The sequence below is a fragment of the Mesorhizobium newzealandense genome (assembly GCF_042682145.1).
In the GTDB taxonomy this organism is placed as follows: Bacteria; Pseudomonadota; Alphaproteobacteria; order Rhizobiales; family Rhizobiaceae; genus Mesorhizobium; species Mesorhizobium newzealandense.
The window spans coordinates 402,758-460,048 of record NZ_JBHUGZ010000012.1; the positions used below are offsets into that span (position 1 = coordinate 402,758).

Annotated in this window: 46 protein-coding genes and 11 pseudogenes (1 of these 57 running past the window's edge); 17 read left to right on the top strand and 40 right to left on the bottom strand. The window is 59.8% G+C overall.

Annotated features, from left to right (window positions below; all coding sequences use genetic code 11):
• The 7 genes from ACFSOZ_RS18450 to ACFSOZ_RS18480 form a co-directional block, all read right to left on the bottom strand.
• A protein-coding gene (locus ACFSOZ_RS18450) for a M20/M25/M40 family metallo-hydrolase (protein ID WP_379100324.1) crosses the window boundary here: on the bottom strand, positions 1-439 show its beginning. It extends 971 nt beyond the left edge of the window; 439 of the gene's 1,410 nt are visible here — the first part of the coding sequence; the start codon lies at positions 437-439; its stop codon lies beyond the left edge, outside the window.
• A gap of 218 nt (positions 440-657) precedes the next feature.
• A complete protein-coding gene (locus tag ACFSOZ_RS18455) occupies positions 658-2,085 on the bottom strand; it encodes a CapA family protein (protein ID WP_379100325.1) in 1,428 nt (475 codons plus the stop codon).
• A 119-nt stretch (positions 2,086-2,204) separates the two neighbouring features.
• On the bottom strand, positions 2,205-3,236 hold the full coding sequence (locus ACFSOZ_RS18460) for an ABC transporter ATP-binding protein (RefSeq protein WP_379100326.1): 1,032 nt from the start codon (positions 3,234-3,236) through the stop codon (positions 2,205-2,207).
• Positions 3,233-4,240 carry an ABC transporter ATP-binding protein gene (locus ACFSOZ_RS18465; protein WP_379100327.1) on the bottom strand — a complete coding sequence of 336 codons (1,008 nt, stop codon included), beginning with the start codon at positions 4,238-4,240 and terminating at the stop codon, positions 3,233-3,235. The genes ACFSOZ_RS18460 and ACFSOZ_RS18465 overlap by 4 nt, the downstream gene beginning before the upstream one ends.
• Before the next feature lies 1 nt (position 4,241).
• A complete protein-coding gene (locus ACFSOZ_RS18470; protein WP_379100328.1) occupies positions 4,242-5,123 on the bottom strand; it encodes an ABC transporter permease in 882 nt (293 codons plus the stop codon).
• 2 nt (positions 5,124-5,125) lie between these two features.
• Complete coding sequence (locus ACFSOZ_RS18475) at positions 5,126-6,067, bottom strand: ABC transporter permease (protein WP_379100329.1); 942 nt, start codon at positions 6,065-6,067, stop codon at positions 5,126-5,128.
• Between the two features lie 3 nt (positions 6,068-6,070).
• Positions 6,071-7,669 (bottom strand): ABC transporter substrate-binding protein, encoded by a 1,599-nt coding sequence (locus tag ACFSOZ_RS18480; RefSeq protein ID WP_379100495.1) that lies wholly within the window; start codon positions 7,667-7,669, stop codon positions 6,071-6,073.
• Positions 7,670-8,637: 968 nt separating this feature from the next.
• Here ACFSOZ_RS18480 and ACFSOZ_RS18485 point away from each other — a divergent pair.
• A pseudogene (locus ACFSOZ_RS18485) lies at positions 8,638-8,859 on the top strand (transposase); the annotation flags it as partial.
• A 152-nt stretch (positions 8,860-9,011) separates the two neighbouring features.
• On the opposite strand, the gene ACFSOZ_RS18490 reads toward ACFSOZ_RS18485, so the two are convergent.
• Positions 9,012-10,091 (bottom strand): IS5 family transposase, encoded by a 1,080-nt coding sequence (locus ACFSOZ_RS18490; protein WP_379100331.1) that lies wholly within the window; start codon positions 10,089-10,091, stop codon positions 9,012-9,014.
• Between the two features lie 76 nt (positions 10,092-10,167).
• On the opposite strand from ACFSOZ_RS18490, the pseudogene ACFSOZ_RS18495 reads away from it, so the two are divergent.
• A pseudogene (locus ACFSOZ_RS18495) lies at positions 10,168-10,717 on the top strand (IS3 family transposase); the annotation flags it as partial.
• A 72-nt stretch (positions 10,718-10,789) separates the two neighbouring features.
• Here ACFSOZ_RS18495 and ACFSOZ_RS18500 read toward each other — a convergent pair.
• From ACFSOZ_RS18500 to ACFSOZ_RS18515, 4 genes and pseudogenes are all read right to left on the bottom strand, one after another.
• Positions 10,790-11,012, bottom strand: a pseudogene (locus ACFSOZ_RS18500) (IS5/IS1182 family transposase); the annotation flags it as partial.
• A gap of 258 nt (positions 11,013-11,270) precedes the next feature.
• Positions 11,271-13,481 carry a N,N-dimethylformamidase beta subunit family domain-containing protein gene (locus ACFSOZ_RS18505; RefSeq protein WP_379100333.1) on the bottom strand — a complete coding sequence of 737 codons (2,211 nt, stop codon included), beginning with the start codon at positions 13,479-13,481 and terminating at the stop codon, positions 11,271-11,273.
• Between the two features lie 75 nt (positions 13,482-13,556).
• Positions 13,557-15,119, bottom strand: coding sequence for a serine hydrolase domain-containing protein (locus tag ACFSOZ_RS18510; protein ID WP_379100335.1), 1,563 nt, complete (start codon positions 15,117-15,119; stop codon positions 13,557-13,559).
• Between the two features lie 315 nt (positions 15,120-15,434).
• On the bottom strand, positions 15,435-17,033 hold the full coding sequence (locus tag ACFSOZ_RS18515; protein WP_379100497.1) for an ABC transporter substrate-binding protein: 1,599 nt from the start codon (positions 17,031-17,033) through the stop codon (positions 15,435-15,437).
• A gap of 305 nt (positions 17,034-17,338) precedes the next feature.
• Between ACFSOZ_RS18515 and ACFSOZ_RS18520 the strand changes: the two are divergent.
• From ACFSOZ_RS18520 to ACFSOZ_RS18530, 3 genes and pseudogenes are all read left to right on the top strand, one after another.
• Positions 17,339-18,697, top strand: a pseudogene (locus tag ACFSOZ_RS18520) (IS701 family transposase).
• 318 nt (positions 18,698-19,015) lie between these two features.
• A complete protein-coding gene (locus ACFSOZ_RS18525) occupies positions 19,016-19,846 on the top strand; it encodes a site-specific integrase (protein ID WP_379100337.1) in 831 nt (276 codons plus the stop codon).
• Positions 19,847-19,856: 10 nt separating this feature from the next.
• A pseudogene (locus ACFSOZ_RS18530) lies at positions 19,857-20,052 on the top strand (transposase zinc-binding domain-containing protein); the annotation flags it as partial.
• Between the two features lie 28 nt (positions 20,053-20,080).
• On the opposite strand, the pseudogene ACFSOZ_RS18535 reads toward ACFSOZ_RS18530, so the two are convergent.
• Positions 20,081-20,242: pseudogene (locus tag ACFSOZ_RS18535) on the bottom strand (phage integrase N-terminal SAM-like domain-containing protein); the annotation flags it as partial.
• A 595-nt stretch (positions 20,243-20,837) separates the two neighbouring features.
• Between ACFSOZ_RS18535 and ACFSOZ_RS18540 the strand changes: the two are divergent.
• The 4 genes and pseudogenes from ACFSOZ_RS18540 to ACFSOZ_RS38775 all read left to right on the top strand — a co-directional run.
• Positions 20,838-21,569: a LuxR family transcriptional regulator gene (locus ACFSOZ_RS18540; protein WP_379100340.1), complete on the top strand. Its 732-nt coding sequence runs from the start codon at positions 20,838-20,840 to the stop codon at positions 21,567-21,569.
• A gap of 138 nt (positions 21,570-21,707) precedes the next feature.
• Positions 21,708-22,145: an IS66-like element accessory protein TnpA gene (tnpA, locus tag ACFSOZ_RS18545; RefSeq protein ID WP_379100342.1), complete on the top strand. Its 438-nt coding sequence runs from the start codon at positions 21,708-21,710 to the stop codon at positions 22,143-22,145.
• The gene (tnpB, locus tag ACFSOZ_RS18550; protein ID WP_379100344.1) at positions 22,142-22,492 is read left to right on the top strand and encodes an IS66 family insertion sequence element accessory protein TnpB; all 351 of its coding nucleotides are present in this window, start codon (positions 22,142-22,144) and stop codon (positions 22,490-22,492) included. The genes tnpA and tnpB overlap by 4 nt, the downstream gene beginning before the upstream one ends.
• A gap of 72 nt (positions 22,493-22,564) precedes the next feature.
• Positions 22,565-22,906: pseudogene (locus ACFSOZ_RS38775) on the top strand (transposase domain-containing protein); the annotation flags it as partial.
• Between the two features lie 81 nt (positions 22,907-22,987).
• Here the strand turns inward: ACFSOZ_RS38775 and ACFSOZ_RS38780 are convergent.
• Positions 22,988-23,587, bottom strand: a pseudogene (locus ACFSOZ_RS38780) (hypothetical protein); the annotation flags it as partial.
• A 265-nt stretch (positions 23,588-23,852) separates the two neighbouring features.
• Here ACFSOZ_RS38780 and tnpC point away from each other — a divergent pair.
• On the top strand, positions 23,853-25,136 hold the full coding sequence (gene tnpC / locus ACFSOZ_RS18560) for an IS66 family transposase (RefSeq protein ID WP_379100348.1): 1,284 nt from the start codon (positions 23,853-23,855) through the stop codon (positions 25,134-25,136).
• Positions 25,137-25,144: 8 nt separating this feature from the next.
• On the top strand, positions 25,145-25,576 hold the full coding sequence (locus ACFSOZ_RS18565; RefSeq protein WP_095090355.1) for an IS1096 element passenger TnpR family protein: 432 nt from the start codon (positions 25,145-25,147) through the stop codon (positions 25,574-25,576).
• 235 nt (positions 25,577-25,811) lie between these two features.
• On the opposite strand, the gene ACFSOZ_RS18570 is transcribed toward ACFSOZ_RS18565, so the two are convergent.
• Positions 25,812-26,117, bottom strand: a complete 306-nt coding sequence (locus ACFSOZ_RS18570) for a LexA family protein (RefSeq protein WP_245330990.1) — start codon at positions 26,115-26,117, stop codon at positions 25,812-25,814.
• Positions 26,118-26,162: 45 nt separating this feature from the next.
• Here ACFSOZ_RS18570 and ACFSOZ_RS18575 point away from each other — a divergent pair, with 45 nt between their 5' ends.
• The 5 genes and pseudogenes from ACFSOZ_RS18575 to ACFSOZ_RS18595 all read left to right on the top strand — a co-directional run.
• Positions 26,163-26,306: a hypothetical protein gene (locus ACFSOZ_RS18575; RefSeq protein ID WP_379100349.1), complete on the top strand. Its 144-nt coding sequence runs from the start codon at positions 26,163-26,165 to the stop codon at positions 26,304-26,306.
• 802 nt (positions 26,307-27,108) lie between these two features.
• Positions 27,109-28,608: an IS21 family transposase gene (istA, locus tag ACFSOZ_RS18580; RefSeq protein ID WP_379100351.1), complete on the top strand. Its 1,500-nt coding sequence runs from the start codon at positions 27,109-27,111 to the stop codon at positions 28,606-28,608.
• Positions 28,601-29,374 (top strand): IS21-like element helper ATPase IstB, encoded by a 774-nt coding sequence (istB, locus tag ACFSOZ_RS18585; protein ID WP_095090368.1) that lies wholly within the window; start codon positions 28,601-28,603, stop codon positions 29,372-29,374. The genes istA and istB overlap by 8 nt, the downstream gene beginning before the upstream one ends.
• Positions 29,371-29,619, top strand: coding sequence for a hypothetical protein (locus ACFSOZ_RS18590; RefSeq protein WP_379100353.1), 249 nt, complete (start codon positions 29,371-29,373; stop codon positions 29,617-29,619). Before istB ends, ACFSOZ_RS18590 begins: the two co-directional genes overlap by 4 nt.
• Positions 29,620-29,704: 85 nt before the next feature.
• Positions 29,705-30,675: pseudogene (locus tag ACFSOZ_RS18595) on the top strand (IS110 family RNA-guided transposase); the annotation flags it as partial.
• A gap of 454 nt (positions 30,676-31,129) precedes the next feature.
• Here ACFSOZ_RS18595 and ACFSOZ_RS18600 read toward each other — a convergent pair.
• Positions 31,130-31,972: a 2OG-Fe(II)-dependent halogenase WelO5 family protein gene (locus ACFSOZ_RS18600; RefSeq protein ID WP_379100355.1), complete on the bottom strand. Its 843-nt coding sequence runs from the start codon at positions 31,970-31,972 to the stop codon at positions 31,130-31,132.
• On the bottom strand, positions 31,962-33,221 hold the full coding sequence (gene ectB / locus ACFSOZ_RS18605) for a diaminobutyrate--2-oxoglutarate transaminase (RefSeq protein WP_379100357.1): 1,260 nt from the start codon (positions 33,219-33,221) through the stop codon (positions 31,962-31,964). Before ectB ends, ACFSOZ_RS18600 begins: the two co-directional genes overlap by 11 nt.
• Positions 33,222-33,472: 251 nt before the next feature.
• On the opposite strand from ectB, the gene ACFSOZ_RS18610 reads away from it, so the two are divergent.
• Positions 33,473-33,937 carry a 7-cyano-7-deazaguanine synthase gene (locus ACFSOZ_RS18610; RefSeq protein ID WP_379100359.1) on the top strand — a complete coding sequence of 155 codons (465 nt, stop codon included), beginning with the start codon at positions 33,473-33,475 and terminating at the stop codon, positions 33,935-33,937.
• A gap of 356 nt (positions 33,938-34,293) precedes the next feature.
• On the opposite strand, the gene ACFSOZ_RS18615 is transcribed toward ACFSOZ_RS18610, so the two are convergent.
• From ACFSOZ_RS18615 to queC, 23 genes and pseudogenes are all read right to left on the bottom strand, one after another.
• A complete protein-coding gene (locus ACFSOZ_RS18615) occupies positions 34,294-34,515 on the bottom strand; it encodes an exopolysaccharide production repressor protein (protein ID WP_379100499.1) in 222 nt (73 codons plus the stop codon).
• 12 nt (positions 34,516-34,527) lie between these two features.
• A pseudogene (fdxB, locus tag ACFSOZ_RS18620) lies at positions 34,528-34,833 on the bottom strand (ferredoxin III, nif-specific); the annotation flags it as partial.
• Complete coding sequence (locus ACFSOZ_RS18625) at positions 34,830-35,033, bottom strand: CCE_0567 family metalloprotein (protein WP_379100361.1); 204 nt, start codon at positions 35,031-35,033, stop codon at positions 34,830-34,832. The pseudogene fdxB and the gene ACFSOZ_RS18625, both read right to left, overlap by 4 nt.
• Positions 35,034-35,308: 275 nt before the next feature.
• Entirely contained in the window at positions 35,309-35,812 is a 504-nt protein-coding gene (locus tag ACFSOZ_RS18630) for a phasin family protein (protein ID WP_379100363.1), read from the bottom strand.
• A gap of 645 nt (positions 35,813-36,457) precedes the next feature.
• The gene (locus tag ACFSOZ_RS18635) at positions 36,458-37,345 is read right to left on the bottom strand and encodes a universal stress protein (protein WP_379100365.1); all 888 of its coding nucleotides are present in this window, start codon (positions 37,343-37,345) and stop codon (positions 36,458-36,460) included.
• A gap of 102 nt (positions 37,346-37,447) precedes the next feature.
• Positions 37,448-38,233 (bottom strand): response regulator transcription factor, encoded by a 786-nt coding sequence (locus ACFSOZ_RS18640; RefSeq protein WP_379100366.1) that lies wholly within the window; start codon positions 38,231-38,233, stop codon positions 37,448-37,450.
• A 27-nt stretch (positions 38,234-38,260) separates the two neighbouring features.
• The gene (locus ACFSOZ_RS18645; RefSeq protein ID WP_379018090.1) at positions 38,261-38,740 is read right to left on the bottom strand and encodes a NifX-associated nitrogen fixation protein; all 480 of its coding nucleotides are present in this window, start codon (positions 38,738-38,740) and stop codon (positions 38,261-38,263) included.
• A 16-nt stretch (positions 38,741-38,756) separates the two neighbouring features.
• Positions 38,757-39,254: a nitrogen fixation protein NifX gene (nifX, locus tag ACFSOZ_RS18650; protein WP_379100368.1), complete on the bottom strand. Its 498-nt coding sequence runs from the start codon at positions 39,252-39,254 to the stop codon at positions 38,757-38,759.
• On the bottom strand, positions 39,220-40,602 hold the full coding sequence (gene nifN, locus ACFSOZ_RS18655) for a nitrogenase iron-molybdenum cofactor biosynthesis protein NifN (protein WP_379100370.1): 1,383 nt from the start codon (positions 40,600-40,602) through the stop codon (positions 39,220-39,222). Before nifN ends, nifX begins: the two co-directional genes overlap by 35 nt.
• 9 nt (positions 40,603-40,611) lie before the next feature.
• Positions 40,612-42,102, bottom strand: a complete 1,491-nt coding sequence (nifE, locus tag ACFSOZ_RS18660) for a nitrogenase iron-molybdenum cofactor biosynthesis protein NifE (RefSeq protein WP_379100372.1) — start codon at positions 42,100-42,102, stop codon at positions 40,612-40,614.
• A 63-nt stretch (positions 42,103-42,165) separates the two neighbouring features.
• On the bottom strand, positions 42,166-43,707 hold the full coding sequence (nifK, locus tag ACFSOZ_RS18665; protein ID WP_378976536.1) for a nitrogenase molybdenum-iron protein subunit beta: 1,542 nt from the start codon (positions 43,705-43,707) through the stop codon (positions 42,166-42,168).
• A gap of 132 nt (positions 43,708-43,839) precedes the next feature.
• Positions 43,840-45,342 (bottom strand): nitrogenase molybdenum-iron protein alpha chain, encoded by a 1,503-nt coding sequence (nifD, locus tag ACFSOZ_RS18670; RefSeq protein ID WP_379100374.1) that lies wholly within the window; start codon positions 45,340-45,342, stop codon positions 43,840-43,842.
• Positions 45,343-45,443: 101 nt separating this feature from the next.
• A complete protein-coding gene (gene nifH, locus ACFSOZ_RS18675) occupies positions 45,444-46,337 on the bottom strand; it encodes a nitrogenase iron protein (protein WP_095090555.1) in 894 nt (297 codons plus the stop codon).
• A 1,111-nt stretch (positions 46,338-47,448) separates the two neighbouring features.
• Positions 47,449-48,630, bottom strand: a complete 1,182-nt coding sequence (gene ubiM / locus ACFSOZ_RS18680) for a 5-demethoxyubiquinol-8 5-hydroxylase UbiM (protein ID WP_378987484.1) — start codon at positions 48,628-48,630, stop codon at positions 47,449-47,451.
• A 106-nt stretch (positions 48,631-48,736) separates the two neighbouring features.
• Positions 48,737-49,447, bottom strand: coding sequence for a DsbA family protein (locus ACFSOZ_RS18685; RefSeq protein WP_378976532.1), 711 nt, complete (start codon positions 49,445-49,447; stop codon positions 48,737-48,739).
• Between the two features lie 268 nt (positions 49,448-49,715).
• A pseudogene (locus tag ACFSOZ_RS18690) lies at positions 49,716-49,951 on the bottom strand (cation:dicarboxylate symporter family transporter); the annotation flags it as partial.
• Positions 49,952-50,749: 798 nt separating this feature from the next.
• Positions 50,750-51,883 carry a M24 family metallopeptidase gene (locus tag ACFSOZ_RS18695; protein WP_379018098.1) on the bottom strand — a complete coding sequence of 378 codons (1,134 nt, stop codon included), beginning with the start codon at positions 51,881-51,883 and terminating at the stop codon, positions 50,750-50,752.
• 27 nt (positions 51,884-51,910) lie between these two features.
• Positions 51,911-52,456, bottom strand: a complete 546-nt coding sequence (locus ACFSOZ_RS18700; protein ID WP_379100375.1) for a hypothetical protein — start codon at positions 52,454-52,456, stop codon at positions 51,911-51,913.
• 51 nt (positions 52,457-52,507) lie between these two features.
• Entirely contained in the window at positions 52,508-54,001 is a 1,494-nt protein-coding gene (locus ACFSOZ_RS18705) for an efflux transporter outer membrane subunit (protein WP_379100377.1), read from the bottom strand.
• 511 nt (positions 54,002-54,512) lie between these two features.
• Positions 54,513-54,635, bottom strand: coding sequence for a hypothetical protein (locus ACFSOZ_RS18710; protein WP_280952838.1), 123 nt, complete (start codon positions 54,633-54,635; stop codon positions 54,513-54,515).
• A 480-nt stretch (positions 54,636-55,115) separates the two neighbouring features.
• Positions 55,116-55,853, bottom strand: a complete 738-nt coding sequence (gene queE, locus ACFSOZ_RS18715; RefSeq protein WP_379100379.1) for a 7-carboxy-7-deazaguanine synthase QueE — start codon at positions 55,851-55,853, stop codon at positions 55,116-55,118.
• Positions 55,841-56,197, bottom strand: a complete 357-nt coding sequence (queD, locus tag ACFSOZ_RS18720) for a 6-carboxytetrahydropterin synthase QueD (RefSeq protein ID WP_379100381.1) — start codon at positions 56,195-56,197, stop codon at positions 55,841-55,843. The genes queE and queD overlap by 13 nt, the downstream gene beginning before the upstream one ends.
• Positions 56,197-56,895, bottom strand: a complete 699-nt coding sequence (gene queC / locus ACFSOZ_RS18725) for a 7-cyano-7-deazaguanine synthase QueC (protein WP_095090499.1) — start codon at positions 56,893-56,895, stop codon at positions 56,197-56,199. The genes queD and queC overlap by 1 nt, the downstream gene beginning before the upstream one ends.
• Between the last annotated feature and the right edge of the window lie 396 nt (positions 56,896-57,291).

Sequence of the window (57,291 nt, forward strand, 5' to 3'; positions counted from 1 at the left end):
CGTTGCAGGGCAGCGCGCCATGCACCTTGAGGTGGGACTCAATTGCCAGGATCTGCGCGAAATGCTGGCCCTTATTGTCGCCGGCGCCGCGTGCGTACAGGCGTCCATCACGAATAGTCGGTTCGAAGGGCGGCGAGAGCCATCTGTCAATCGGGTCAGCCGGCTGAACGTCGTAATGGCCGTAGAGCAGAACGGTCGCCTTGCCCGGCGCCTTCTCCCAGCGCGCGACCACCATTGGGTGCCCTTCAGTCGGCACCAGGCTGGTCTCGAGCCCGATGTCTGTCAGCATCTCGATCAGCAGCGCGCCGACTTCGGCGATACCGACATTCTCGGCACTGATGCTTGGATGCCGCACGTAATCGATCAGACGGTCGAGGAACGGGGAGCGGTTCGCCTCGATATGCTCGAAAACGGCGTTCAACGGATCAGAAGAGGTCATAGCCTTGCCTGTAAGAGAGAGGAGAAGACGATGTACGGGCTGTTCGCAGCTGGCAGGCCGCTCTTGCAAGCATGCTAACGATCATTCAGATGACATGCGCTCATTCGCCCAGTTCAACTTCCTGCAGTGGTGGCCGCTCGGTCTGCTACGAGCAAGGCGCGCGGCTCTCGGCCACGCTTCGCGCCTTCTTCACGCCGCGAATCACGCATCCGAGCCCGTCATTGCGGTGAGCTGGGCCGCAGTCTGATGACTCCAACGTCGTTCTCGATGGCGATCTCCGTCCCAAATGGACTCGAGAGATTCTGCAGGCGCTCCAGAATGGATTTCGCTTGCGACGGAGGGGCGAGCCGCGGGACCCCCCGGTTGGCGAACCTCTTCAAGTATCCGAGTTCAATGGGATATAGACGCAATTCAGCAAGCTGGTTCTGCTCAAAGTGGCTGACGGTGATTACGCTCTCGTAGAAGACCGGGTCGTCAAATCCTTTTGCCTCTTCCGCGACGGTGACCTCGGCATCCGTATCGATCCGTGGGTCCTTTCCGTAAGCGGCGAACATGTCAGCCCCTACAGGCGTCCGGTGGTCATCATAGAAGAAGTTGGCCAGGCTATAAAAGATGGGCCGGCCCCTATAGATCTCGATGCCGCGCAACTTGTGCGGTCCGTGTCCGACGTATGCGTCCGCTCCCGCATCAATCATTCGATGCGCAAACGATTGTTCGTAATCGGGCGTTTCCTCGCTCCAATTCCCGGGCTGGTGACAGTGATTCGTGACGATGCAGAAGTCGGAGAACTGCTTGCCGCGACGGACGTTCCGAAGGATGTCGGCGACGTCGCGCGGGTCGGCTTCGTAGCTGTAACCAGCCTTGCCGCCTGCTATGAACGTCATTCCAGCGACCACGACCCGGGTTGGATCCTTTGGATCCTCGGGCCTCTCCGCCGTGGCCCCAGAGACTGCGGGCGGAGCCGATCGACCGTCCGGGCGGGAGTCGGGCAGCGCATCGCGTATCTGCCTCAAGCTCTCAAGCTTCTCGGGCGGGACCACGATGCTTTTCGCCAAACGCAGGGCGTTAAGTCCGGGTCTGCCGGGGGCCTCACCAGCGGGATCGCCCGCTCGAGACATCGGCGTGAACGATGTAGCAAGCGATACCAACGCCACGCGACCGCGCGCCGTTTCCAAGAAGCGAGCCGCGCCGGCTTGTGCGAGATTTTCGCCCACCCCTGCATGGATGATCCCGCTCTGATCGAGCACTTGGCTCGTCTGGCGCATGCCTTCAAGCCCCCAGTCAAGCGTATGGTTGTTTGCGCGACTCATTAGATTGAATCCCATCGCCTTCAAATCAGTTCCGACCTCAGGAAGGCTGACGTGAAACGCACCGCCATACTCAGCCTCCGGACTCCCGTCGAACGATCGGATATCGAAAATGTTCATTTCCATGTTGCCAAACGTAACATCGGCGCCTTGGAGGACCTTGACGATGTCTCCGAAGCCGGGATGCTGACCCTTGGTTAGCGGCCGCGACACGATGAGGTCACCAACCGCTACCATTGTGAAGCCATCCGCGACGTTTGTTGCAATCGACCCCACCGTGTCATAGCCGCTACCCTGCTGGGCCGAATGAGAGCTGTTGTCGTGTGAAGGCTTTTCCATAGGTTTCTCCATAGGCTGATCTTTGATTTCAAATCTTCGACTCGCCGTGCCCACGCGATTTTCGGCGTTCTGTATCAGCGGTACGAAGGAGACATTCGATCGGGTGAATGCGTCTGTGGCTATACCACGCCACTGAGTGAAAAATTGGCCGCCCCGACCGGCGATACAGGAATATTTGCGCCCGGAGCGCGCACGTGGCAAGCCACAACGCGCCCGTCTGGCATCGGCGCCAAAGGCGGCACTTCGATGCGGCAACGCTCCACCGCGAGCGGGCAGCGCGGATGAAACGCGCATCCGCTCGGTGGATTGATTGGGCTTGGCACCTCGCCCTGAACGGGCGCCTCTAGCCGAACTCGCGTCGGATCCGGCACAGGCGCGGCAGCAATCAGCGCCTCGGTGTAAGGATGGACCGGCTTGGCGAAGAGCGCCTCGCAGGGAGCAAGCTCCACGATCCGCCCTAAATACATGACCGCAACGCGATGGCCGATATGCTCCACGACGCCAAGATCATGCGAGATGAAGACGAAGGCGATACCCATCTGCTGCTGGAGGTCCAGAAGTAGATTCAAGATTTGGGCCTGCACAGAGACGTCAAGGGCTGAAACCGCTTCGTCGGCGATGATGAGCGATGGTTGGAGGGCCAGCGCCCGTGCTATGCCGAGCCGCTGCCGCTGGCCGCCCGACAACTCGGACGGAAGCCTGTGCATCATCTCCGGCGACATCCCGACCTTTCGTAGCAGGTCCGCGGCGAGCGCCTCGCGCTGCTTGCGACTGAGCCGCTCGAAATTCTCGACGGGTTCGGTGATGATCTGTCCGGCCGTGAGGCGCGGATTAAGCGACGAGTAAGGATCCTGAAAAACCATCTGCATGCGACGCCGCCAGTCCCGCAGCGCGTGTTTCTTGAGACCCGCGATATCGGTCCCGTCGATCAGCACACGCCCACCCGTCGGCTCCACGAGCCGCATCAGGAGCCGCGCCACGGTGGACTTGCCGCAGCCGGATTCACCGACGATGCAAAGCGTCTCGCCCGCCTCAACAGTGAAGGATACATCCTCCACTGCCCGGATCACCGGTATGCCTTTCTTGAACAATCCCGAGCCAAGCGGGTAGTGCTTGGTTAGATTCGCGACTTTCAGCAGAGGACTGTTCATGCGCCCATCACCTCTTCGGCACGCCAGCAAGCTGCGGTGTGGCTCGACCCGACATCACGCAGGACGGGTGTCTTCTCGCGGCAAATGTCGATTGCGAACGGACAGCGAGGCGCAAAGCTGCACCCGACAATAGGCTCCCGCCGGCTTGGCACAATGCCAGGGATTTCCGGAAGGCGTCGCTGACGGCCGCGCCGCCGATCCGGCACCGACCGCATGAGGCCCTGGGTGTACGGATGCGCAGGGCGCGCAAACAGCTCAGTTACGCTCGCTTGCTCCACGATCCGGCCGGCATACATGACAATTACGCGCTGGCATGTCTCGGCGACAACGCCAAGATCGTGCGTGATGAACATCACGGCCGTTCCCGTGCGCTCTTTCAGATCGACAATAAGCCGCAGGATCTGCGCCTGGATGGTGACGTCGAGGGCCGTCGTCGGCTCGTCGGCAATCAACAGTTCCGGTGAGCAGGCAAGAGCCATGGCGATCATGGCGCGCTGGCGCATACCGCCGGACATTTCGTGGGGATAGTTGTTGACGCGCCGTTCCGGGTCCGCGATGCGGACGAGCCGCAGCATCTCTTCTGCTTTCTTCATGGCCGCGGAGCGGGACGCTTTGGTGTGGATCTGCACCGCCTCGGCGATCTGACGGCCGACCGTGTAGACCGGGTTCAGGCTCGTCATCGGCTCTTGGAAGATCATGGCGATTCGGTCGCCGCGGATCTTTCGCATTTCCCGATCGGACAGATCAAGGAGGTCGCGTCCTTGAAAGCGGATTTCACCGCCGACAGTCTTCGCGCTCAGCTTCGGCAGCAGGCGAAGAATGGAGAGGGCAGTGACGCTCTTCCCGCATCCAGATTCGCCGACGACCCCGACCGTCTCGCCTTTTTTCACCTGGAAGCTGATGCCGTCCAAGGCGCGGGTGACGCTTTCTTCGCCGTAAAAGTGCGTCTCAAGATCTCGAACCTCGAGAAGCACGTCATCGCCTGCCAATTCTCGCGTTAGCATGTCAGCGCCTCCGCTTGGCGCGGGGGTCGAACAGGTCGCGAAGGCCATCGCCGAGCAGGTTGACGGCCAGCACCGTGACGGCAAGACAGATGCCGGGGGCGAAGATCGTCATTGGAGCGATGGCGAGATACAGGCGTGAACTTGCGATCATGTTGCCCCAGCTCGGAATTTCGGGCGGCACGCCCACTCCCAGGAAGCTCAGTGCGGCTTCTGTCAGAATCGCATCCGCGCAGACTATTGCGCTCTGCACCATAAGCGCCGGAATGGTGCTCGGGATGACATGCCGCCAGAGCACTTTCGGCAGGCGAGCACCGCCGCAGAGCGCAGCCTCCACATAGGGGCGCTCCCGAACACTCAAAACCGCCGAACGAACCAACCGTGTGACGCTTGGTATCTGGGTAATAGTAATGGCGACGATGAGGATACCGATCCCTGGCCCTGTCAGAGAAATGAGGGCGATAGCCAGCAGAAATGTTGGGATAGACATTAATCCGTCCATGACCCGCATCACGATATTGTCGAAGCTGCGGATATAGCCAGCAATGGTTCCAATCAGAAGCCCGCCCAGAGCCGCACCGGCAGCAGACGTCAATCCCACCAGGAGTGAGATTTGAGCGCCGAATACCGTCCGTGCAAATACGTCCCGGCCCAGATTGTCGCTTCCGAACCACATCTCGCCGGAAGGCGGCTGCAGGCGCTTGAACGGATCCATGTTTAATGGATCCCCGACATAAAGCGAGGCAGCGAGTGCCAGGATGATTAAAAGGGTTAACATGCCGCCGCCTACAAGGACGAGCGGATGCCGCCTTGCCAGACGGGGAAGGTCAGATATTCGCGGACGTCCCCGAGGGACGTATTCAATTGGTGCGGAAAGGACCGTCATAATCAGTACCGAATGCGGGGGTCGACGAGAGTATAAGAAAGGTCGACCGCCAGATTGATTAGCACGTACAGGCCCGAAACGAGGATTAGCACGCCTTGGATAACGGGATAATCGCGGTTGTGAATTGCATCGACCACCAAACGACCGGCACCAGGTATGTTGAACACCGTTTCCGTGATGACGACGCCACCGATTAGACCTGCGAAACTTAAGCCGATCACCGTTAGGATTGGGATACCTGCATTCTTCAGGGCGTGGTGGAAAAGCATAGCATAGGACGAAGCGCCCTTGGCTGCGGCCGTGCGCATGTAGTCTTCCGACAAGATTTCGAGCATGCTCGCCCGCGTGATCCGGGCGATAAAAGCGATATAACCAAGACTTAAAGTCACGGTAGGCAGGATCACGTGCACAAGCCATGGCCCGAAGCCGTGGTCGATCGGCTGGTATCCTTGAACCGGTAGCCAATGTGTTGTGGTAGCGAACAAGTATATGAGAAAGAAGCCCACGACAAATACCGGGACTGAAAAACCAAGCGTCGCAAATGCCGTCAGGATACGATCAACAAGACCACCAGTTCGCCACGCGGCGAGGACGCCGAAGGAGACCCCGACCGTCACCGAAAGGATCATCGTCAGGGTCGACAGGGAAATCGTCGGTTCCAGCCGCTGAGAGATCAACTGAAGAACGGGTTGCCCTGTGAAAATTGAAGTCCCGAAATCGCCCCTGAGTATGTTAAACGCCCAGTGGACGAACTGAACTGGCAGCGGATCGTTGAGTCCTAGCTGTTCGCGGATGCCGGCGATCATCGCTGGTGTCCCCTTATTGCCGGCGATGATGGCCGCCGGATCACCAGGCGCCAACCTGAGAAGCAGGAAGACGAAGATCCCCACCATCGCCATGACGGCGACGGTCGAAACGATCCTCCGCAGGATGTAAATGGCCATTGCTCAGGCCTTCTGCATGTTCCACATCGCGTTAAGCTGTGGCATCTCTATCAGCCCGGTGAGCGTCTTGCGACGGGCGATTGGCGAGACAGCTTCACCCAGCAGAACGGTGCCGACAAAATTCCAGTATTCTTGTTGCATCTTGCGAGCCAGTGCTTTGCGCTCCTCAAGCGTTTCGCCGTTCGCCCATCTGGCGCGAAGGGCCTCATATTCATCGCTCTTCGGCCAGCCCAACCAACCCTCTTCGCCATTCGCTAGCTGAGTGGGATTGAACATATTGTTGCGATCAAAACCTGACTCGGACGTCATGAATATGCTCCAGCCGCCGTCCTCACCGGGGCCCTTGTTCCTTAACCGAGCGGAAAATGCGGGCCCGTCGAGCGGCGCAAGCTCGGCGTTGACCGCGATCTTGCGCAGCGCCGCCGCCAGTAACTGCATGGCGTTGCTGTTTAACGAATCGTCCGTCGATGAGAGAATCACGACCTTCTCGCCGGCGTATCCCGCCTCCTTGAAGAGCTGTTTGGCCTTTTCCGGGTCGCCACCCTTCTTGAACCACCCGGTATTTTCATCGTTGGAGTAGAGCGTTCCACTCCCGAACGCCGAAGTGATGGTGTTGAAGTATTTTGGGTTCCCGATCATAGCACGCATGAACGCCTCCTGGTCGATGAGGTGAAGCATCGCTTGGCGCGCCTTGACGTTGTCGAACGGCTTCTGCAGACAGTTCATGCGCATGAAATATACATCTCCGGTCTTGTTCAGAACCTGGAGTGCAAGGTTGGGATCACTCTCTATAGCGGGGTAAAGATCGGCCAGTGGGCTTGAGAGCAAATCGACCTCGCCCGACTGCAAGGCTGCTAAAGCTGTCTGCTGATCGGTTATATTATCCCAGATGACGCGATCGACGTTCACGACCTTCCCGCCGGCATATCCATCTGAGGGCTCCTGGCGCGGTACGTATTGTTCATTGCGATCGTAGGTGAAGCTCGCGCCTGGCCTCGCCAGAGGCTCGTTGAACTTGAACGGCCCTGATCCGATATTTGCGGTGACCTGTTCGGTCGCAGGGCGATCTGCGTCCTTCTCGCGCATGATGAACAGGCATGGCGTCGTAAGGTCCGCCAAGATATCAATCAAAACTCCCAACGGCTCCTTGAGCGAGATCGTGAGTGTTTTGTTGTCCTTCTTCGAGATATCATTTGCGCGCGCCATGATCAGCTGTCCGCCAGGATGCACCTGGCCCCAGCGACGGATCGAAGCGACGCAATCTGCCGCAGTGACGGGGGTTCCATCGTGCCAGCTCAAGCCGTCCCGGAGCTCGAACGTGTAAGTCTTCTTGTCATCAGAAACACCCCATTTCCCCACCATTTGCGGCTGCGGCATCAATTTGGAATCAAGCGCAAACAGCGTATCGTAAATCCCAAGGCCATGACTGCCGGTTGCATAAGCTGTCGAAAAGATCGGATCGAAAACGGCGGGCATTTGCATAACCATCCGGACGGTCCGGGCGGCGGTCGCCGCTGTTTGTGCTCGCAGGACTGAAGGGATCGACATGGCCGTTCCGGCGGCCAGGCCTAGCTTAACGAGGTCGCGTCGAGAGATTGTCATGTCCCATTTCCCCTGTGCTTGTTTTAGTGGCGCGGTTATGCGCTTTTCGCTTTGCTTCATCGAATTTCAATCCACTGCGAGCTTACGTCAAATTCAGTCTGTGTATCGCGGTCATCTGGTTTTAAGATGGGGTCGGTCGAGTAGCTAAGCCATTCGGCTTTCGCCCTAACAGATCCGGGCGGGCGGATTTCCCGCACCCGGCTCTTCCCCAGAGTAACCCGCGTCCTGCGCCCAAGTGCGAGTGATGCGAGGATTGGGCAAGGGGAAGCGTGCCGCCAAGATCTCGAACTCCGGCCAGCCCATGCGCCGACTCTTCTGGCTGCGCTGTCTAAGACAGCGCAGCCGACGCACTTCCCGGTAAAGCCCGTTGAGCGCAGAGTAGTTGTGCCCCTGCCGTAGTAGCCGTAGTGTCCACGCAAAACGGCGGCGAACAACACGTGGTGCGTGGCCAGTGGCGCGTGCATGAACCGCGAAGCCTCCTTGCGCAACGCCGCCAGCTTACACGTCAGGCGTTACCCTTCAGTTTTGTGCTTCACGATGAACTGCCGTCCCGGGTCCGTCAACAATAGTGGATGAAGGCCAGAAAGGCGAAGGTCTCGGGCCGCCGCTCGCCACGCCGCTGCCGGAGAGGGTCGCGATCGTTCGCAGAGATCACGGAGGTATCCGCCGGCCGCTCTTCGTTCGCCGCCACCGTTGTCCCATCGACCCCGGCACTCGCCTGTTGCTTCGGTCGCCGAAACGCCGGGTACAGGGCTTCTTCGTCGACATGATGCAGCAGAGAGGTGAACCGGGTTTGAGCGGGCAGCAAGGCAACCCGGCTCTGCGTCCGAACCTTGGCCTCCTCGTGTAGGCTTCCCTCGGGCTGGCCCCTTCCCTCCTCGCGTCTCGTTTCCTTCGACAGCTTCTGACCTGAGACCCTGAAGCTCCTCCAGTTTTGGTAGAGTCCGTCTGATCGAGGAGACGGACGAATGAAGCGTTCACGGTACACGGAACAACAGGTCATAACGATTTTGAAGAAGCAGGAGGCGGGGAAGAGGACCGCTGATGTCTGCCGCAGGCACCGGATCTCGGAAGCAACGGTCTACAAATACAAGGCCAAGTTTGGCGGCATGGACGTTTCCGATGCGCGCAAGCTGAAGCCTCTGGAGGAAGAGAATGCCAAGCTGAAGAAGCTGCTGACCGAGCAGATGGGCACCTCGAACTACGGCATTTCCGAGACCTGTGGGGCGGCAAAGCGGTTCGGCCCGGGCTGATGGCGGGAAGTGGCTTCGGTTTTGGTCGTTGAGGTTGATGCTGGGTGCCGAGTTTGGCGTCGCGGCGGCGTTTTCCGCCGCTTTTGGCGTCATGCAGGCGCAGTTCGCCCCTGGTGCCAGACGTAGCGCATCAGATTGTAGGCGAGGTTCGTCATGCCGATCTTGGTCCTGGCGCGGGCGATGCCGATCGTGCGGATGAAGAGTTTCATCTGCGCCTTCTGACGGGCGAAGACGTGCTCGACGAAGGCTCGGGTCTTTGAGCGCCGGCCGTTGGCCCGCGACGTCGCTTCGCTCATAGGCCGGCCCTTCGGCTTCTTGTGGTGGATTTCGGAGACATATCCGTTCCGGTCGAGCCACTCCTCGTTCTTCTTCGAGCGATAGGCGGTGTCGGCCCAGACCGTAGACCCGGTGTTGGCGCGGTTGAGCACGTTGCGAAGCTGCGCGCCGTCATAGGCGGATGCGCTCGTGACGTTCCAGCCGCGGATGAAGCCGTGCCGGCGGTCGATGGCGGCATGGTTCTTGTAGCCGAAAGCGGGAATGGCGATGTCGCGCTGCTGCGCCTTTCCCTCCTCGGCGACCTTGGCCTTGGAGAACTTCACCGTCCAGCGGGCATCGCGATCCTTCTGGCGCAGCTTGGCCGGCTTCTCCTTCCATGCGTCCGGCACCTTGCCCGCCTTGATGTCGGCCTTCTCGGCGTCGGTGTTGCGCTGCTTCGGCGCCGCCACGATGGTGGCGTCGACGATCTGCCCGCCCATCGCCAGATAGCCGGCCTTGGCGAGGTGCTTGTCGAAGCGGGCAAACAGGTTCTCCACCGCGCAGGCCTGCGTCAGATGCTCGCGAAACAGCCAAATCGTCTTGGCGTCTGGCACTCTGTCGCCGAGCCCCAGTCCGAGGAAGCGCATGAAGGACAGCCGGTCCTGGATCTGGAACTCGGCCTGGTCGTCGGACAGCCCGTAGAGCGCCTGCAGCACCATGATCTTGAACATCATCACCGGGTCGTAGGCAGGACGACCGCCCTTGGCGCCGTCCGAGCGCTTCAGCACCTTGGCCAAAGGCTTGCGGAAAACCTCCCACGGCACAACGGCGTTCAACTTCTCCAGGGGATCGCCGGCTTCGCTTAGCCGAGCATAGCGCTCATCGATATCCCAGAACCCGGCCTGTCCCCGCATCCAATCCCTCCTTCCAAATCGCAACGGCAGTGAATCACAAACCGGTCAAAATGGGGAGGTTTTTCGAGACCTCCAGATGCTGGACAACGCCATCCTGAAGGATGTCGCCGGGAAAAATGGTGACGCCCGATGCCAAGCGATGCGCTGTGGCCCACGCCTGCGATCAGCATGGGGTGAGCCAGCGTCGGGCGTGCAAGACTCTTTTCGTCGATCGCTCAAGCGTTCGCTACAAAAGCATCCGGCCGGATGATGCGGTCTTTCGAACCGTGATGAAGACGGTGGCGGCGGAGCGGCGGCGCTTCGGCTACCGGCGCATCCACATCATGCTTGAACGGCAAGGGATGGTAGTGAACCAAAAGAAGCCGCGGCGGCTTTACCGGGCTGCAGGTTCGCGTGGCGGCCGCAAGCAGGCCTTGGGAACGAGAAGGCCGGTGATCGCGCCGGACCGGATGAACGAGCGCTGGTCGCTCGACATTGTCAGCGATGCCTTCACGGACGGCTGGCGGTTCCGGGTTCTGGCTATCGTAGACGACTTCACGCGGGAATGCCTGGCGCTGGTCGCGGACACGTCGCTGTCAGGTGCCCGCGTGGCCCGGGAACTGGACGCAATCGGCATTAGCAACGGAATCACTTTGGTGGTAGCGCCCATACTCCTACCTAACAAAGGACCAAAGTTCTTATTGAGCCACCCCTCAATGCGCCAGGATCTTGGCCGTCATGCCGCCCTTGGAGCGACCAATGGCCTGGCTCTGAGGCCCCTTTTTGCACCCTGGCCGTGGCGATGGACTTTGACGATGGTCGCGTCGACCATGGCGTATTCCATGTCCGGTTCGTCCGAGCATGCCTTAATGAAAACATCGGCTTGACCCAACCGCGGTATCGCGTGAAGACGCTGTTCCACTTGCCGAAGAAGGCCTCCGGAAAACCCGGCGCGGTTCAATGCGCCATCACCCCTTGTCACCATTGCAGATCGAAACGCAGTTGAGGCAGCCGGTAAGTCCCACAGCGAACCTGCACGCAGGCGACCCGAGAGATCTAGACGCGACCAGTCGAACGGATCTGTTTTCCCATTGCTGCGATCGACGAACCATCAACCACATTTCAAGATTGTCCTGCTTGCGTTGAAAATTCCTCACGGTGCGTCTACCCGACGTCTGGCTGAAGCCCTACGCCTCCACATCAGCCGGACGCTGCGCTGAACCGGCGCACAACATTCTCGAGAACGCGCGAAACCGGTCCTTCGAAGCCGTTCCGCCACAGGCTGCCGCAGAAAGTGATTGATCCGACGGAATAGACCGCTCCGCCGTTGGGCTTATCGAAATAGATCATCTCAGCCCGCAACTGCAGCTCATTGGGCAAAACCTTCTGTGGCGGATCTCCCTCAATTGTGCCCCGACGCACAATGTGCTCTTCTGGAACCAGCACGAAAGAAGCAGGCTCATCTTCCGATCGGGCGAGGACAATGGCATTTTCCGGCGTCCCTAGCTCAGGATCCGTGCAATCGAGCTCGTAGCCTGCGGCACCACCGCCCGAGAGGCCGTAATCGCCGAAAACGTCTTCCTCCACCCCTTCGAAGATCCAGGCATGGACCGGATCGCGCGATGCCGGCAGACGGCGAAAATGCGTGCCCTCGAATGCACCCTGCCCCACGAAGCCGATTCCGACAAGCATCTGCGGCGGGCGGCGGTTGCGCCTCCACAGGCCGCCTAACTGGCCGTCGAGCGCATGAAAATATTCGCCCGGCTCCGCGGCCCACACGCGCATGCCGCCCTCAGCGCGCCTAAGTTCGAAGATATGCGGCGTCTTCTTCTCGCGTGCGATGCGCCAATAGAAGCCGTTGCCACCGAGATAGGCCAGCCTCCCGCCGTTCTCCGTATACTCCTGCAAAGCATCGAGCGTTCCAAGTGTGTGATATTCAGGATGCGAGCCCGTCAGCACAGCGCGGTAGGGCGTAAGAAGCGCATCGCCCTCGTCGTCGAGATCCTCGTCCGTCACAATATCAAATGGAAAGCCTTTAGCCTCGAGCCAGGCGAGGATGTGCGTATCGGCAGGGTAGTGCCGCAACCCTGAACCACGCTGATCGTTGATCGAAACGAACCCTGGCCGCATCGTCAGGATAGGGCGATGGCGCGAAGTGAAGGCGACGCCGCTCCCGTCACGATGAAGATTGTAGGTCGACCCTCCATACTCCGGATGCTGATCCGGATTGTGCGGATAGGCACTCCATTGCCGGACACGCTCGTGATAAGCGGCGTCGGCCCCGCCGCGTCGATCGTTGGCATAGGCCTGATAGGTGAACGTCGGAGCAAGAAAGGCGATCGGCGCGAACGGCCCCTCTCGCTTTGGGAGGACGTAGAACGGCAGCCAGTCCTCACCGTCACGGCAGGTGAGGTGAAACGCATAGGCGCCGCTGGGCATGTTCTCTGGAACGGCCCACGTGAAATCAGCCTGCCACTGGCAATCGTCGAGGTCGTCGTCGTGGAAATGGATGGCGGCATAATCGCGCGGTGCGTTTCGCCAGCACACTTCTCGCCCGCTCCATTTAGCGCCGACCACCGCGCGCATCGGCTGGTTGACAAGCCGCCCGTGATGTTTCCCGGGCCCTACATCAACGACGCTTGAACTGTCGATCCCTTGCGAGAAGTCCCAGGCGGCGAGCACTTCGCCACCCAGCCGTTCCACCTCCGCCGAAGGATTGGCGAAGGCTTCGACGCAGCCGCGCAGAATCGCCGGATCCTCGAGCTTGCCCGTGAAATGGCGTTGCGGCGCCAACTCGCGCTCGGCCGCGAAGAGGACTGTGCCTGAAGAAGGCAGGCTCACCCCTGAGGCATGCCCATTGACCTTAACAGGTTCGCCTTTGTTGAGCAGCTGCTGCCCCAGCACCACGCGTCCGGAAGCTGGGTCAACAGCGAGCCAGAGGCGATACCAAGCTTTCGGTTTGAGTGGCACCTTCGTTGCAAGCTCAAGCGACCCTCCCGGCCATGCGATTGAAGCCTCGGCGCCAGACGGGCCGATGGAAAGAACTACGGCGTGGTCGCCGGCCTCCTCGGCCAAAACAGCAGCCGAAGGATCGAGAACGCCCGGCTGTACCAGCAGCGTCCAGGTGCAGGCCGCGCTCGGATCCCTTGCGGGTCCGGTCTCAATGATGCCATGAGAGCCGAGCCTGACCTCCTGCCGGCGCCCCTCGTGGCTTTGGTCGAGAAGATGCGACAAGTCCTCGAAGCGCATTCCTGGGCCCTTCGGATTCGGATCGGCGCTGACAACACGCATGAGGCGCGCGCGATAGGGACCAGGCTCCCGGGTGCTCACATACGCGACGAACGCCTCTCCCGGACGGTGGGAAAAGCGATCGAGATAACCGGTGATCGGGACTTCGGCTAGGATTCTCACAGCTGCTATCTTTCTTATTCGGCGACGTGGTCGAAGCGTTCAGCCGTTGCGCATACAATCGGTTTTGCGTGCTGCTTAGACGTGCGTGAAGCGCAGTTTTTTTAGGCGACTCGCGTTTATCTCGAAACCGTCTGCGGTGACGCTCAGCGTCGCATTCCAAGTCAGACCGGGGCCAATGTCGGTGTCTGGCTGGAGCAGGAACCAGAGATCGTTGTCAGCGGCTACGATAGGCGCGTTCATCGCACCGAGATCGGAGCGCAGCCGGAACATTCCGCGTTGTGCGTCGCCCTCGATCTCGACCTCGATGCCCTGCGCCGTGTTGGCGTAGCGTCCGGCGAGCGGGGCGGCGGCCCTGGCGTTCGGGTTCAAGGGTGCGTAGACTGTCGGCGTGCCGCAGAACGTGCCGTCGATCTTGCCGTCCGGCCGTGGACTGAGAACCAGGTCGGTAATCCCGCTCTCGGGCTTGGCGCCGCCTGGATTGCCGAAATCGAAACGGGTCCCAACACCGTACCTAAGGAAGGTCGGCACGCCGTTCTTGGCGATGATCTCGAACACGTCTGGGCCGCCTTCCTGCCGGTAGCGGCCGGAAGCAAGTTCGATCGACGCTGGCAAAGCGTTGTCGAAATAGATGTCGGCAATACGGCGGGCGAGGGCGAAGGCGGCGACCTGATCGTTGTTGGCGATGATGACGACGCCGAGCCCATCGTCGACGAAGCGCATCGATTCAGATTCGCCGCCGGCAACCGAACCGCCGTGGCCGACCGCGCGGCGACCGCGATAAACGTCCGTCACCAACCCTAGCCCGTAAAAGCCGGTCGCGCCATTGTCGAAAACGCAAGGCGTTGCCATGCGTCGATACATTTCCGCCGTGCCTACCTTGGGCTCGATCAGGTTATGCTGCCAGACCACCATGTCGTCAAGCGTCGAAACTATGCCGCCTCCGCCGCCATATTCCATCCCCCAGCCCAAATGGGCCCAGCCCTCGGCGCGCTTGGTATAGTGCGCGGCCAGCCGTTTCATTACCGAGCCGTCGCGCAACATGAGCGAGGTGTCGTACATGCCGAGCGGACCAGTGATGCGTTTGCGTAGTATCTCGTTGAAGGTCGCGCCCTCGATCTGCTCGATGATTTCGAACAACATGAAGAACCCGGAATTCGAATACATCATGGCACTGCCGGGCTTGAAGTTAAGCGCGTCCTGCCTGGCGACAACATCACGGGCAGCTTGGCGGCCTGACGGCGCGAAGAGCGACAGGCCGCCAAAGATCATGCCCTGCAGATAGTCACGGTAGCCGCTGATATTGGAGGCAAGTTGCCCGAGAGTGACCGGATATTCGAGCCGGGGCACATAGGGCAGGTGCTTCTGGACCTCGTCCTCGAGGCTGAGCTTGCCTTCTGCCTCCAGCATCAGGATCAGCAACACCGTGAACTGCTTGCTCTGCGAACCGATGCGGATGATGGCCTTACGCCCCATCGGGACGTCGTCGTTGATGTTCGCCAGACCATATGCATTGGCGAAAATCTCGCGACCATTCTCGGTCACCGCCACGACAGCGCCAGGCATTTCCGGCCCGCTAAACTCGTTGAACAATGCGTCGATGCCCTTGGCTAAATCGGCGAGAGAGCAAGTACTAGTCATGAACGTCATTCCTAGGTGATGATACTGGTTGATATAGCGGCGCCCCACGGCAGTCACATGTGTGCGTCAACTGTCACACTATGTGCTAGCCACTAGCTTCCATAGAAAGCCACGTGCTTCAAACCCCGAGCATAGCGATTCAATTGTGTAGTTGTCTCATGGCTATCAATATTATCTCAAGATGACGTCGGCGACCGCTGATGGCGGCCCGGGTCATCTGGCACAAGCCTGAGAGCAGGAAGACGAAAATCCCGACCATCGCCAAACGGCGATGGTCAATAGGATTCTGCGGAGGACGTAATCAGCTATTCACGCTCAGGCCTTCTGCATGTTCCACATCGCAGTTCCCTCCGGCATACCAATCACGCCAGTGAGCGTCTTGCGGCGGGCGATTGGCGAGACAGCTTCACCCAGCAGAACGGTGCCCACGAAATTCCAATGTTCCTGTTGGATCTTGCGGGCCAGCGCCTGGCGTTCTTCGACCGTTTCGACATCCGCCCATTTGGCGCGAAGAGCTTCATATTCATCGCTCTTGGGCCAGCCAAACCAACCCTCTTCACCATTCGCGCTTAGTACGGGGCTGCCGAGCGGATTGCTGAAATAAAAATCGGAAGCGCTCGTCGAGAATATGCTCCAGCCGCCGTTCTCAACGGGGCCCTTGTTCCTCAAGCGGGCGGAAAATCCGGCGTCGTCGCTCGGCGCAAGCTCGGCATTAACCCCAATCTTGCGCAGCGTGGCCGCCAGTAATTGCATGGCATTGTTGTCAAACGATTCGGCCGTCGGTTGGAGAAGGACGACCTTCTCGCCTCCGTATCTCGCCTCCTTGAAGAGCTGCTTGGCTTTTTCCGGGTCGCCACCCTTCTTGTACCACCCCGTGTTTTCGTCGTTGGAATAGGGCGTATGGCTTCCGAACAAAGAAGTGACTGCACTGATGTATTCTGGGGGGAAGGTGGTACGCATGAATGCCTCCTGATCTATCAGGTGAAGCATCGCTTGGCGCGCTTTGACGTTGTCGAACGGCTTCTGCAGGCAGTTCATGCGAATGAAATATACAGTGCCCCCCTTGTCCAGAACCTCGAGATCAAGGCTGGGATCGCTTTTGATCGCCGGGTAAAGATCGGCGGGCGGGTCTAAGAGGAAATCGACCTCGCCCGCCTGCAAGGCCGCAAAAGCAGTCTGCTGATCGGAAATATTGTCCCAGATGACGCGATCGACGTTAACGACCTTCCCGCCGGCAAATCCGTCTGCTCGCTCCTGGCGTGGTACATACTCTTCATTGCGATCGTAGGTGAAGCTCGCGCCCGGCTTGGCAAGAGCATGGTTAAACTTGAACGGCCCCGATCCGATATTTGCGTTGACCTGTTCGGTTGCAGGGCGATCTGCGTCCTTCTCACGCATGACGAACGGGACCGGCCCAGCGGTTTTCGCCAGCAGATCAATTACAAGCCCCAGCGGCTCCTTGAGCGCGATAGTGAAGGTTTTGTCGTCCTTCTTCGAGATATCCCTGGCCCGCGCCATGATCAGTTGCCCGCCGGGATCCACCTGGCCCCAGCGACGGATCGAGGCGACGCAATCAGCCGCGGTGACGGGAGTACCATCGTGCCAAGCCAAGCCATCCCGGAGCTCGAACGTGTATGTCTTCTTGTCGTCAGAAACACCCCACTTCCCTACCATTTGCGGCTGCGGCATCAATTTTGAATCAAGCGCAAATAACGTATCGTAAATCGCCAGGCTATGGTTGGCGGTTATGGTCCTCGTTGAAACGATCGGATCGAAGTCGGTGAGGTCACCCATAACCATCCGGACGGTCCGGGCGGCGGTCGCTGCTGTTTGTGCTCGCAGGACAGAAGGGGTCGACATGGCCGTTCCGGCGGCTAAGCCTAGCTTAACGAGGTCGCGTCGAGAGATTGTCATGTTCCATTTCCCCTGTTCTTGTTTTAGTGGCGCGGTTATGCGCTTTTTGCTTTGCGTCATCGAATTTCAATCCACTGCGAGCTTACGTCAAATTCAGTCTGTGTATCGCGGTCATCTGGTTTTAAGATGGGGTCGGTCGAGTAGCCAAGCCATTCGGCTTTCGCCCTAACCGATCCGGGCGGCGGATTTCCCGCACCCGGCTCTTCCCGAGAGTAACGGCGGGCTCGTCAATTCGTAGATCGCCGGCCGCATCGGCCTAACATTACAGTTGCGAGTTTTATCGATCTCTGAATCTATGGGTTTCCATGATTCGGAGGTCATGGATGACAGGTGCATCGATCGAGGCGACGCTTGAACTTTGGGCGTCTTCAATGCGGGACGTGAAGGCGCGGATGCGGTCGCTGTTCACGCAGGAGCGGGTGGCGGTTTCGGCGGAACTTTTTCTGGACGGTCTGCTCGGGGATGAGCGCCGCAAGACCGGTTGGATGCGGGCCGAGGCGGCCGGGGATCCCGGTCCGTGGCGTCAGCAGGCCATCCTGGGCCGCGGCCGCTGGGATGCCGATGCGGTGCTGGTCATTGATGAGACTGGCTTCCTCAAGCAGGGCAAGGCGTCGTGCGGGGTGGCGCGTCAATACACCGGATCGGCCGGCAAGATCACCAATTGCCAGATCGGCGTCTTTGCGTCCTATGTCTCGCGCCACGGCCACGCGTTCATCGACCGGGCGCTCTATCTGCCGAAGGCCTGGACTGATGATCGGGACCGTATGGCCAGGGCCCATGTCCCGGACACGGTCGGCTTTCTGACCAAGCCGGCACTGGCGCTCGCCATGATTGAGCGCGCCATCGCGTCGAATGTGCCATTTTCCTGGGTGGCCGCCGACAGCGTCTACGGCGTGGGCGACATTGAAATGGCGCTTAAACGGGCCGCAAAGGGTTATGTGCTGGGCGTGAACGCCAATCATCCCTTTCGCTCATGGGACAAACCGCTGGCTGTCGCCGGGACGGCGAAGGACATCGCCGAAGCCTTTCCTGAGGATGCTTGGCGACGCCTGTCGGCAGGCGATGGAACCAAAGGCGCACGGCTGCATGATTGGGCCTATCTCGAACTGGCCGATCTCGATGCCAATGATTTTGATGCGACATTCCCTGGCATCTGGACACGCGGGCTGTTGATCCGCCGCAACATCGCCGACGGCGATCTCGCCTTCTTCTCGACCTGGTGTCCGATCGGCACATCCATCGAAACGCTGGTGACGGTGGAAGGGCATCGCTGGGCGATCGAGGACAGCTTCGAGACCGCCAAGAACGAACTCGGCCTCGACCACAACGAGACCCGCTCCTGGCATGGCTGGCATCGCCATGTCTCGCTGGTCATGCTCGCTTTCGCCATGATGGCCGTCATTCGCCATCGTGCCAACGCCGCGCCACCCCCAAAAACGATGTGGCCCTCAAGGCGCAAGATCGGCAATTGATCCGTTGGTCGATCCAGGAAATCCGCCGCATCGCCACCCGCCTCGCACGGGCGCGCATCGAACCTTCATACATCATCGCCTGGTCGCTCTGGCGACGAGCACACCAGGCCGCTGCACGACGAGCACACCTCAAATCAAAATCGCAACTGTAATGCTTCTGTAATGGGCCTTCGTTCGTCAAGTCCCCTCTGAACGATATCTCGTCGCCAGGATCATGCTTCTGTCCGTGGTCAGCGCGAAGGCCGCCACACTATGCCATCAGATCCAGAGCTGACAGGTCAATCTAGGAAGCGTGGTTTGCCGAAGCATTCACAGCACTACACACGACCTTGCCAGGGGACTTTCACCCCCAAGCGGTTGAACATGCTGGGCACACAACTAAACCGCTGCCGCGGTAGCTGATGCGCGGGTCTGGCCTGAGGAGGCCCCTGTCTGAGAAGATTTGGTGTCGAGCCAACCTTCCAGACAGGAGAACCCCAGATGGCCTAGATAAGCCCTCTGCGTCAGCGGATGATTGAAGATCTGACGATCCGCAATTTGTCACCGGAGACCCAGCGATCCTACGTGCATCACGTGGCGAAGTTCAGTCGATTTTTTGGACGATCACCCGATCAACTGGGATACGAAGAGGTGCGCGCCTATCAGGCCCACTTGGTGGGCCGAGGGGTCTCGTGGGGCGCGTTGAACCAGACCGTTTGCGCCTTGCGTTTCTTCTACGGCGTGACGCTGGGTCGATCTGATCTGCCTGAGCGGATCGCTTACGCCCGGACGCCGCGCAAGTTGCCGGTCGTGCTGAGCGCCGATGAGGTGGTCGGCTTTCTGCAGGCCGTGAAGGGGACGAGGAACCGGGTCGCTCTGATGACCACCTATGCGGTGGGCTTACGCGCCGCGGAGGCGGCGCGTCCGCAGGTGACGGACATCGATAGCAGCCGGATGATCATTCGCATCGAGCAGGGCAAGGGCGGCAAGGACCGCTATGTGATGCTGTCGCCGCAGTTGCTGGAGATTTTGCGCGTCTATTGGCGGTTGACCAAGCCGGGGCGATGGCTGTTTCCTCGGCGCGATGGCCGCGGCCCGATCCACCCACAGACCTTGGGGATCGCCTGTCGAGCAGCCTGCGAGTTCCTGGGCGTTGAGAAGCGGGTGACGGTGCACACCCTTCGCCACAGCTTCGCCACGCACCTTTTGGAAGCCGGCACGGACATAAGGATCATTCAGGTGCTGCTGGGCCATCGCAGCCTGGCGACGACGACACTATACGCCCAGGTCTCAACGGCTGTGATCGGCCGGACCGCCAGTCCTTTTGACCAACTCCACATGGAGATCACGCCGCCCGGCTGAGCCGCGCGCCATGCGCCCGGATCTGGAAGTGGCGGATGTATTCCACCGTCACTGGGCTGATTATCGCCGCGACCATGCCGGCCATCTCGGGCGTGTCGAGCGCCGGGTCATGGCCGCGGTGGAGGCGTGCCGGACCGCGGCCCTGGGCGGTCACGCCGAACACTGCACCAACTGCGGTCTCGTGCGGCAAAGCCTATAACTCCTGCCTTATGGGCAGATCCAGTAATGGGCAGCTTCGGCGGCTCCCCAGTCCCTTTCGAGCGTCATCGAACCGGACGCCAGCTTCTTCTCGTTGGTCAGATAGACCTGATAGGCCCGAATGTCCTCGCGCCCGAGCACGTCCGGCGACTTGCCGAAGTGGCGGGCGAACAGCGACACCTGTTGCAGATGGGAGAGCGATCGGGCGCAGACGTCCCGAAACGAACCCGCCGACCTCAACCCGGAAACCCCCGCCCTTGCATCACGACGGATCACCGCCGGCGCCCAACCCTCAATGACTGAAGAGCCATCGAGCCATCTCCTCTCGACGCAACGACGTCATACGGGCATTCTTGTGGATGTTCATTCGGACCCTCCGATGAGTGCTGAAGCTTGGTAACTCCAGTCTCCTCGGTCCGGTCCGAATGGACAACCTATCGAAAGCTCACATCTGACGTGATTATTAATGAAAGTGAGGAATATTCATAATCTAAACGGGTTCATTTTAGTCATGTTTAGCTTATGCAAAAGCTGGTTAAGCATAAATTTAACTTAAAATAACCTTTATTTTCGCAGCGGCATGGTAAAGATTTGCCGATACCGGCGGCGCGCGGAGCCCTGGCTTACAGCCGGAAAGACTGTGCGCTAGTGACAATATCCGGTCCAAATGGGTGCGGAGAAGAGACTTGGACCCCCCGCGGATCACTATGGGCTCTCAAGGTCGAGGGCTGGCAACCAAAGCCAGTTTTCATTGATCCCATCTATTCATTTCTCGAAGGCAGCCAGGGAAGCGATGGGGGCCGAGTTCGACCGATTTCTCAAACAGGTTGAAAGTGTTGCTCAATCCGAGCAGGTGTTCAACATATTATCTGCTTTTGCCTTGCATTTTGAGTGCCCGTGGATTGCCTATGGCTCTCTTACACCCGACCAACAATTCTTGAGGCCGGTCCGACGCGATCCGGGGACCATGCTAAATTATCCCGATGAATGGCAGGAGCGCTGTTTCGAAATGGGTTATGACCGGATGGATCCGCTCGTCAAGAAGAGTCGAAAGCGGGCAGGCGCCTTTCGATGGAGCGAGGTGTACAAAGACGCAAGCACGAGTGAAGATGAACGGCGCGTTTTCGACGAGGCTGCGACGTTCGGCTTAAGGTCAGGCATTAGCGTTCCATTGCACGGCCCCGGCGGCAGATTTGCGATCATGAGCTTTGCTCAAGCCTCGGACTGCGAATTCCAAAATAGAACAATCACATACTTGCAATTTGCCGCGTTACATTTCCATTTGAGGGTAGTGAAATTCGCGAATTCGAATGGCAGCGAGGAAGCTCGTGAGCTTTCTCCAAGAGAAAAGGAATGTATTCTGTGGACGGCGAGAGGGAAATCGTCGTGGGAAATGGGAAAAATTTTAGGAATTTCAGTAAACACTGTCAATTTCCATATAAAAAACGTGATGCGAAAAATGAATACTGCTAGCAGAACGGTCGCTGCTATAAGAGCTGTAAATCTCGGAATAATCGAATTGTGAGAAGCCGCTGACCTGCCACTGAGTTTTCATCCAGCGGCGATTAGCCCGTCTTATGCACTGCTCCGATACCATTCTTTGGACGTAAGCGGTGCGCCAAGGCACCTTGCAATAGGCCGATAAACATGGAGCTTTCGCGCCATGACATTGGAACATGCAAGGGGCGATTTGGTCGCCGAGTTAAGTGGTGCGGCGGCGGCCGAAGACCGTGCAACGACGCCCGGGCGCGCGCGGCAACGAAGGCTGTGGAGTTGCACAGAGAAGCGCGCGTTGGTCGACCTGGCGAGCGCGGCGGGGTCGTCGGTGACCGAGGTCGCGCAGGCTTTCGGCGTAGCCCCATCACAGCTCTATGCCTGGCGCAAGCAGATGGCCGGCGGCGAGCCTGATTCCGATCAGGCGATGGCGACCTTCGCGCGGATCGAGGTGAACGATCTGCCCGAGGTCGAACGCCCCGTCGCCGATTGCCCGGACCCGGCCGGCAGGATCGTCGTGGCCTTTCCGAGCGGCGCGCGATTGCGGATCGACGGGATCGTCGATCCGACAGCACTGCGCATCGTTCTGGCGGAGTTGACCAGGTGATCACGGTGGTGCCGACCGACCGGATTTACTTGTGCTGCGGCGCGACCGATATGCGCCGCGGGATCAACAGCCTGGCGCGGATGGTGCAGCAGGTGCTTGCGCTCAATCCGCACACTGGCGCGATCTTCTGCTTCCGTGGACGCAAGGGTCATATCATCAAGATTCTGGCGCATGACGACCAGGGGTTCTGCCTTTTTACAAAACGGCTTTCCGAGGGTTGTTTCGCCTGGCCAACCACGAAGGATCAGGTCACCGTGTCGCTCACCAAGGCGCAGCTTTCGCTGCTTTTGGACGGGATCGATTGGCGCCGGCCAAGCAAGATTTATCGACCGCGTCTGGCTGGCTGATTTTGCTCGTTTCTTATTGATTCTGTGTCGATTCTGCTTCCGTAAAGAAGCTCTTTCGGGTATGTAATTTGGGTGTCGGAACAGGCCCCCTCAATCGCTGATTTCCTCGCCCGGATCGCCCTTCTGGAGGCGGCCGTTTCTGCCCGTGACATCACCATCGCCGAACGCGATGAGCAACTGCGAAGGGAGCGCGCCGAGGCCGCACTTCGCATCCAGCGCCTGCAGCTGCAGATCGCTCGCTTCAATCGCAAGGCCTTCGGCCGCTCGTCCGAGAAGCTGGGCCAGATGCTGCTCGAACTCGAAGATCTCGAGACAGATTTCGCCGTCGGCGTGCCCGATATCGAGCTGCCCATCGTCGCCGACACCGACAAGGTCCGGGTGTTGCCGGTGCGCAAGCTCAACCCGAACCTGCCGCGAAACAGGATCGTTCGCGAACCCTCTTGCGCATGCTGTCCGGGCTGCGGCGGCATCATTGTGCCGCTGCCACCAATGCAACGTGGACCGAGGTATTCCAAAACGTCTCTCAAGACGCGTCGACCCTGCAACCGGGCCAGCCCACTCCGCAATGCGCGCGCTTTCTCTCGAGCAATCTTTCAGAACCGGATGCCCGTGGGGATGATCGGCTGGCCGGGGTCGCGAAGCGATCTCACACGCCTGGGCGTCTAGCCGTCGCGCCGCTTCGGCCTCAACCCTACCAAGAAATTCGGCGGCCACGGCGGTCAAATCGTTGGAGGCAGAACCCGAAGGCACAACAGCAGCCTTTTCACCCTGTCTCGCCTCATCGCATTGGGCAAGAATTCGCTGCACCTCCCTCATGACAAAGCTTGAAAGCTCGGTCTGGCGCTTTTCATTCCCGGACATATGCGGTTTTCCCGATAGCATTCCCTCAGCAAACCGCCGAAAGAGCGTTGGATACATTGAAGTTTGGAGGACAGCGATGTGTTGCGTATTTCGTATGCTCGCGGACCCGCAGCCGTTTTGTGGCTCCAACCTGTGCCTCCCAAAAAAAGGGAGACCGTCTATGGACGAGCTGTCTTTGCCCCCACGATCGAAATAGACGCACATTGCATGAAATAGAAGCGCATCACAGCGCATACTTCGCGGCGTGACGCTACTCGCAACACTGATTTGCGCAAGTTCAAAGCGTTACCTGTCAGCGCCATATAATTTTGGTGTCGCTTCTATGTAACTACTTATACGTGTTACTTGGACAAATCGAACGTGCTGCACATTTGCGCGAACTGTACATTCAACGTCAGCTTTCAACCTCGTATTTACTGATGGTATAGATGCTTCACCGTTGCCGCATGTAATTACTCACGCCCTTGTCAGGGGCAAGAATCCCTGAATCTATGGGGATATGGATCGCACTGATTTGCAGCGTCTGACGAAGGAAGAGTTGATCGATCTGGTGCTGCGGATACAGCGGCCAGAGAAGACATCGCGCACGTCGTCCAAGCCACCTTCGAGCGATCGCAAGGCGCGTCGGGACAGGGCAAAGCCTGGCGGCGCTAAGGCGGGTCATAAAGGTCACAGCCGCGCCATGAGTGAGGATGCCGATCGCATCATCGATCATCATCCCGACCAATGTCTTTGCTGCCGCGCCAGCCTGTCGAGCGATCTTGCTGCCGAAACCGTCAGCGAGCACGACAAGATTGAGCTTCCCGCGATCAGGCCTTTGATTGAGCGCCATCGGCGTCTGGCAGTCCGATGCCCGTCCTGCGGCACGCTGGTCGTCGCGGCTGTGCCAGATGCGGCGAAGGGGACGCCGTTCGGGCCACGCGTGCACGCCGTAGCGACCTATCTCAAGACTTTCCAGGCCCTGTCCTACGAGCGGCTGCAGGGCGCGTTCGCGAACCTTTTCGGTCTCAACATTAGCCAGGGCGGACTGATGAACATGTTGCGCCGTGCGCAGGGCGCGTTCGCGGCCGAGTGCGACAAGGCCGTCGCGGCGTTGCGCCGGGCCAAGGTCATCGCCTCCGATGAGACCGGCGTGCGGATCGAAGGAAGCAACGCCTACCACTGGGTGTTTCGCTGCGCCGAAGCGGTTGTTCATCAAGCGGCGCCAACGCGCGGCGCTGTCGTGGTCCGGACCCTGATGGACGGCCATCGGCCCGACGTCTGGTGTTCCGATCGCTATGCCGCACAACAAGGTCACGCAAATGCGCATCAGACCTGCGTGGCGCATCTCGCCCGCGACGTCGCCTATGCGGACGAGGCAAGTGAGGACATGCTGCCCTCACGGCTCAAACGTTGGCTGCAAAGGGCCTTCGCCCTAGCCGACGGTATGGAAACCTTCGCCGCCTCGACCATCGCCGGCAAGCGTCGCGCCCTGGAGCGAAGTCTGGACGATATCTTCGCCACCACAACGTCGTGCGATCTGGCCCGCGACATCCAAAACAAGTTCAGGCGAGCTCGTGATCAACTTTTGACCTTTGCCCAATGGCCAGGAATGGTCGACGCGACGAACAACGCCTGCGAACGGGCGCTGAGACCCGCCGTCGTTCAACGGAAGATCACCAACGGCTATCGCGCCATGTGGGCCGCCCAGGGCGAAGCCGACATTCGAACCGTCGTCGACACGGCTCGTCTCGCGCCAGGCACGAACTCCTTCAAAATCATCCTTCAAACCGTCAGCGCCTGAAATCTGCGATGACTGAGCCCGCGACCTTGATCTTCCGAGCCTCTCTTCGGGCACGGCTTTGTCGGGACATCGAGGTGTCGAGTTCGAGCACGCTGGCGGATCTGGCCGAAGCCATCGTAGCGGCATTTGGCTTCGACTTGGACCACGCCTACGGCTTCTATTCAAAGCTGACGGGAAAGCTGTTCGACTCGCCCCTGCGGTTCGAACTCTTCGCCGACATAGAGGGGAGCGGCTCTCGCAGCGTGAAGGGCACGCGCGTCAGCACAGCCTTCCAGAAGGTGGGCTCGGCAATGACCTTCTTGTACGACTACGGTGACGAGTGGCGCTTCCGCGTTGAACTTATTGGAACAGGGCAGGCGCAGCCCGATGCCAATTACCCGAGGATCGTCAGCAAGATCGGCAAGGCTCCCCCGCAGTACCCGGACATCGACGACGAGTGACGACGCACCGTGCCGCATCGAAAGGGTGGGTAATTACTGCCGCAGGCATTGGCCCAGTGCACGGCACATCTTCATGACAAGGGTTGAAAGCCCGCCCTTGGGCGTTTCTTTTCTGTTTCTTAAGCTGTTTTTCTGCAAAATCGCGCAGCGCGGGTGATAGGCTCCTCACCGTGCCTCCTAACGTCACGCTGTCACGCGGCTGCGCGACGGCCATTGAACGCCACTGCGCCTCGATCTAGTACCTCTGCACAGAGGTTATGACGGGTTGAACCGGCTGAAGTTTGGGTAGGATGTCGTGGTCGACGAGCAGTTGGATGCTGCGCGCGACACCTGGTTGCCTGCGGATGAGGCCGGAGCGTTCGAGGGTTAGCACCATCTGGTGGACGGACGGCGGGGTGACACCGAAATAGCGTTGCATGTCGCGTTCGGCCGGCGGCTGGCGGTTGATCTGCATATAAGCCCAGATGAAGGCGAGGTACTGGCCCTGTTTTTCGGTGAAGCTGGGACCCGCAGGCGTTTGCCCGTCAAGTAATTGATTCAATTTTCGATTCATCCGGAACCCTTGGCAACCGAGGAGGCTTTCTGGATGAATCTACGCTATCGTGTCGATCTCGACCAACCCGAACGCGATGAACTCACAGCGATGCTGGCAGGCGGCAAGCAGCCGGCTCGCAAGCTCAAGCGGGCGCAGATCCTGCTCGTGTCGATGGCGGTTGAGAACCGCGTATAGATGGCGCCGAGAGGGAATTGATGCGGAATTCGGCTCGGAGTGGTGCTGAATGACGCTGATGATCTGATTTGGTTGGGGATGAGAGCGCGGGATGCGCCGACAGGAGCCCGGAGGGCGACTGAGGCGCATCCCGCGCTGCGTCCGCGCATGCTACATGTGCGGAGCGCCGCAATCAGACATCGACCCACTACCACGTAAACTCGATGTCCTATCCCAACGGCCCGTGTGAGGGGACTTGCAGGTCCCCGGGCACTGATGCCGACTGGTTCACGGTATGCGCCAGCATAATGGCATTGGCGCATTCCGTCGAGCTTTTCCCCGCAATCCCGACGGCGTTCCGAGAGGTTCGCCGCCGCAATGCAAACCGGTCGTTTCTTTCTCTGCGCACGGTGCCGCTCACAGGTCTTGCTTTGCCGGCATTGCGATCGGGGTCAGCGCTTCTGTGGTTCTGACTGCGCCCATGAAGCCCGCCGTGACAGTCTGCGTGCGGCGGGGCTGCGCTACCAGAACACCCGCCGGGGCCGCTTTGCCCACGCCGACCGCTCCCGCCGATATCGCCAGCGCTGCAAAAACAACGTGACGCATCAGTCTCCACCTTGTCTGCCGGATGGTTCACGACTGAACGCGCCCCTGATCGACGGCACCGTCGCACTGGACGACGTCACCGCTGAAGCGGTGCCATCGATCCCTCCGGCTCCGTGCTGCCGGCGCTGCAGTTGTCGGCTGCCGCCGTTCTTTCGCGGCGGCTTCGTGCGTCGCCGAGGGGCCTATGTCCGTCAACACGACTAGGGAGACCCAACCGATGACCATATCCGCCGAGAAGGAAGCGATGATCCTGCGCCTGTACCACGTTGAGAGGTGGCGCTGTGGAACGATCGCAACGCAATTGCATTGCCACCATACGACGGTCTTCCGGGTTCTGAAGGAGGCCGGTCTGCCCCGCCACAGGCCGGTGATACGTCCCGCCGAGGTCGACGAGTATCTGCCGTTCGTCCAGCGGACGCTTGAGACATATCCAGACCTGACCGCCAGCCGCCTGTACGGGATGGTGCAGGAGCGCGGCTACAAGGGCTCGTCCTCCCACTTCCGGCATATGATCGCGCTCCACCGTCCGCGCAAGGCTGCGGAAGCGTTCCTGCGTCTGCGCACCCTGCCGGGCGAGCAAGGCCAGGTCGACTGGGCGCATTTTGGTCACATCGAAATCGGCAAGGCTCGCCGCCCGCTGATGGCCTTCGTCATGGTGTTGTCCTACTCGCGCGACATCTATCTGCGCTTCTTTCTTGATGCCCGCATGGAAAACTTCCTGCGCGGCCACGCCGGTGCGTTCAACGCCTGGAATGGTTTGCCCAGGGTGCTGCTCTATGACAACCTTAAGAGCGCTGTGCTTGAGCGTCACGGCGATGCCATCCGGTTCCATCCGACACTTCTGGCCTTCGCGGGCCATTATCGCTTCGAGCCCCGTCCCGTCGCCGTGGCGCGGGGCAACGAAAAGGGCCGCGTCGAGCGCGCCATTCGCCACATCCGGGAAGCCTTCTTCATCGCCCGCAAGTTCAAGGACCTCGACGATCTGAATGCCCAGGCCGAACAATGGTGCCGCAACCAGGCCGCCGACCGGCCATGCCCCGAGGACCGGACGATGACGGTTCGTCAGGTGTTTGCGCAGGAGCAGCCCATGCTTCTGCCATTGCCCACCAACCCGTACCCCATCGAGGAGCAGATCGCCGCGAAGGTCGGAAAGACACCCTATGTCCGCTTCGACCTGAACGATTACTCGGTTCCCCATACTCATGTCCGGCGCACGCTCACCGTGCGCGCCGATCTCGCCCAGGTCCGGATATTCGATGCCGCCACGATGATCGCCAGCCACCGCCGCAGCTACGACCGGGGCCAGCAGATCGAAGACCCCCGGCACCTCAAGGCGCTCGTCGCCGTCAAGCGCGAAGCGCGCCAGCATCGGGGCCTCAACAGTTTGACGCGCGCCGTGCCGGCCTGCCAGAAACTGATGATCCACGCCGCCGAGCGCGGCGCCAATATCGGCGCGATCACCAATGCCATGCTCAAACTGCTCGACCTCTACGGCGCCACCGAACTCCAGGCCGCCGTCGAAGATGCCTTGCAGGCCGGGGCCTCTCATTCGAGATCGGTTCACGTCGCGCTCGAACGCCGCCGGATCGCGCGTGGCGCTCCACCGCCGGTCGAAACAAGGCTGCCGGAGCATGTCCGCAAAAAGGATACGGTCGTACAGCCCCACAAGCTCGACCGTTACGATCAACTCACTTCCGCAGGCAACGACGATGAATAATCCCGGCATCCTGTTCAACCGCGCCAGGGCGCTGCGCCTCAATGGCCTGATCGCCCACTGGGACGAAATCGCCGACGCGCCGTGGCTGGCCGCCGTGCTTCAATGGGAGGAAGAAGAGCGCTCCGACCGCTCATTGCGGCGACGCATGCGCGCCGCCAGGCTTGGCCACTTCAGGCAACTGGCCGATTACGACTGGAAATGGCCGCGTCGTATCGATCGCGCCGCCATCGAGGAACTGATGACGCTGTCCTTCGTCAAGGAGGCCGCCAACATCGTCCTTATCGGCCCTAACGGCGTCGGCAAGTCCACGCTCGCTCTTAACGTCGCCTACCAGGCGCTGGTCGCCGGCCATTCGGTCCTCTTCCGCACCGCCAGCGAAATGCTCGGCGAGCTCGCCGCCATCGACAGCGATTCCATGCTCCGCCGAAAGCTGCAGTACTATGCGGCGCCCGATATCCTGGTCATCGACGAGGTCGGATATCTCTCCTATTCCAACCGTCATGCCGATCTGCTGTTCGATCTCATCAGCCGCCGATACGAGAAACGCTCGACCATCGTCACCACCAACAAGCCCTTCGCGCAATGGTCGGAGGTCTTCCCCAATGCCGCCTGCGTCGTCAGTCTGGTCGATCGCCTTTTGCACCATTGTGAGGTCATTCCCATCGAAGGCGATTCTTACCGCTTCAAGGAAGCCTCCGAGCGCTCGAAGGCGCAGCGTCAACAACGCACCAGCCACGCCGCTGACGAAAAGGAGCCTGCAGCATGACCGGAAATCCTCATCAGCCGTCCGGTCTCGGGCGTGGAATCCAGTTCATCGTCAATGCCGAATGGACACCCGAGCAAGCAGCCGCCGTCTTCGAACTCCTCGACGATCTGCGAGACTGCATCTGGAGCCGTTATGCTCCCCACATCCAGGAGTTTGTCCGTCACCAACAAGCCCCTGACGATCAGCACCCTTCCAGCGACGAGCAGACAGGGCAAAAGCCCCATCCTCTCGATCCCTCCTGGTAAAAAATACAAAGCGGCCCCATCGGGCCGCTTTCTCCTCCACAATCCTCGGCACCATTTGTCCGCGCTTTCTCGCAGCCGTTAACAGCGGCAGAATGGCAAGCGGAGCTGGCGCGGCAAATGCCCATCTGATCCGAAGTTGCTGGCCGAAGTGATCTGCAAGCGTGCGCCCAACGCGAAGAAGATCGTCTTCGAGACCGGCCCCTTATCGGTCTGGTTCTATCATGCGCTGACGGGGGAAGGCCTGCCGGCGATCTGCATCGATGCCCGTCACGCCAAAGCGGCGCTCGACATGGCGCCGAACAAGACCGATGCGAACGATGCAGACGGTCTGGCGCAGCTTGCAGAAGTTGGCTTTTACCGGAGGTGCGGGTCAAGCAGTATGACTGCATGCTGACCCGCACACTGGTAGCCGCGCGCAGCCAGCTGATCAAGATCGTAACCGAGCTGTCCAATCAGATCCGTGGGCTGATGAAGACATTCGGGCTGGTCGTTCCCAAGGGGGCCGGCCGCGGATTCGAAGCCAATGTCCGAAACCTGATTGTCGATAACAAGGGACTGGAGCGGATTATCCTGCCTCTGCTCGAGACCTGGCGCACCGTGCGCGACCGGGCGGCGGAACTTGATCGGCAGCTTGTCGCCGCTGCGCGGGAAAGCGCGCCATGTCAGCTGCTGGTGTCGATACCGGGTGTTGGCTCGGTTGTCGCAGCCTCCTTCGCTTCAGCGATCGAGGCTCCGGAAAACTTCAGGACATCTCGTTCAGTTGGTGCGTGGCTCGGTCTCACCACCCGGCGCTACCAGTCGGGAGAAGTTGATTTTGACGGGCATATATCGCGGCGTGGCGACAACCATCTGCGGGGTCTGCTTTATCAAGCTGCCGTGGTGATCCTAACGAGAACCCTTGCTGACAGCACGCTTCGAACCTGGGGACTGAAGCTCAGGAAAAAGGTCGGCTTCAAGCGGGCCGCGGTCGCCGTGGCGCGCAAACTCGCTGTCATCATGCACACAATGCTGAAAACCGGCGAGCCTTTTGATCGGTCCGCCGGCGCGACCGCCTGAGATCGCACCGCATGGCATGGGAGACCACTCATGACTTGAAATTGAGCCACAACCAGATTGCGTCCTTTCTTCGGACACGCCGAGACGTCCCTGCCGGGACGTAGGTCGGGCCATTCCGCTATCGTGGGTTGCAGGTGCGTAACGTCCACGCAAACTGCGTTAATTACATTGGAAGGCCTCGCCTTGCGAATATCCATAATGCGGCGAACAGATGTCGACCGCGAAGACAACCATGCCTCCCGGCAAACGATCATCAACAGCGCGAAGAAGACCAGGCAGCGCGATCGTAACATCGCCTCCTGTTCGCTGTCTGTCCAAAAAACAGCAATGGCGTCTTCGGGCTATTCAAAAAAGACTTGATCAATGATCTGCGATTAGACAACCCACCCCCTCGCGTTGCGACCGATATGACACCTGTCGGCGGAAGAACAGCCAATCGCTGCGACATCCAACGTCAGGTCCACCAGAGAACCAGATCCGGCCGCGCAAATCCGAAAAAGTTGTTCAGCAGCAGGCGACGGTCTCCGTTACCTGATTGTCGTGTGACCCCGTGAACGAATCCGCCGTCGATCAGGCCGATATCCCCTGCCCTAAGCTGGAGGTCGCGATAAGGAACGGCCTTGAGATAAGCGGAGGAATAGGGATAGCCCGTGGTCCCAACACCCTGCGACTTTCGGTCGGTGACTGTCGGCTTATGGCTCCAGAGCCGCAGATTGCCACCTTCCTCGGGCATACTAGGATAGAAGTTGAGGGCGGCGACGGTGTTGTGAGCCACCGCAGGAAGCTCGTAATCGTTCCCGGCGCACAGGACTTGAGCCACGTCGTCGTGCGGTTCCAAGGCATACGCGCCCCCGCCAGACCAGCTAAGAGCGCGACAAATATTAGCCTGACCGTCGTCCGAGCGGGCGAGCCGCAATTCAATCCCCTGCTTGTGAAGCTCCCGCTTCAACGCGTCGAATAATCCGCGGGCAGGATCAACCAAATTGCCAAAAAGGGCGTCGACGAACGGGCGTGCATTTTCTGCCTCTGCAAAATAGGTGGCTGCATCCTTCCTGTAGTGAGATGCGCCGACATATTGTCCAGGAACGCCATCTCTGCGCTCTTTCAGACCCGGATTGCGATTAAAGTTTGCGGTGATCTCCTCTGCTACTTCGGTGCTGAAAGCTTGCCGAATGTGTAGAGCGGTGATGTCACCTTTTAGGACTGCGATGACCTCCGCAATGTCGATCGAGCCGGTTCGTTCTTTGATAACAAGAGGCGAGAGGGCTGGCGCTTGAGATACTTGGTTAGTTTCCAATGCCTTGCTCCTGCAGTGCGTGATCTAAGATGGCGATGCCATGATCGAGTTCTTCGTCAGTGATGGTTATCGGCGGGAGGACTTTGATAACGTCCCGATTTGGCCCTGAAGATTCAATCAGCAGGCCATTTTGGAATGCCGCATCGTGCACACGCCCGACAACAGCCTGGGAACGGCACTTGAGGCCGGCCATCAGACCGCGGCCGCGCTTTTCCTCGATGCAAGTGGGAAATTTCGCAACCAGACGATCAAGGTGTCTTTGCAGGTTGCCAGCCGTCCGCTCGACGCCTGCAGTAAACTGCCTTTCGGACCACATTTTGCACATCGTCCCTGCAGTCACGAAAGCGAGGTTATTGCCTCTGAAGGTCCCGCTGTGTTCGCCCGGGTTCCATATGTCCATGTCGGGGCGAATCAGAACAATAGACAACGGACTGCCCGAACCGCTCAGGGATTTCGAAAGGCACACGATATCGGGTTCGATTTTCGCGAACTCGAATGAAAAGAACTCGCCCGTTCTCCCCGCTCCTGCCTGAATGTCGTCGACGATCAAGACAACGCGGTGCTTGCGGCAAATGCGCTGAATTTCTGAGAGCCAAGCTGCGGATGCGGCGTTCATGCCGCCTTCAGCCTGGATGGTCTCCAGAATGATCGCGGCCGGCTTTTCTATTCCGCTGCCTGGGTCGCCCAATACGCAGTCGATGTAACCTGCGGAATCGAAAGTTTGGTTCGGATAGCTGTCGTAAGGGACACGGATCACATCGTGACGGGCAACGCCGCCTAGCTCCCTGGTTGACGCCGAACCCGATACCGCCAGAGAGCCGAGCGACATGCCATGGAAGGCATTTGTGAAGGCCATGACGCCCGAGCGACCGGTATATTTTCGGGCCAGTGCCAGCGCTGCTTCGTTGGCGTTTGTGCCGGTCGGCCCAGGAAACTGTATCTTGTAAGAAAAGCCTCTGGGCTTCAGGATCGAATCGACAAACACTTCAATGAAGTCACGCTTTGCCGCTGTATACATATCAAGCGACAGAAGAACGTTTTCGCCGACGAGATATTCAATTGCTGGCGCCATAATAGTCGGGTTGTTGTGTCCGTAGTTGAGTGCGCCAGACCCGACAAGGAAATCAATATGAGGTTTGCCTGCCTCATCCCAGATTGTCGCCCCAAGCGCCTTCGTAAAGACTGTAGGAAACGACCGTCCATAGCGACGAACATTGGACTCATGGGTGGTAAAAGCGTCGGTATTCATTCCGGGTTCCTCGGCGCGTCGGCGTCGCGTTCTATGCGGGCGTGATTAAAATGCGTTTGGTACTTCGCGACCTCCAGCGTCGTCACCTTGCTCTGCATGCGATCCCTCTGGGTCGATGAGTTTAGCCAAGATCGTTTCTAGAGTTTTCGGGCAAGCACTGATACTACAGCATCTGGTAGTTGACGCTTTTGCTCACGCCCACGAAGCGCCCTGTCGGTCAGCCCAGTCCGAAGTACCGATCAGCTTCGACTATGGGCAGCGGCATCGAATCGACCTCGCCGTCCGACACGCACCTCTCGAGGGCATTCGAAGAGACTTTCCCCCTGGCATTACCGATTGCGCGGGACCATCTGATTGATATGGCCATGCTCGGCCAAGTCAGCGATATCGCACTCAAGCGAGACGTCGAGAGCGCGACGTCGAGAGCGCGACGAAAGCGAGCAGGCAACCAAATACCTTCGTGCCTGGCCGCAACCTACTGTTCCTCGACTTCGCGGCCGTCGTATTGCCGGAAGCGCGCGAAGTACGTCGTCACCGGCGTCTGCCGAGACGGATCATTCGGGTTACCCGGGACTGTCGGATACTACATTTGGGCGATGCAACTTGCGCTGAACCTTGGGCTAGACAAGCATTTTGTCATTCGCATGCCGCTCATGGGGATCGACAAAGCGCAGACTTGGTCTTGGCAGAGCGACTGGGAGGCGAGATTCTGGTGAAGCTCATCCGGCGAGGGGTTCGGTTCGTGGTCCAGCCCAGTGTTTAATCTTCGCGAAGCGGGAAGCGAGAGATTCCGATACCCAAAGCGGCGACGGAAGCGCCCCTAAAGGCGATCTGAGAACGACCGCAATGCGATCCCCTCTGACCATAGCCAGCGCACCTGTTCTCCAACGATCAGCCCAATGTCCGTGGTTGATCCAAAGTGTCGCGAATCTGAACTCTGATCTTGTCAGTGCGCCTCAAGGGAGAAGCGATATGCCGGCCATCGGAGCGAGCTAAGGTACACTGAAGATTCATTCTCAACTCATCACAGTCTGGCGGCTGGCATCCAACGTCCTTGCAACTGCCGAAATGCTCAGCCCTTTGCCCAGCGTCGCGAGGGCCGCCAGACCAGAAAGAGCACGCGTGCAAAATAGACCATCTGAAGCAACAGGGAGCAGCCCAGCGTGGTAACGATTGCCAGTCGGACCGAATGCGAGGCGAGGTAGACAGTCACAGCGTTGCTGCAGAGAACCAGCACCAGGACGCGAAAAAAAGTTCTAAAAGGCAACGCCATTCTCCTCGTTTGTCTCGTCATGTCATGCCGCGACCTGGTCGCCGCGACATGGGTCTGACAGTTCTTCGGGCAGACGCGGGCGCAGCCTCCGCAGCCAATGCATCGGCCGGCATGGTCGACCACCATGATCATGCGATTGAGCTCGCCATCGAAGTCATCGTCCTTGCCGTCGCAGGTACCGAGGATTTCACCGGCGTCATCGACGCCGTAAAGATGCATGACCCCGCGCGAGCAGACCTTGAAACAGCGGCCGCAGCCGATGCAGGTCGTGCCGTCAATAGCGGTCAGATATTGCGGCATCCCATAGGAGCCATCGCGGGTGACGAAAGTGCTACTCATGGCGAACTCTCCAACGCGGCGAGATCTCTCTTGGCAGCATCCAACTCGGCAAACACGTCGAACGTTTTCTCGGCGACCGCCTTGATCTCAGTCCAGTTTACCGGGAGATCTTCAGCAAGGTCGTGCAATTCCATCTTCGCATTTCCCGCGCGCGATTGCAGTTTGCGGACTTTTCTCTGCAGTTCCTCAAGCCCTGACATGATCCCATTCCTCGAAAATCGTTCATCGCGCCGATGCCGCGTCGGTGAGAGCAGCGGTCGCATAAGTTTCGCGCCACCTCCGGCACGCTCCGAGACGTCTTTAAGGCGGACCCACATGCACCTGGGGAAGGGTTTTCACCTAACCAACCAACAGCCGTACTCATCGAAAAACATGCGCCCGATGCACCCACGGCTCACCTCCATCATCGGCGGTGCCCTTAGAGCCGGCGGGCTACGGAGTCGAAAAGGATTACCTTTCAGTGCCGCCACCATCATCAGGTCGCCTCGAAGTCCGTCAGCGCTTTCTCCAAGACGTCGTTGATCGGCCTGGAGAGGTCCGCTGCCGCCATGATGGTGAGTGCTTGGAATTCCCTGGCCTGCTCCACACACATCTCAGCACTCTGGCGCAAGAAATTCGACTGCAGCTCCATAGCCTCCGACGGCGCCTTCGCGCCAACCAACGCCCACAGATGCGAGAAGGCGGCCTCGGCGTTGGTCCGCAATAGAGCAAGCGTCTCCAACGACAGTCCGTTGCCGACGGCTCTTGCGCTTTGGAAGATGGTTTTGAGCATTCTGCCGGCGTCTTCAGCATCCGACGCAAATTTGACAAAAGCTCCTGTCGCCCGCTCGGTCGTTTCTTCGGCGACTGCATGGAGATGACCGGAGGTTTTGGCAGGGTCCAATGCCAGGACGCAGGCAGTTCGATCCTTCTCGCCAACTTTGTCTTCGGTCCGGGCCATTTCGTTTTCCTTCTGCTCGACCATTGCCTTGGCGGCCAAGCTCTTTGCATTGCCCTATGGCTCCGTCCGGCTGAGCTGGCAGGAGCCGATCTTTCGTATGTCCACGCGTTATAGACTATATCGGCGCACGGTGAGCGGCATAAAATCAGTCTTACGGACGCGACGCATTTTTAACCTTAGCATAGAAGGCAAGAGAGATAATTAATTGTTATGTTAAATTCTTTAGGCAATAATTGCATTTGTGATTTATATTTTAAATCGTTTCAGCTGCATATCATTTGTGATGCACCTGTTATTTTTGTTACAGCGAAAGCGCCGTTGCCGCCGAACCCTTGACCTGAAGCCTCTGCACGAGAGAAAGGGAATGATCCCGCACATTCACCCGTCTGGCTTCTGGAGCGAATGTGTGGATGTAAAGACGCCAAGGCGAAAGGCTGGTTTCAACGCACTTCTGAGCCGCCGATTTGGAGTGGACCTCCCCGGGTGACCTGCCCTGATGCCAATCGGACAAAAGTCGCGGCGAACCTGTGCGCACGGAGCCTCGCGAATTGCAGCACATGAACGTTGCCCGGCCAGGCCGCTTCACACTGATCCTCCCGGCCAAAAAGCCTCACTGGCATCTTCAAGCGGACTGCGGCATCAGGCGCACAAGGAACGGTCCCCATGAGAGCCGTCCGAACCCAATCAGCGAGCCAAAAACAGCGGCAAGGCCGGCTTCCCAACGATCCATCTCGTGACGCCGCCGAAGAGCCGCTCACGCAGCCGGCGGCTGCCATAAGCGCCCATGACGATCATGTCGGCAGACGTGTCGATTGCGTGCTGTGCAAGCACCGCGGTCGCAGGTTTGCCGGCGCTCGGCAGCCGGTCGACCGCCACCCGAGCACCGTGCCGGGTCAGATAGGCTGCAATGTCGGCTCCGGGCTCCGCGCCGTTTGCGTTGCAGGTTGGCTCCGGATCGACGAGTGTGACACGAACTTCCTCAGCCCGGGACAAGATATCCAGCGCTTCCCTAACCGCACGGGACGCCTCTGCTCGCGAATCCCAGCAGACCACCACGCGCCGTGGCGACAGTGTCGCCTCAGCGCCCTTCGGCACAACAAGCACCGGCTTTCCCGTATCGAACAAGCTGCCGTTGACGACAGAAGGTCCAAGATGATCATCGTTCAGAAGTGCGGGTCCGACGATCGTGAGGTCGGCGCAGAGCGCCCGCTGTCGCACCGCGTCACCGACGCTGGCCTGATCGCAGTAGTCGGTATCGACGTCATAGCAAAGCCACATTGCTCTTAGCAGCGTCTGAATTTCCCTGGCTGTTTTTTCCAGTGTGGCCATGTCCTGTGAGAATCTCTCGATCTGCCTATACCGTTTTTCCAGTCTGGCGATAGCCTGTGCGCGTTGTCCAGGCCACTCGTGGATGCCATCGCCGAGTGGCGGAGACGCCATAACGAGCGGCGGAGGCGACATCACCAGAACCGAAAGATACGCCCCAACTTCGGCACACAAGGTGGCAGCTATTCTGACGTCCTGATCGCCATGGTCTGACCCCGTCACATTGAGTACGCTTCTGAAAGCCATTTGACTGCTTCTTTCTGAACATGTCCTTTAGGCGCGTTTCAAAACCCCGAAACTTGCCCTAAGCACGATGGAGATGGGGGAATGGCAGCAGCCGTTATCCATTCAGCCGTCCAGCTCCTCGAGTGAGTAGCCGGCCGATCTGACGGTACGGATGGCGATGCCAGGCGAGGCCTCCTTCAGCGCCTTTCTGAGCCGGCTCATATGGACATCGACGGTGCGTACACCGACATGGATGTTGGCCGGCCAGGCCGCGCCGATCAGTTCGTCCCGAGTGAAGACCTTGCCGGGTGCCTCAAGCAAAAGCCGCAGCAGGTTGAACTCGATCGGCCCGAGATGGATCTCGTGGCCATTGCCACGAACCCGGTGGGCGTCGAGCTTCATCTCAAGCTTGCCACAGGAGAGCCAGCCGCCGTTTTCAAACCCGTTCGACCCCCGCTTCGTCAACGCCAGCTTCGCGCGTAGACAGTCGAGGAGCTTGGCTGGGGCGATCGGCCGCACAAAGCTCTCGTCAATGCCTGCCTTCAGGAGATCGAGGTGCTGGTTTTCGGCGCCGGGGGCAATCAGGGCAATAATGGGCAGGCTGCCGGTCCGAGGCTCCCGCTTGAGCCGGGCGCAGATTGCGGACCCGGTTATGCTCGCTGGCCCGCAGTCCAGCACCACGGCCTGGAATTCCCGTTCGTCGGCCCTTGCAAGTGCTTCCTTCGCGCCGCCTGCCGGCTCACTGGTAAAGCCATCCACCTCCAATATGTGGCTGAGGAACAGATAGAACTCGGCATCTTGCGAACAGATCAGGACGAGTGGCTTCATCAGCGCTACCCCAACAACCGCATCGGCCTGGACCGCTTCGGCTGCATAGGCTGGCCATCGCGGCTGCTCAAGACCTGACATGAACCCCCTGCTCGACAACCGGTTTCCTCACGCCCGTGCCACCTCGGGATAGGCCTCGATCGTTGCGATCGCATCGCCGGCCAGTTTCGTGCCGGCCGCTGCGAGCTTCCACAGCGTCTCGAAGCCGAACCGGTGGACGTCGCGCAGGGTCTTCGACAGAACGACCAGCCGCCCGGCCGTGAAAATGACGCGCCCAAAGCCTTCATGACTCATCTCCATCACCGGAGATGCCATCAGCCCGGACCGCTCCTCGATCGCAAGCCCGACGGCGGCGTAGAACTTATCGAGCCTCCACAGCACGTCCGGATCCGGATCGCCGACGATTGGGATCGCACGGCGCTGTTCCTTGGTGAGGATAAAGTCTCCCAGCAACTCGGCATCCGGTTTGCCTTCCCATGACCCGTAGGAATCCTGCGCACGGATCAGCCGCACAAGGCATTTGACGAATGGGGTGGCAAGGGCCGCCTCGTCGTCGGCGATCGCAGGGCCAACTGCGGCATCAGACATTTCGCTTCTCCTCATCTCAGTCCTCGTCCTCGAAGGACGGCTTCTTGTTGGTGGCGCCTGCCTCCGCCAGCACCTTGCGCAGCCAGGGGGGAGGACACGTCCTGAGCATCACCTGCGTGCGCAACAGCACCTCCTGAATGCTTTCCGGCTGAGGCACCTTGATCGGATGGATTTTCGCCGAAACAAGCTTCGCTGCCGAAGGCCCGCCGATCGCCAGGCAAAACAGGAGATGACATCCCTTCAGGGCCTCCACCTTCGGCGTGATACGATCATCGCCCTCGGCCTGATGCTTCCCGCTCTGGTCGGAAACGTCGTCGAAGGCCACGGCTTCCACGAGACTCCATTCCTCGCGCGTCACGTCGTAGACGGCAAAGCGCCTGGCGGACCCGAAATGCGCATTGAGATCCTTCATGTCTTGCGTAGCGATTGCCACGCGCAATGCACCTGCTGGTCGCTCACGCACGGGACCGTGGACTTCGTCAGGGACGAGTGAGAGGCGGCGGACGGGGCCCATCTGGCGTTTCTCGCTTACCGGGTGGATAGAGTTCCTCACGCGTCGGCGCCTGCCGATTAGCCTGGAAAATGTTGGCAACCTCGAAAACCAGGTCGCGGGTGCCCTGATAGAGGATTGTGGGCTTGTGCTGGCTGCCGAGCCGGTCGAAGACGGGGAAGCCGACGCGCATGAGCGGGACGCCGAGGCGCTCTGCCGCCTGGCGTCCGTGCGAATGGGTGACGAGGAGATCGGCATTGGCGCCAAGAGTTTCCAAATCGCCGAGATCACCGATCTGAACCGACTGCGCCGGTACTTTTTCCAGAATTTTCGACATATCGGTCGTGGTGACCGCCGCGGCGATTTCGCAGCCCATGCCGATGAAGAAAGTTGCGAGTTGGTAGAGTTGGTCTGGTTCAGCTGCGATCGCAATTTTCTTGCCTCCGAAATGGAAATGTCCGTCGAGCAACGCATCTTGCAATTGTGCCCGGCGGCGGCGCACACCTGCCGGCACGTGCTCTCCCGAGATCGCGGACAAGAGCGAGACGAACCGGTCGGTGCTCTTCAATCCGGTCAGCGACTGAAACAGCACGTAAGGGACGCCCGTCACCTTCCGCAGCACCTCCGCCGAGCGACGCATGTGCTCGCCGATGGCGATGCAGTACTGGGCCGTGCCAAGTTCGCGGATAGCCTCCACGCTGGTGCCGCCATAGGTGGTCGTGACCCAGCGCTCAGGCACGGTGCCGTCGAGCGAGCCGGAGACGTCCGGCAGGATCACCGGCTCGAGTCCGAAGTTTTCAATCATGTCACGCAAATGCTCGATGTCAGCCACGGTGAGGTTCCAGCCGGGGAGGATCGCGATCTTCTTTGACTGCCGCACCTGCTCGCCAGGGCGTGTAAGCCGTTCGATCATCGCGCTGACTGCCTTGGCCCAGCCCTCCTCGATTGCGCCTTCGAAATCCGGCGTATTGGCCAGCACGATCTCGGTGCCTGGGAGGTCTTGCGCGCGTTTCAGCCTGATGTCGGCGACGTCTCCTGCTGTATCTTCGCCACGGGTTTCGACCAGCGCCGTCGTGCAGACCCCGATCAGCTTCGGCTTCGTGCGAGCCTTGATGTTGAGGATCGCCTCTTCAAGATTGTCCGCCCCGCCGAGGATCGTCGTCACCTCGTCCATCGCGGTGGTCTGCAGCGGGATGGCTTCCTTGAAATGCCGTACCAAGAGCACGAGCGCGAAGCTGGTGCAGCCCTGGCTGCCGTGGAACAGCGGCATCGCGCCTTCGACCCCAAGAAAGGCCAAGGCGGCACCGAGCGGCTGTGACGACTTCAGCGGATTGACCGCGGCTGATTTGGTCTGGGAAAGGATGCGGGACATCGGCTTTCCTCAACACTCGCCGAAATCGCCGGCCGTCGGGCCGGCGAATTCTTCGGCAGCGTGCAAGGTCGCGGCCTCGCTCTCGGTACCTTGCAGTTCGTCCTTCACATCAGCCTGGCAATCCCACGGGGCCGGTTCGCGCACCTGGTGCCATATCGGGTTATGAATGGTGAGGTCGATTTGGCGTACGAGTTCCACCATGCCGTCATAGCCGGCATAAGCATGCTGGCGCTCCTGGTTGATATCGAGCCAGGGCGTCTTGGCCTTGAGCGCAATGAATTGCGTGCGCCCGCCCGACAGCATGATATCGGCCTTTTGTTCTGAGAGCATGGCGTAAAGGTCGCGCGCTGGCATCTGCTCGAACATGTGGTTGTCGTCCTTGAGGATCTGTTTGATGCGCTCCTTGTCTTCGAGCGTGGATTTTTTTACCGAGGTGCCGACGATCTCGATGCCGATCTCCGTCAGCGCGTGGACGACTGACCATGACTTGACACCACCTGTGTTGAGCAACACGCGCTTGCCTTGCAGCCGCGGCCGGAAAGCCTCGAGCTTCTTCCACGCAATCGCCTCCTCCTGTGCAATCAGCGTCTCTGTGCGATCGAGGATCTGTCGATCGGCGCCTTTCCTCACCAGCAGTTCAGCAATGTTGCGAAGTGCTTCGGAGGTATCGGTGATGCCGTAGAAGGAGCCCTCGAAGAACGGGATGTCCCAGCGCTCCTCCATCTTGCGGGCCAAGTTGATAAGTGCGGTCGAGCACACCACCATAGCCGCCCGGGCGCGGTGAGCCGACGCAACGTCGATGTATCGCGCGTCCCCCGGAATGCAGGCGCGCACCCGGATGCCAAGCCGATCGAGCAGCGGCTTCACCAGCCAGAACTCACCCGATAGGTTGAATTCGCCAAGGATGTTGATGTCGTGGGGCCCGGCGTCGTCGGGTTCCACGGTGCCGATGACGTGTTCGAGCAAAGCCTCGCCGGCGAGCTTGTTTCCGAGGTTCTTCGACCCGGCCAGGCCCGGCGCATTGACCGGCACCACGGCCAAGCCGAATTTTTCCCCCGCGCGCTTGCAGACGGCCTCGATGTCGTCGCCGATCAGCGCCGTTACGCAAGTCGAGTAGACGAAGATTGCTGGCGGCGCATGTGCCTCCTTGATCTCGCGGATCGCTTTGAAAAGTTTACGCTCGCCCCGCCCCATCACGATGTCGAGTGCGGCGAGATCGGTGGTGAAGCTAGTGCGCCACAGCGTTGGCCCGGATGAAGCCGAGCCGCGGTTGTCCCAGGAATTGCCCTCGCATGCGAGCGGCCCATGGACCAGGTGCGCAACGTCGGTGATCGGCTGCAGCACGATCTTGGCGCCATCGAAGGCGCAGCCGCCGGCTGCCGCTCCCGGCGTCAGCGGCTTTGCGCAGCCCTGTTTGCGCGCTTTGGCATCCTTGCCACGGTTCTTATCGCAGGCGGGCTCGTTGAAGACATCCTGAATCTTGGCGCTGAGCGAGGACATTTTATCGGTCTCCAAAAGGCCAGTGAAAGGTGGCCGGCTTCGACGAAAGGCCGGTCGCAGCGCTCAGCGGGTGAGGTCATAGGAATAGTCCGTCACGCCCGTCTGGCTCGTCTCGCGATCGAGCTTGTCGAAGATCTTGTCGAGGATCGCCGTCAGCACGCGTAGCCCGCCCTGGTAGCCCATGAGCGCAAAGCGATGGTGATGATGCCGGTCGAAGATCGGAAACGTCAGCCGTATCAGCGGCGTGCCGGTGTCGCGCTCCAGATACTTGCCATGGGAATTGCCGATCAGCAGGTCCACCGGCTCGGTGAAGAGCAGTGAGCGCATCGCCCACAGGTCCTTGCCCGCCCACACTTGGGCATCCTTGCCGTACGGTGAGGAACCAAGCAGTTCCTTCAACTCGGCTTGCCATGCCGATGTGCCGTTGGTGGCTAGGCAATGTGTCGGCTCGCCGCCGGTTTCCATGACGAAGCGGGCCATGGCGTAGACGAAGTCCGGATCGCCGTAGATCGCGTATTTCTTGCCGTGCAGCCAGGACTGGCTGTCCGCCATGGCATCAATCAGTCGGCCGCGCTCCAGGCGGATTGTCTCGGGGATCTCCTTGCCGGAAATCGCCGAGACCTTCATCAGCAATTCGTCGGTCGCCTGGACGCCGAGCGGATAATGGAACGGGGCCGTCGCCTGCCCGACTTCCTCGCAATACTCAAGCGTTTTTCGGGTGTTGTAACGCTGTAGTGAAACTGTCGCCTCGGCGTTAAGTGCCTTCTTCACGTCTTCAATCTTCGTGCCGCCGTCGTACATGCGGTATTCGCCGTCCGACGGCGTGTCGAACTGGTCAGAGGCGTCCTGGATGAAGGTGTAGGACACGCCCATCAGATCGAGCAGGCGCTTGAGTTCACGGTTGTTGCCGACGCAGAAGCCGTCGAAGCCCGGGATGATGTTGATGGTTCCCTTGACTTGACTGCGTTCCTGTCCTTTCCAGAAGTGCTCCAGAATGCCCTTGACCATGCCGTCATAGCCATCGACATGGCTGCCGACGAAAGCCGGCGTGTGGGCAAAGGGCACGTCGAAATCGCGCGGGACGGAGTTTTCGTCCTTGGCATTCTCGATGAAGCTGTGCAGGTCGTCGCCAATGACCTCGGCCATACAAGTCGTGGAGACGGCGATCATCTTCGGGTCATAGAGTTGGTAGGTGTTGGCTAGCCCATCGACCATGTTCTTCAGGCCGCCGAAAACCGCCGCATCTTCCGTCATCGAGGAGGAAACCGCCGAAGCAGGCTCCTTGAAATGGCGCGACAGGTGCGAGCGGTAGTAGGCCACGCAGCCCTGGCTGCCATGGACGAAGGACATCGTTCGCTCGAAGCCCGCGGCCGCGAACACCGCCCCGAGCGGCTGGCAGGCCTTGGCGGGGTTCACCACAAGCGCTTCGCGGGCGAGATTCTTTTCGCGGTATTCCCAGGTCTTGGTGAATTCACGTTGATCGGTGACGATCTGATCGGGGTGCGGACATTCGAAATTCAGCTTCTTCTCGGCGAGCATCTGCCTATATTCCGGCTCGCGGAACAGAGGAGCGTGGTCAAGAATTTTTTCAGCCGACTGCGGCATTGGTGGTTACCTCTTTTTCATCTGGCCTCGCCATATGGCGGCTCAGGGACGTCGAGCGTTTCAGGTCTCCCGCGGATCGCGGGCGCAGGCGTTCATCGTCTCCCTTGGGGAGACCAAGCTCAGCACAGGTGGTTATTCGGCAGCCAACGCTTGCCCATGGCTCGGGCTCTTTTTCCAAGGGGCCTGGAATAGGTCCCAGACCGGGTTGTTGATGGCAAGATCCACGTCGCGGGCGAAAATGGCAAAGCCGTCATAGCCGTGATATGGTCCTGAATAATCCCAGGAGTGCATTTGCCGGAACGGTATGCCCATCTTCTGCACCGGGTACTTTTCCTTGATGCCCGAGCCGACCAGATTAGGGCGAACCCCCTCGATGAACTTCTCCAACTCGTAACCGGTCACGTCGTCATAGATCAGCGTGCCGTTCTTCACGTAATGGCTGGTGCGCTGATAGTCGTCATTGTGGGCGAACTCATAGCCCGTGCCGACGATCACCATGCCGAGATCTTCGTAGGCCGTGATGACGTGACGGGGTCGCAGGCCGCCGACATAGAGCATGACGGTATTGCCTTCGAGGCGCGGCCGGTACTTGGCAATGACCGCATCGACAAGCGGCCTGTACTTGGCGATGATCTTCTCGGTCTTCTCCTCGATTTCAGGCCCAAAATTCTTGGCTATCTTGCGCAGAGAGGATTCGATCTGAGAGGGGCCGAAGAAATTGTATTCCATCCAGGGGATGCCGTATTTTTCCTCCATGTGCCGGCAGATGTAGTTCATCGACCGGTAGCAATGGATGAGATTGAGCTTGGCCTTCGGCGCGCGCTCGATTTCGGCGAGCGTAGCATCGCCCGACCAGTTGCCGACCACGCGCAGCCCTATCTCCTCAAGCAGGATGCGAGAGGCCCAGGCGTCGCCACCGATATTGTAGTCGCCGATGACGTTGACGTCATAAGGACCGGCTTCGAATTCGACTTCCTTCTTCTCGAAGACCCAATCGCGGATCGAATCGTTGGCGATGTGGTGGCCAAGCGATTGCGAGACGCCGCGGAAGCCCTCGCAGCGTACCGGCACGATCGTCTTTTCGAGCTGCTTGGCCTTGTTGCGGGACACAGCTTCGGTGTCGTCGCCAATCAGGCCGATCGGGCATTCCGATTGCACGGTTATGCCGTTGTTGAGGGGAAACAGTTCCTCGATCTCGTCGATGATCTGTTCCAGCTTCTTGTCGCCGCCGAAAACAATGTCCTTCTCCTGGAAGTCGGAGGTGAACTGCATTGTCCCGAACGTGTCGATGCCCGTCGTACCGACATAGTAGTTGCGGCGCTGCGACCAGGAGTATTGCCCGCAGCCGACCGGTCCGTGCGAGATATGGACCATATCCTTGACTGGACCCCACACCACGCCTTTAGAGCCGGCATAGGCGCAGCCGCGAACCGTCATCACGCCCGGAATGGACTTGATGTTCGACTTGACGTCGCATTCGGAGACGACCTCGCCTTCCTCGCCAGCCTCTTCTCCGCTCTTAGCAACGCTAAGGTGCTTTTTGCGGCGCTTGGCCGCCTTGTCGGGATATTGCGACAGCACCTCCTCGACAAGCTTCGCATGGAGAGCGCCGTCATTCTCGTATTCCAGGCTCATGGGATCCCTTTTAATGGTTCGGGTGACGCCTCATTGAGGAGGCGCCGTTCTTTGAAAAGGCGCGCCAGCTCCAGGTCCGCGCCTCGCGGCGGCAGGAGCGGTTATTGGGCGACCGCCTTGACGGTTTCCTTGGCCTGAAGCTCGGCAAGCATCTGCTCGTCGGTCTTCATGATGCCGAAGTCGAGCAGCATGTCCTCGAGCTCCTCCATGGTGATCGGGGTCGGGACGGTGCCCTGGCCGGAATTGCCATGAATCTTCTCGGCCAGCGCGCGGTATTCCCCCGCCTGCTTGGAGTTCGGCGCATACTGGATGACTGACATCTTCCTGAGCTCAGCGTGCTGAACGATGTTGTCGCGCGGCACAAAATGGATGAGCTTGGAATTGAGCCTGGCGGCCAGTGCTTCGGCAAGGTCGAGTTCGCGGTCGGTTTGGCGTTCGTTGCAGATCAGGCCGCCGAGCCGCACGCCGCCCGAATGGGCATATTTCAGGATGCCCTTGGCGATGTTGTTGGCGGCATAAAGCGCCATCATCTCGCCGGACATGACGATGTAGATTTCCTGCGCCTTGTTCTCGCGGATCGGCATCGCGAAGCCGCCGCACACGACATCGCCGAGCACGTCGTAGGACACATAGTCCATACCGTCATAGGCGCCGTTCTCCTCAAGGAAGTTGATCGAGGTGATGACGCCGCGGCCGGCACAGCCGACACCCGGCTCGGGACCGCCGGACTCCACGCACTTGATGCCTTTGTAGCCGACCTTGAGCACATCCTCGAGTTCGAGGTCTTCCACCGAGCCTTCCTGCGCCGCGAGATGTAGGACCGTATCCTGCGCCTTTGCGTTCAGGATCAGGCGGGTGGAGTCGGCTTTAGGGTCACAGCCGACGATAAGGATCTTCTGCCCGAGGTCGACAAGTGCGGCGAGTGTATTCTGGGAGGTGGTGGATTTGCCGATCCCCCCTTTGCCGTAGAATGCGATCTGACGCAGACCTGACATGTAGCGTTCCTTCCTTCTTTTCACCCATCGCGGCTGCCCGCGACATGAATGCCGGTCGGCAGCTCTCGCCGCCTCGTACTCAAGGGTTCAAGACTCGTGCCAACTTGCCTGATAGGGTCGAAGAAGAATTTCGTGTTATCTTTTCAGCTATTTAGCCTAAGGACAAAACAACATATTGGCCAAACACGCCTGTGTCGTGGACCCGACAAAAGCGACAGAAGGTGGCAGATGGCGTAAAAAGAGACGAGATCGTAAATCGTCGCGCGTCGGGCATATTGATGACAATGGGTCGCGAATTCAGGCAGCAGCGAGGTGAGCAATCTGACGCTGTGGCCAGGGCGAGGAGGCGGGGAACGGTAGCGGCGATAAGCGGATTGGGGCCATCCTGTATATGCACGCTTCATCGTACAAATTCGTCAGCCCTCTGTTAATTTTACGATGTCCAACGGGCATGCCCGACGTCGTGCCGGTGCGGCGACAGAAGGGCGAGCATGCCTTCGGCGAGGACTGGATGGAGCTATGTCGTCTGCTCACTTGCCAGCTATCAACATCAAAACCACATCCTCGCCTATAACGGGTAACCGCCATCCTTGGCGCGCCGATCTCGATGAGCGGCCTGAACCCTCAAATTATGTGGGCGCCAAGAGGAAAACGCTGCCGTACCGGTTTCACAGATCTTGACCGCGATAGGTTACCAGCGGCGGGTTCGAAAATGGAAATGGCTACGCCTACCGCCAATACGGTGCCGACAGTCGCGACGATCTGACCGATGGCGGATAGACTTCCGCCGCCTCCGCTGCCGCCATTGGGAAATAGATTTGTTGTGAAAGCGCAACCGCAACGATTGCGGCGGGCACGCTATAGACGAGAACGAGCCGGGCCAACTCCATAAGTGACGACGCTACTTGTCTGTGGTCAGGATTGTCAGAGATTTCCGCCGTTTATCCGGCAGAACGGGACTGTCGAGCCTTCATCCCTTCTTGGTCGTGGTTTGGCCAGCGAAACGACCCTCGTAACCGCGAACGGGGGTACCAAGGGTCTGCCCGAAAATGAGCGCTCACTGGCAGCCATCACCGGCAGTTGCGAACGCTTTACGAATTTCGGTGTGATCTTACCGCGTGAGCATGGCGGAAATGCCATGGCGGACGAAGGGGAGATATTGGGCAAAGCGAAGCCCGACATGTCTTGCAACCCGTGCCGCTGGGTGCTCGCCTGAGTATAGTCCGATAAGGATATTCGTGGCATGATAGAGCGGTGCCGCCGATAGGCGCAGGCAGCTTTCGTATTTGTGAAGCAAATCGGGATCACCAATGTCGCGACGGTCGCGACATGCCGTCAGGATTCCATTTGAGAGTTGCTTCTGCCCGCTGATGCCGATGTTGAAGCCATGCGCGGTCACCGGGTGCATGCCGATTGCGGCATCGCCAACAAGTGCGGCGCTTGGAGCGCAGAACTTGTGCGCCCACGTCGTGACCAGCGCATAGCTGTGGCGGGTGCTTGCCAGGCTCATTTTTCCGAGGCGCCCTCGACACCGGTCCGTCAATTCCTTCAGGAACAAATCGTCGTCGAAAGCAATCAGTTTGTCGGCCTGGTTTGAGGGCAAGGTGAGAAGCAGCGACGACACGCCTTGGGTGAGCGGCAACATCGCTATCGTCTGATGGTGATCGAACCATTCGACTGCGATCTGGTGATGGAGGCGCTCGTGCCTCACCCGGCAAATCAGCATCGATTTGCCGAGCTGGTTGATATCGGCGCCGATGCCGAGCAGGTCGCGCGTGGCGGACAAACGCGAATCCGCGGCAACGAGAAGCCGAGCGGCCAATTGCCTGCCGTCAGAGAGCGTTATGACCGCACCTTCGTGGCTGTTTGTTGCATGGACGACCGCGTGGCCGCACAGCAGCTGGGCATGATCCTGCAAGCGAATGATCTTGAACAGGGCGTCGCGGATCCGACAATTTGGCACCAGAATCCCGAGCGGCTCGCGAGATCGGCTGGGCGAATCGAAGCGCAGCGTGAAGGGGCTCGAACCATTGAGCACGCGCGCGCCTTGAAGGGGTGATTTGTCCGAAGCGGGGATGGCATCCCAGGCGCCGAGCTCGCGAAGGATTGCAATCGAAGCGTTGGTCAGCGCGATCTCGCGACCGTCGAAAGCCGGATTGGCCAGCCTTTCCAGGGGCTGCTGTTCGACGACGGCCACCTTGAGTTGGCTCCGGGCAAGCGATGCGGCGAAGGAAAGTCCGACCGGCCCGGCTCCGATGACAACGATGTCAAATGTCTCGTGGGAGCCAGCCATCAGCATGCCGCCATCGCGTCGGCCGTCCCGGCGAGATGCTGCCTGGGGAGAGCCGCAAGCGCGGCTCGATTGAGCTGCTTTTCCAATGCCCGCCCCAGCCATTTGGTCAAAATGCCAAGTCTGCGGATGTGGTAGGCTGAGCCTTGGCCGTCGCGCGCGCATCTGCAATGGCGCGTTGCAGTCTGACAAGGTCGACCACCCCGGGGATCACTTCGTCGCCGACCACCAACGCCGGCGTGCCGGTGATATGCAGACCGCTGGCGAGCGCGCGATTGCGCGCGATGGCGTCTGCGATCGCCGGATCCTCCATGTCCCGCTTGAGCTGCTCAACGTCTAGGCCCACACGGCCTGCGATGGTCAAGGTGGTTCTTTTGTTGACCACGCCAGGAAAATTCATAAGGGCGAGGTGGAACGCCTCATACTTTCGCTGTTGGCGGGAGGCGAGCGCCGCCCCCGCGGCGAATTCGGAATTCGATCCCAGGACCGGGAACTCCTTGAACACAAGCTTCACATTGGCATCGTCCCTGATGGCTTGCTGGATATTGAGGCCTGCCGCCCGGCAAGGCAGACAGTTGTAGTCGAAGAAAGAGACCAGAGCGACATCGGCTTCGGGATTGCCGGCGATTGGCGAAGCGAGGTCGTTGAGGAGTGCGTCGCGCCGCTTGAGAATGAGGATGCGCAGCTCCGCTGCGAGCTGGCGATGGTCTCCCAGCAGGCTCAGGTCATCTGGATATTGCTTTAGCGCCGCCAGCGCCGAAAGAAGCAGCGCGACCAGAATAGCGATCGCGGCAACGAGGGTGGTACTTTGCTTAAACATGAGGCGGGCTCCAATCAGCGGTGAACGGTCGGGCAGCAACGGCTGGCCTTTTGGCGCAAAGCGGTCATCGCTTTGGATCGGCGGCCGAGGGGGTCGCGCAGCACGGGGAGCTACTGGAACCCGTAGCCATCGAGCCGGTGCCATCTGGCGGTGCGTCCATGACGGCTTCGTGCCAACGAGCCGACCCCAATATCTGGGAAGCGTTCGCGCGAGCTGGCCAGACGCAAGTGCCGTTCGCCACGCCGGCCGACCTTCTGGAGATCGTTCCCTTCTGGAGATCGTTCATAGCGGCGATGCCGGTCGAATTGTCAGAAAGATGACAGGCGCGATGACCATCTTGACGAACTTGATGAAGGCATCGTCCAGCAACTTCATGCTCTCGCCGACCTGCGGATAGAAGCAAACAAGGGTGACGCCAAGGGCGATGGCGGCAAGCACCTGCGCGTAAAGCCGGGCGTAGCAAGGCTTGCGGGACGCGGCACGCGGGCTGCGAATTGGCAGGATTCAAGATAGTTGTCTCCCTGCGCGGATCGAGGTGGGTTCCTCCCTTTGGGGGCTTCTCCCATCACGGCGTTCCGGTCGAACGCCACACCAACGACGCTGCAAGCTTCGTGCCGACTAGCGGCCGCGCGAAACGCGCGGGATCTCTCATACCGATCCTGGGCACATTTGTGCACTCGCCGCTGGCGCGTGCCCTGCACCGAAAGGCCGACTGCGGGAATTGAACTTCGCGGAGCGGCTGGAAGGCCGTCGACGCGACGTCTTTGCCTTAGGGGCTGCGATCGGCGTGGTCGATATCGTGGTACGGCTATGCCCCGGGCCCGTAGCCCGGCGGTCTGATCATACCGGGTGATCGAATATCAAACGCCGCGGTTAGCACCGATTGTCTCTGCAGCCACCCTATGGTCGGGTGCTGAGCAGGTGGCGGGTTCGACCACCGCGTTACGACATAGCCCAAGTGCGCACCTGCCGCGCAATCGTTGCACTGGCCACACCGCCCGGACGGCTACGTCGGATGCGCAGTCGGTGCCGGTGCGGACTTCAGAATGAACAGCGAGGCGATCCTGCGATCGACCGGGTGCGGCCTTGACCTCAGACGCATCGCCCGATGGCTACAAGTCTCAAACCTCGCCGCCGTTCAATGCCTTGACGGTTGGGGCAAGGCGAGCATCAGCAATACTGTGGATGGGGTTGGCGGCTTGCCCGTTGACAAGTTGAACATAACCACGCTGCGCCCAGTGTCGTGCTTGCAGCGAACCCATCAGGTGACATTTGTCGCCGTCCGGCTGACAACGGGTCCGCTCAGACAAGAGTCATCGAGTCCAGGTCAGATGGGAAATCGGTCAGCTTCCGATAGCCGTCCGCAGTGATCAGAACGGTATCGGAATGGCGGTAGCCACCTTGGCCGTGCCAGTAGATGCCCGGTTCGACACTGATCAACATGTTCTCCTGCAGGATGTCGTCGCTCCCCTCGGCAAGCCACGGTCCTTCGTGTCCGGCCATGCCGATACCGTGACCGGTCCGGTGCAGTAGATTTCCGCCGAATCCTTCAGAACGCAGGAACGACTTGACCTTATGATCGACTTCGTGGCCGCTGACACCGGGCCGAAGCATGTCATAGGCGATGTTGCGGGCGGCGAGCATCGTCGCGAAGACCGCGGCTTGATCGCCCGAGGTGCGGTGCAGGAAGAAGGTGCGCTCGGTCTCCGCCGAATAGCCGTTCACCCGAAGAAACGACAAGCCGACATTGGGACCTTCGCCGAATATGTCCGTCGGTTCGGGAAAGCGATGCGGCTGGGCGCTGAAGGGTGCAGCCCAGACACCGAGCCAGATCGAGCTGGTGTGCTGGTCGAATTTTCCCTCGCCCTCGACGATGGCATTGCGAAGCTCCGGGATGCGGTCATACCCGCCTTGGATGGAGGTGCCGATACGCGCTGCATCCATCACCATCCGCAGGCCGAGGTCACAAAAGCGCGCGGCCCGTTCGATCCGACTGATCTCGTAGGGCGACTTGACCAGTCGCAAGCGCTCCACCAGTGGCTCCACCATCGGGAAAAAGTGCTCGAGTGCTTGCATGAGTTCGGCAGGCATGGACGGCTCCACTGCGATCACATCATGCTCCCCGATCACCTGGGCAAGCGCGTCGAGAAATGTTTCGCCTTTGGGCGCCGGGTACTCGGTGTATTCCAAGATGCGATGCTGCAGCGGGATCGCCGCGACGTTCTCGGCCTCCAGCCGCGGTGTCACAAAGACGAGATCGCCCTCGGGGCGTACGACGAGGAAAAACGGGCGCTCGAATGGCTGATAGCGGAAGCCGGTCAGATAAAAGATGCTGTCTGTAGAGGTTATCAGCGCAGCATCCAGCTCCTTGTGCTCGATCAAGCGTCTTATTTTATTAAGCCGCAGTTCGTATTCGTCCAGTATTCCTGTCTCCATGACAAGCCGTCTCCTTGTTGTTCCAGGTTAATCGGCCCCGCCGAACACGACATCGAAATTCATCGAACTCGCGGCAGCACATTTCGAAAAAGCCGAGGCACTAAGTCGTTGCACACTCACGAACGGAGTGAAGTGAGCACAGTTGGCGCGGTTACGACCTGCGGCTGTCGCCGATGAACGCCAGTCCCTGTCGATCTTGAGGCGATCCATGTCAGAGACGCGGAGGCTGGCCAGCTGTTGACGTCCCGCCTTGCCGAACAAGTCAACCGGCGGCACGGTCTGCTCCGGGTAACGGTCGAACGCTGCGATCCCGTCTTCATCATAGTGCACAACCGGACGTGAACAGCAGTTGGCGGACATGGAAACGTTCCCTTGCGGCATGATGTGGTGGAAGCGCGCCACCTGCTGAACTGCACCGAAACCGCGTCGTCGCGGATAATTGCCGGGCGGCGGTGACTGCGACCGCGTTGGAAGGTCGATCGCAGGATCCAGGACGGCCGGCGCGTCGATGCGCTTTTCGTAGAAGCGCCGGACCAAATCCGATGCAAGGTCGACGATGTGGGAAGATCTCATTGCCTCGAGACCCTGCGAAACGGAACATGTGAAGTTCGGCTTGCGCGTTTGTCATTGGGTTGCCTTCGACGCCGGCTGTGGCCTGGTTTTGGCGTCGACGCCCTCCGGCTTGGCGCTGTCGATGGCCCCGTCCCAGCCACCGCCGAGCGCCTTGTTGAGCGCGATGTAGTCGGTGGCGATCGAGACGCGACTTTGCAGGAGAGTGTCCTCGGCCGTATCGAGCGAGCGCTGCGCGTCCAGCACTTCGAGCAGGCTCGCCGCACCGGACTGGTAGAGTATCCGCACCAGGCGTGCGGCGTCGCGGGCCGATTTCGCCGACGAGGAAAGCTTGCCGTTCCTGATGCGCTCCTGTGTCAGCGAGACGCTGGCGTTTTCCACATCTTGGAGCGCCGTCAGCACGGATGCCTTGTAGGCGATGAAATGTTGGTCGCGCTCGGCCTTGGCGACGTCGACGGCGGCCTGCAGCTTTCCGGCGTTGAACAGCGGCACGCTGAGCTTCGGCCCAAAAGAGAAGCCGATGGTGGAGTTCTTGCCGAGGTCGCCAAGCTCGAGGGCCGACGTGTCGATATTTCCAGTCAGGCTGACGCTTGGATAGCGCGCTGCCTCGGCCTGGCCGATCCTGGCGGTGTACTGAGCATATTGCCGCTCCGCCATGCGTATGTCGGGGCGGGCGAGCAGGATGTCGGCGGGAATGCCGGTCGGCACCGGCAGGTGTGGTGCCGGGATGGGCGCGCCGCGCTTCAGCCTGTCGTTCAGCGCGTCCGGCGACCGTCCGGTGACCACGGCAAGACGGTGCACCGTCTCCGCATAGCTAGCCTCCAGCGTCGGCACCTCGGCCTCCGTGCTGCTTGCCTGTGCCTTGGCTTTTGCCACGTCGGCCGCTGTCACCAGGCCGGCCTTGGCCCTTGTGCGGGTGATGGCGACGGTCTGCTCTTGGGAGGCGACTGAGCGGCGCGCGAGTTGAATGCGCGCCTGATAGCCGCGCGCCTGAGCGTAGTTGGCGGCGACATCGCCGATCAGGGTCAGCAGCCTGGAGCGTAGTTCTTCCTCGGCGGCGTCCAGTCCATAGCGGGCCGCCTCGACGCTCCGGTGGTTGGCGCCGAACAGATCCAGCTCCCATGTGGCGTCGAAACCGGACCGGAACGCGCCAGAGGAATCGCCGCCAGATCCCGACGTGATCGCGGCAGTCGTGCCGCGGTTGGCCGATAGGGAGCCGTCGGCGGACGGGAACAAGGTCGCTGCGCTCTGGCGATAACTCGCGTGAGCCTCGCGTATCTTGGCTCTGGCGGAGGCGACCTCGAGATTGCCGGCAACCGCTTCCTCGACAAGCGCGTTCAGCTCGGGGTCGCGCAGCCGCTGCCACCATTTCGACAATTGAGCCGGTAAGGCGGTCTTTGTTGGGTTTTGGCCGCTCCAGTGTGCCGGCGTGGGCAAAATTGGCGTCCGATAATCCGGGCCGACGATACATCCCGCCAGCAGGACAACGGTGGAAATAGGCACGATGAGCCGCCCCGCGGCAATCGAGCCGCGTTCGAAACCTTGCATATAAAAAGCCCTTATTGCTCATTGACTGTCGCTGGCGTCTTGCCCGTGTTCCTGTCTGGCCGCCTTGCCATTGAAAAGTTGCGCCGCACCCGAACAGCGGCACACTGCGATCTCGCCCACCCTGACAGGTGATAATCACATGGTGGGTTTTGTCTTTCCTTATTGGGTTCTTCCAATCAAAATAATGCCGCTGGAAGACAGAAGATGTGACGGTCCTGTGACCATCATCAGCTCGGCAATTGGTCCTTCCTCCGGCGGGCGCGACCTGTCTCATGCCACCTCCTTCTTTGGTTTTCGTCGAGCAATTCAAACTCGGCATCGTCGACAGGGCACTTCCTGGGGCCGTGCGATGAAAGCCCGCAAGAAGCGCGCCAGCTGCAGGAGGCGTCGACGGATCGCACCCGTTCAAATAATCGCACGCGTTCAAATAATTGTGTTGCGTCAGCCTTTTGGTTGGGCGAAGGGCCGTCTCGAGTTCTGTCAATTGCGGATGGCGAGACAATTGCGGCGCTCACGCCATCAGGCGCCGACCAACATGCAGTCTTTCCAGGTTCGATAGCAGAATGTTTTCGACGGCGGCGCTGCGTTCATGCTTGCGGTCATGAGCATGGTGGCGTTCGGTGACATTGAACATTGCCATGGCCGCCCCCTTTTTGCTGAACTTGACTTACACAACCCTCAACAGCCGCAATCCTTAAGGAGCCTCAAAGCAAATGGGCACCGCTGCCGCGTCAGCCTCCATACGTCCGAGGCGCAGCCGCAAGCCTTGAGCGCCCCTGTGGTGGGGTTCCACTGTTAGACGCCTTCGCTCGGCCGCGGCTGGACAGGGTCCAAATGGACGTCCATTTTGCCGTCGGTCTCGATGCAGACACCTCCCTCCAAAACGGAGACTTCTTCGCATGATCCGCCCAGGCTGGGCAGGACGGAATCGGGTGAGCGCTTACCGACCAACAAGGCCGACACTCGTCGATATCGCCAGCAATCCGAATCGGGAAAGGTCATCGTTGCGGCGTGGTCAGCCCTTGGCGCTGATACCAGAAACAACAGCGCCGTCAAATGTGGGCCAACGCGAACCTAAGACCCGCAGGCGCAGTTCCAGTGAAAGGCGGGCAGGCTAGACGCCTCTCTTGTTACCCCAGAGCATAACGTGCAACTGCGGCAGCACGCGGGCTTCGAACCACCTGTCGCGGGTCACGCTTTCAACCAACCACTCCATGCGTTTCGTTATTCCGTCAAGGTCGACAGCGGAGTCTGCATTTCCGGGGCGCGGCGGCGTGTGATTGCCGGGTTGCAGATAGATCGGCAATCGTGGAAATCTCGCGGCGGCGTCCTTCGCGTAGGCGTAGTCGCTTTCGTCGAACACAACGAGCTTGAGCACGACTTGCGGCTTCTCGTTTGCCGCCTGGACGCATGCCTCGACAGCGGCCCAATCGGTCGCCATTTCGCTTGACGGCGGCTTTGGGCTCAGAACCAGCACGTCAAGCTCGGCAAACCAGTCCCTGACCACCGACCCTTGGGTTTCCAGCGCAAAACGGTATCCTTCCCTATGGCCCCGTTCGATAAGCGCACCGAGCGGCTGGATGGCCGGATTGCCGCCCGACAGCGACACCATAACCGGGCGGCCACCGGAAAGCCCAACCACGCTTTGCCAGACCGCGTCAACGGACATCATTTCCCATTCATGGCGGTATTGATTGTCCACCGCATGCAGGCTGTCGCACCAGGAACAGCGATAGTCACACCCGCCGGTTCTGACGAAGACCGTAGGCAAACCGATGAGCACGCCTTCGCCCTGGATCGTTGGCCCGAAAATCTCACTGACGCGGATTGCGGGATGCGTCATGGCCGCCATTCCGCCCATGTTTTCGGTGTTTCGCTCACCCGCACGGCCGAAGTTTCCGGCATGCGTGCCTTGCACCATTCATAAAAATGTCTTGCCAGGTATTCCGCCGTGACTTGCTCATGTCCCAGCACATCGTTGAGATGTCGGTGGTCGAAACTCTGGTCGATATAGCGTTTGAGCGGTGCCAAATCGTGATAGTCGCGTACGAACCCGTGCTCGTTCAGTTCCTTCGCCGAAAGCTCTACTTCGACGATGTAATTATGTCCGTGCAGGCGCGCGCACTGGTGGTCGGAAGGCAAGGAGGTCAGCTGATGCGAGGCTGAGAAGTGGAATTCCTTGGTGATGCGGAACATTACACGTTCCTCCTATGCAGCGCCTCGAGCCAGAAGTCGGCATCCTCGTAGTTGGTAGGGTCAGGGTGCTGCGCGAGATGGAACGCTTCGCGTCGCTCGACGCAGGTCCCGCACCGCCCGCAGTGACGCTCACCGCCCTTGTAGCAAGACCAGGTCTCCGCAAATTGCGTGCCGTATCGTGCTCCATCCTCAACGATGTCCGCCTTGGTGAGATTCACGTAAGGCGCATGAAGGCGAATGTTCGCGTAGCCGTCGAGGGCGCGGTCTTGCATCATCTGGAAGGCATCAATGAAGGCCGGACGGCAATCTGGATAGATGAAATGATCCCCTCCATGCACGGCCGTCGCCACCGCTTCGGCCCCCTGCGCGGCCGCGAATCCAAAGGCGGTAGCTAACATGATGGCGTTCCGGTTCGGCACCACCGTGACCTTCATCCTGTCTTCGGCGTAGTGCCCGTCCGGCACGTCCACACTATCGGTTAGGGCGGAGCCGGAAAGGCCGCGGCCGATTTCGCGGATATCGATGATCCGATGCAGCACGTTTAGTCGCTCCGCGCAAAGGGCGGCGAAGCCCAATTCCTTCCTGTGCCGTTGGCCATAATCGAAAGATAGCAGGCTGGCGAGTTGGTGCTCCGCTGCCACCTTGTGAGCAAGCGAAACGGAATCCAATCCGCCGGAGCAGATGACGAGAGTCTTCATCGTTGGGTTCCTTGTTTTGACCGGGTAGGCTGCGACCGGAGTTTTATGTGGGTCCCCAGTACTCCAGGGATTCCATTTTGTGAATGAGGCGACGAGTTGCATGCGCCGACGTGTCGCTGTGCGCCATCGGGCGGAGCTGAACCTGCAAGAAGGCGCGGACCGTTTTTTGATCAAACGGCCGACCTCGCGCCATCTCTGCGGCTACTGGCAGGGCAAAGGCCGCCACTTTATCTGAGGAGTCGATTGAGACTTTTCAGCGCCTACAGCTTGCGTTCGAGAGCATCGACTCTATCGGTGAAAATTTGCCCTCAATGCGGCCAAGAGATCCATCTATTGAAGTCTGAAGGTCGGCAAACCGCCGCCGAAATTGATCGTGAGTTCGAGATCATCGCGCAG

Excerpts from the sequence above, each read along its gene's own strand:
- ACFSOZ_RS18455 (WP_379100325.1), bottom strand. The coding sequence starts at position 2,085 with ATGGAAAAGCCTTCACACGACAACAGCTCTCATTCGGCCCAGCAGGGT.
- ACFSOZ_RS18460 (WP_379100326.1), bottom strand. The coding sequence starts at position 3,236 with ATGAACAGTCCTCTGCTGAAAGTCGCGAATCTAACCAAGCACTACCCG.
- ACFSOZ_RS18465 (WP_379100327.1), bottom strand. The coding sequence starts at position 4,240 with ATGCTAACGCGAGAATTGGCAGGCGATGACGTGCTTCTCGAGGTTCGA.
- ACFSOZ_RS18470 (WP_379100328.1), bottom strand. The coding sequence starts at position 5,123 with ATGACGGTCCTTTCCGCACCAATTGAATACGTCCCTCGGGGACGTCCG.
- ACFSOZ_RS18475 (WP_379100329.1), bottom strand. The coding sequence starts at position 6,067 with ATGGCCATTTACATCCTGCGGAGGATCGTTTCGACCGTCGCCGTCATG.
- ACFSOZ_RS18480 (WP_379100495.1), bottom strand. The coding sequence starts at position 7,669 with ATGACAATCTCTCGACGCGACCTCGTTAAGCTAGGCCTGGCCGCCGGA.
- ACFSOZ_RS18490 (WP_379100331.1), bottom strand. The coding sequence starts at position 10,091 with ATGCGGGGACAGGCCGGGTTCTGGGATATCGATGAGCGCTATGCTCGG.
- ACFSOZ_RS18510 (WP_379100335.1), bottom strand. The coding sequence starts at position 15,119 with ATGACTAGTACTTGCTCTCTCGCCGATTTAGCCAAGGGCATCGACGCA.
- ACFSOZ_RS18515 (WP_379100497.1), bottom strand. The coding sequence starts at position 17,033 with ATGACAATCTCTCGACGCGACCTCGTTAAGCTAGGCTTAGCCGCCGGA.
- ACFSOZ_RS18525 (WP_379100337.1), top strand. The coding sequence starts at position 19,016 with ATGATTGAAGATCTGACGATCCGCAATTTGTCACCGGAGACCCAGCGA.
- ACFSOZ_RS18540 (WP_379100340.1), top strand. The coding sequence starts at position 20,838 with ATGGGGGCCGAGTTCGACCGATTTCTCAAACAGGTTGAAAGTGTTGCT.
- tnpA (WP_379100342.1), top strand. The coding sequence starts at position 21,708 with ATGACATTGGAACATGCAAGGGGCGATTTGGTCGCCGAGTTAAGTGGT.
- tnpC (WP_379100348.1), top strand. The coding sequence starts at position 23,853 with ATGGATCGCACTGATTTGCAGCGTCTGACGAAGGAAGAGTTGATCGAT.
- ACFSOZ_RS18565 (WP_095090355.1), top strand. The coding sequence starts at position 25,145 with ATGACTGAGCCCGCGACCTTGATCTTCCGAGCCTCTCTTCGGGCACGG.
- ACFSOZ_RS18575 (WP_379100349.1), top strand. The coding sequence starts at position 26,163 with ATGAATCTACGCTATCGTGTCGATCTCGACCAACCCGAACGCGATGAA.
- istA (WP_379100351.1), top strand. The coding sequence starts at position 27,109 with ATGACCATATCCGCCGAGAAGGAAGCGATGATCCTGCGCCTGTACCAC.
- istB (WP_095090368.1), top strand. The coding sequence starts at position 28,601 with ATGAATAATCCCGGCATCCTGTTCAACCGCGCCAGGGCGCTGCGCCTC.
- ACFSOZ_RS18590 (WP_379100353.1), top strand. The coding sequence starts at position 29,371 with ATGACCGGAAATCCTCATCAGCCGTCCGGTCTCGGGCGTGGAATCCAG.
- ectB (WP_379100357.1), bottom strand. The coding sequence starts at position 33,221 with ATGAATACCGACGCTTTTACCACCCATGAGTCCAATGTTCGTCGCTAT.
- ACFSOZ_RS18610 (WP_379100359.1), top strand. The coding sequence starts at position 33,473 with ATGGGCAGCGGCATCGAATCGACCTCGCCGTCCGACACGCACCTCTCG.
- ACFSOZ_RS18615 (WP_379100499.1), bottom strand. The coding sequence starts at position 34,515 with ATGACGAGACAAACGAGGAGAATGGCGTTGCCTTTTAGAACTTTTTTT.
- ACFSOZ_RS18625 (WP_379100361.1), bottom strand. The coding sequence starts at position 35,033 with ATGTCAGGGCTTGAGGAACTGCAGAGAAAAGTCCGCAAACTGCAATCG.
- ACFSOZ_RS18635 (WP_379100365.1), bottom strand. The coding sequence starts at position 37,345 with ATGGCTTTCAGAAGCGTACTCAATGTGACGGGGTCAGACCATGGCGAT.
- ACFSOZ_RS18640 (WP_379100366.1), bottom strand. The coding sequence starts at position 38,233 with ATGTCAGGTCTTGAGCAGCCGCGATGGCCAGCCTATGCAGCCGAAGCG.
- ACFSOZ_RS18645 (WP_379018090.1), bottom strand. The coding sequence starts at position 38,740 with ATGTCTGATGCCGCAGTTGGCCCTGCGATCGCCGACGACGAGGCGGCC.
- nifX (WP_379100368.1), bottom strand. The coding sequence starts at position 39,254 with ATGGGCCCCGTCCGCCGCCTCTCACTCGTCCCTGACGAAGTCCACGGT.
- nifN (WP_379100370.1), bottom strand. The coding sequence starts at position 40,602 with ATGTCCCGCATCCTTTCCCAGACCAAATCAGCCGCGGTCAATCCGCTG.
- nifE (WP_379100372.1), bottom strand. The coding sequence starts at position 42,102 with ATGTCCTCGCTCAGCGCCAAGATTCAGGATGTCTTCAACGAGCCCGCC.
- nifK (WP_378976536.1), bottom strand. The coding sequence starts at position 43,707 with ATGCCGCAGTCGGCTGAAAAAATTCTTGACCACGCTCCTCTGTTCCGC.
- nifD (WP_379100374.1), bottom strand. The coding sequence starts at position 45,342 with ATGAGCCTGGAATACGAGAATGACGGCGCTCTCCATGCGAAGCTTGTC.
- nifH (WP_095090555.1), bottom strand. The coding sequence starts at position 46,337 with ATGTCAGGTCTGCGTCAGATCGCATTCTACGGCAAAGGGGGGATCGGC.
- ubiM (WP_378987484.1), bottom strand. The coding sequence starts at position 48,630 with ATGGCTGGCTCCCACGAGACATTTGACATCGTTGTCATCGGAGCCGGG.
- ACFSOZ_RS18685 (WP_378976532.1), bottom strand. The coding sequence starts at position 49,447 with ATGTTTAAGCAAAGTACCACCCTCGTTGCCGCGATCGCTATTCTGGTC.
- ACFSOZ_RS18695 (WP_379018098.1), bottom strand. The coding sequence starts at position 51,883 with ATGGAGACAGGAATACTGGACGAATACGAACTGCGGCTTAATAAAATA.
- ACFSOZ_RS18700 (WP_379100375.1), bottom strand. The coding sequence starts at position 52,456 with ATGAGATCTTCCCACATCGTCGACCTTGCATCGGATTTGGTCCGGCGC.
- ACFSOZ_RS18705 (WP_379100377.1), bottom strand. The coding sequence starts at position 54,001 with ATGCAAGGTTTCGAACGCGGCTCGATTGCCGCGGGGCGGCTCATCGTG.
- ACFSOZ_RS18710 (WP_280952838.1), bottom strand. The coding sequence starts at position 54,635 with ATGTTCAATGTCACCGAACGCCACCATGCTCATGACCGCAAGCATGAA.
- queE (WP_379100379.1), bottom strand. The coding sequence starts at position 55,853 with ATGGCGGCCATGACGCATCCCGCAATCCGCGTCAGTGAGATTTTCGGG.
- queD (WP_379100381.1), bottom strand. The coding sequence starts at position 56,197 with ATGTTCCGCATCACCAAGGAATTCCACTTCTCAGCCTCGCATCAGCTG.
- queC (WP_095090499.1), bottom strand. The coding sequence starts at position 56,895 with ATGAAGACTCTCGTCATCTGCTCCGGCGGATTGGATTCCGTTTCGCTT.